Genomic DNA, 57,671 nt, shown 5'->3' with positions numbered 1-57,671 from the left:
CCGGCAGATACACCGCACAAGCTGGATCGCAGGGCGTAGCTTGCGGAAGATCAATTTCTAGCTCAGAGAAAATGCGGTGATGAATGCCCCCCGGCTCTAATCCGGCAACCTGAGTTGCGCCCACATCAAACGTAAAGCCCTGCCGCTTAAAGGTTGAAGCACATCCGCCCGGAACCAACGCCTGATCTAGCACCAATACAGAATGCCCGCGATGAGCTAACAAGGCTGCTGCGGTCAATCCCCCGATCCCGGCACCGATAACGACGACTCGATCGTTCGACTGAGAATCACTCCGCTGCTCTCTAACCATCGCGCTTCCTTCATATTTCTTAATACTTCTACTCATATTCTATCGTTCTCATCTTTGTTTCCCTCAAATTTCTAGCGATTTCTACCCCGACGGATACCAATCGCAACTTTAAGAAGATTAAGATGAGTTAAGCGGCCATCAGTGGGCAAATTATGACTTCAATTCTCGTTAAGGCTCCTTCCTCAAAACTTAATGCACCGACGATTCGCCATCTGCCCAGCGGATTGACGATCGTTGCCGAGCAGCTTCCCGTCGATGCCGTCAATCTTAATCTGTGGCTCAATGTAGGTTCCGCAGTCGAGTCTGACGAAATCAACGGCATGGCGCACTTTCTAGAACACATGGTCTTTAAGGGCACTAATCAGCTAAAAAGTGGGGAATTTGAGCAACTGATCGAAGAACGAGGGGCAGTTACCAATGCCGCCACCAGTCAGGACTACACGCACTACTACATCACCACGGCTCCCAAAGATTTTGCAGACCTGGCCCCCTTACAAATGGATGTTGTCCTCAACGCCAGCATTCCGGATGACGGATTTGAGCGAGAAAGATCTGTGGTGTTAGAAGAAATTCGGCGATCGGAAGACAATACTCGCCGCCGCATTTTTCAGCACACAACTGATTTAGCCTTCGATCAACTTCCATATCGTCGTCAAGTGCTCGGCCCTGCTTCTGTGATCGAAACGCTCGCCGCTCAACAAATGCGAGACTTTCACAACCAGTGGTATCAGCCCAAATCGATGACTGCCGTAGCTGTGGGCAATCTCCCAGTCGATCGCCTCATCCAAATCGTCGAAGACAGCTTTAACCAACTCAAACCCATTTCTACGCCTCACGCCTCACGCCCCACACCTCACGCCCCCGAAACTCTATTCACCGAAGTCATCCGTCGCGAATTTGTCGATCGCACCCTTCAACAAGCGCGTTTGATGATAATTTGGCGCGTTCCTGGGTTGACCAATCTGCACGAGACCTATGAGTTAGATGTGCTATCGAGCATTTTGGGACATGGACGCACTGCCCGATTGGTCAAAGATTTGCGAGAAGAACAAGGGCTGGTGTCGAGTATTTCTGCCAGCAATATGACTTATCGGCACCAAGGAATCTTCTGCATTTCGGCTCAGTTGCCTGTTGAGAATGTCGAAAAAGTAGAAGCCGCGATCGTACAGCACATTCAAACTTTACAGACAGATTCCGTTACCGATTCAGAGCTTTCACGAGTCTGTACTCAGGTGGCTAATCACTTTATTTTTGGGAATGAAACGCCCAGCGATCGCTCTGGATTGTACGGCTATTATCAATCCCAACTCGGTGATTTAGAACCTGCCTTTAACTACACTAATTACATTCAATCGCTCACTATTTCTGACATTCAAACTGCCGCTCAAAAATATTTACCGACCGAGGCTTATGGATTTGTGGTGGTCAAACCAGCGTAAATCGCTTTATGTGGAAGCAAATTGAGCAAAAGATTTCTGAAGCGATCGCTCAACCATTTGAAATTAGCGATCGTACTTCGGTCAGCGATGGCTGCATCAATCAAGGCTACAAAGTCACGAATGGATCGCAATCTTTTTTCGTGAAATTAAATCGCGTCAGTCAATTTGCCATGTTTGAAGCAGAGGCACTGGGACTCAGCGAACTGTCAGCAACCAACACAATTTCAGTTCCCAAGCCGATTTGTTATGGCGTTTCATCCGATCATGCTTACATCGTTTTGGAGTGGTTAGAACTCGATCGCGGCAATCGTGAATCTTGGCAAAAAATGGGTTGTGAATTGGCGAAACTGCATCAATTTACAAAGTCCACAGCCTTTGGTTGGGAGCAAAATAATACGATCGGAGCCACGCTCCAACTCAATCCCTGGACATCTAATTGGACAACCTTTTTTACCCAGCATCGAATTGGCTATCAGCTACAGCTTGCCAAACAACGAGGCGGAAAATTTCCTCAAAGCGATCGCTTACTTGATACCGTTCCAGAGCTTTTAGCAAATCACCATCCTCAGCCTTCTCTCGTTCACGGAGATTTGTGGTCAGGCAATGCAGCCGTTACGCAGTCTGGAGATCCTGTCATTTTTGACCCAGCAACTTATTGGGGCGATCGTGAAGTTGATATTGCAATGACAGAGTTATTTGGCGGTTTTCCCAATGAATTTTATCAGGGCTATCACCAGATCTGGCCGTTATCAGACAGCTACAAACAGCGCAAAACTCTCTATAACCTCTACCATGTTCTAAATCATTTCAATTTGTTTGGAGGCGGTTATGAATCTCAAGCAAACCAGATAATGCGATCGCTTTTGTAAATCAGAAAGTAGCTCAGAAAGTACTTAGTTTCTGTTGAAAATCTTTCCTTTTGAAGGCTCTAACGAGGGTAGGAGATTCGCTGAATCATTTTGGGAATCAGAACTTGTCATCACCGTTGTTTCAGCTTTCTCAATATTGACTTTGTTAGCGCTCATCGAGAAGCTTTCGTCTTTCCTCGTTCCAGGTGATGGCATCCAGTAAGCCAAAATCCCTGTAATCCCACTCCAATAAAGGGCATTGCTAGGCTGATTATCGGCCGAAGTTGCCAACTTGTACATGCAGAACAGAAGCACGATCGAGCTAAACAAAAACTGAACACCTAGCCTAAAAACGTCTTGATTTTTTATCATTTTTCCTAATTCCTAATCATGAGGAGTAAGAAACTCGTAGAGAATAATCTCTTTACTGTTAATTGAACGTGAATTCGATGAGAGTTTTTCCGCTTCGTTGTTCACGGCTTTTGCTCCCCAAGCTGCCAATTTTGGGGGACTTTCAGAGAGGAATTCTGGTTCAAAGTCCCTCACTCGTGGAAGATTTAGGGGGCGTTCCTGGATCTGAAGCGTTCATCGAACTGACGTTAATTGAAGCGGCTAAATCGAGCTTGTGCGATCACCTGCGCGGGGAGATTTTGACCCAGACTTCAAGCTGTGTCTTAGACCAGTGGAGACTTGTGATAGCAAAGGGATAAAACCCTACAGCCTGTTAGCTTAGATTTCCCTGACGCTCAAAACCAGATCCTTGTTGCTGCTAAACCTTTGAATTTACGGAATCAAGCGACGAAATCTGCTCACAAGTTGGAGTACAAAATCGACTCACGATCGCCCAAACTAAATCTCATGTGACATCCAAAACTGTCTTCTAATCAGATCCTCGATTTCTTGGAATTCTGACTTCTTAAACAACATCGGATTCAGCTAAAATTCCATGTGCACCTGGGAATATTTGACTCAGCAACTTGGCACGCATCGCCTAACCTTCAGCCTTTTGGACACCGCAATTCACTTTGGCAAAGCTGGTTTAGACGGATTCGCTTTCTTGGGTGGAATGTCCAACGTGAAGAAGAGCCGTCCATCGGGGGCAACTCGCTCCACGCCTCCTAGCGCTAAAATTTCTTGTTTGGCTCGTTCCTGCGTCTTGCGATCGCCCGTTCTTTGCGCCTGATCAAACACAGTCCCCCAGGATTGAAACCGGATTAGCTTGCTGTCTGGCTCTGTTCTCAAGAAATCTGCCCTTCTTTGAAAATTGGAAGCAATCATCTCATAGCCAGGGGTCGCGGCCGCCCATTTAGCCGCCTGTTCTGATGAATAGATTGCCCCTGGAATGTCTCCCAACAGCAGCAATTGATCCAGGGCCTGATATTGCCATAAAGTATAAGATCTGGGGTGGATCTGAGGAGACAGCACTTCTGTGCCCCGTCGCAGATACTCCACACTCAACTGTGGTTTGCCCAATTGATAAGACAGCGTACCCGATAGAAATAAATAGATATCGACAAAACGGGGATCTCGTCGAGTGATCAGGTCAAAATACTGGGGACTCAATGAATAGCCAGTCTTATCGCGGGCTTCATTGTCGCCAAAGTATTGCAAAAAGTTGAGAAACGTCCAGTTGGCAATCATATTGTCAAAGCCAAAAGAGGGCGTTTTTTTCAGCAAATCTAACCGCAACGCTTCTTGTCGTTCTGCCTGCTGTGGATCGGTTGTCCAGAGAGAACTGCGATTTAGCTGTGATCGCTGCATCCAGACAATTCCCGCTAAGGCCGCTCCCACGATTCCACAGTGCACCAGCACCGATAACCAGCGTCTTGAAGATTGTTTTGCGCTCACCTGCATAAAGAATTTGCCCTCACCTCAAACGGGGCCCTTGACTTCATACTGCCTCTGATCCTGGTCGAAAAGTCAAAAAACTTAATAAAACTCTGCATTCAACGTCAGGATATTTTCCATAGATTCAGTTAGATTGTCATAGAGATTGCATCCAGCGTTCACAAACCGCGTTTAGTGTGGAGGAGTTTCAGCATTTAGAGCCACTTGAGCAACTGTCCTACCAAGATTGCGGCTCTCAGGAGTCTCCTGTGTACTCTAAAGCTAACTTGTCCGTAGTTGAGTGATGCTTCTACCCCTGGAGAAAAAGATTACGATCGGCTAAGACTCTACTTGTTACTTTAAGTCACCGAAATTTCTTGAGTCTCGCTACGGATGTCTTCTCGCTTTCGACGCTATCCACCTACTCCCACAACAACTCGATGAATCGATCCACAAGGCGCTTCCCGCTTCTCCAAGTTGCCCTATGCAGTGGTTTCGTTGCTGCGACGGCGACCCTGACGCTGTTTGGCCCTGGACGGGCCGTTCGTGCCGCTCTGCAAGACAGCCCCAAAACAGTGATCGACGAGGCCTGGCAAATCGTCAATCGCGAATATGTCGATGGTACGTTCAACAAAAACGATTGGAAAGCTGTTCGCCAACGCCTGTTGAACAAAAACTATACATCGAGACAAGAAGCTTACGAAGCCCTGCGAACCGCCCTCAAGCAATTGGATGACCCCTACACGCGCTTCATGGATCCTAAGCAGTATGAAGCTTTGAGCAATCAAACGTCTGGAGAACTCTCTGGAGTAGGAATTCGTCTGGAGCTAGATGAGAAGACTAAGGTTTTGACGGTGGTTGAGCCGCTAGAAAATTCTCCGGCGATTCGGGCGGGGGTTAAGTCGGGCGATCGCATCACGGCGATCAATGGCAAACCCACCAAAGGCATGAGTGTTGAAGACGCTTCTAATCTGATTCGAGGCGAAGTGGGCACCAAAGTGACGCTCAAAATCGGACGCACTGGATCTGGCGACTTTGATATGCCGTTGACGAGAGCCAGAATCGAGCTACAAACTGTGCGATATGGGCTGCGTCAAGAAGGCAAGAATCGGGTTGGCTATATTCGTCTCAATGAGTTTAGCAGCCATGCTTCTGAGCAAATGCAGCGAGCGATTCAAGATCTGTCGGCTCAAAAGGTCGAGGGGTTTGTGCTAGATCTGCGGGGAAATCCGGGCGGACTGCTGCAAGCAAGTATTGAGATTAGCCGTATGTGGCTCGACAAAGGCGCGATCGTGCGGACGGTCGATCGTAAGGGTGGCAGTGACGAAATGGCGGCAAATCGGACTGCTTTGACCAAGCTGCCATTAGTGGTCTTGGTGGACGGCAACTCGGCCAGTTCTAGCGAAATTCTAACGGGCGCGCTCAAAGACAACAGACGGGCGACCGTAGTGGGTAGTCAAACCTTTGGAAAAGCGCTGGTACAGTCGGTGCATTCTCTCTCAGATGGGTCAGGATTGGCGGTGACGATCGCCCACTATTACACGCCCAACGGCACTGATATTAGTCACAAAGGCATTACGCCAGATGTCAAGATTGATCTGACCGATGCTCAACGGCAATATCTAGCAACCAATCCTAAACTGATTGGCACCAAGCAAGATCCTCAATATGCGCGTGCGTTGTCTGTCTTAGAACAAACGGCTCTCAAGCCAAGCTCTTCACAACAGAGCGTAAACGCGAGATAGGCGTTGATGCTCAAAAGAACGCTGGGATGTCTTATATGTCCTGGCGTTCTTTTGCGTTTAGGGTCAAATGCTCTCAATGCCTGGAGGGGTTAGAACCACTAGAATTAACGTGAATTCGACAAAGCTTTTTCGCTCCGGTGTTGAAAGAGGGCAGGCCGGATTTATAACCGAAGTGAACCCTTTCAACGAATTCACGTAGAACTAGAAACTAGTGGGCGAGAGACCTCAACACCGAAGTGAGAAAAGAAGTGAGAAAACTTTTCACCCAATTGAGGTTGGATTAGTAGGAAGCTGTAGCTGGCTAACTAAATGCACCAGTTCTGGCAAGATTAGCTTTTCGAGGGCGAGTTTGACGGCGTTTGAAGAGCCGGGGATTGAAAAAATCAGCTTGCCTCGGTAAGCTCCGGCGATCGCTCGTGATCCAATGGCCCGCGATCCGATTTCCTGATAACTCAAGAATCGAAAGATTTCTCCAAATCCTGGCAGCGTTTTTTCGAGGAGTTGCTCGATCGCATCATAGGTGGTGTCTCTTGGAGCAATGCCCGTGCCGCCATTGAAGATGAGTGCTTCTAAGTCAGACCGATCGCTCAACGCGCTGAGTTGCGATCGAATCTGATCAGGTTCATCTCTGACCAGCGTGTAGTGCCCAATTCGATGTCCAGCTTTTAAAAGAAGCTGCTGAATGAGTTGACCACTGCGATCGGTTTCTGGAGTTCGAGTATCACTCACGGTAATGACAGCACAGCCGACCGCCACACCGGGAGTGTCAGGATGAGGAGAATGGGTCATGAGTGACAAGCTAGGATTTTTGGAAGCCCAACTCGTTTTGTTGAGCGTAGCGCTCCATAAATCGCATAAACCGCTCCCACTCTCCTACAGACTTCATGATGTAGAGGGCTTCTAGCGCTTCGGGCTTGCCGTTGACAAATTTGGCTTTGACTTCACGAGTGGTCAGTTCGCCTTCTTCGTCGATCATGTACATGCCCGTGATGTCATCGGTGCTAGAGTTATCTAAGGCTCTGGGCTTGTCAAAGTAAAAGGTCGCCGTTCCGTTGGTGCCATCTTTGGAGCGAGTCAGGCGGACATCAGGAACTACGTCTTCATCAACGCCTCTAGAAAATTGAATTTGAACCATAGCTTTACGATCGCGATGTGATTAGGTAAACCTTATTCTCCCATCTTAGGGATCGTTCCACAAAGCCTGAAAAGAGTTCTGAGCTTTAAACTAAACATCCTTTTTAGTCCATCCAGACGAAGTAAAAAGAAGTTGGCTAACTCAGAACTCTTTGAGCATCAAATTCCTAAGCGTTGACAATGTAAGGGGAATTTAGCGAAGCGACCCGTCCGTCTCTCGCAAGCGTTTGGTAAACCATTGCAGACACTTCGGCTCTCGTCGCATCTCGATTGGGACTAAACTGGCGCACGTTGGGGAAGTTGACGATGATTTTCTCCTGAGTCGCCGCCGCAACTTTGTCTTGAAAGGGCTGAGGAATTGAGGCGCGATCGTCGTAAGAATTTAAGACGCTCACATCTCCCGGAGGAATGTTGAATCCGCTCACCAGTGACAGTGCCATCTGAAGCCGAGTTACATTTTGATTGGGCTTAAAGGTGCCGTCAGGAAAGCCCGAAATGAATCCTGCGCGATAGGCTTGTTCGATCATTGGCTTTGCCCAAAAGTCCGCCGGAACGTCTGAGAAACTAATCGCGGCTCGTCGGGGCGCAGGGTTAAAGGCTTTGGAGAGCAGCGCAGCGTATTGGGCGCGAGTCATGGGGGTGTCAGGTTTGAAGGTGCCATCGGCAAAGCCGCTAATAAAGTTTTGATTGGACAGTCCCAAAACAAACTCTTTAGCCCAGTGCTGAGTCATATCGGTAAAGGTGGCGACTGAGGCATCGGGGTCAATGATAAAGGCGGAGGCGATCGCAGGGGCTTTATTGGTTGCCACCAGAGATTGATACACGACGGCTGCCACTTCTGCGCGAGTCATCTCCTGCATCGGTTTGAGTTGAGAAACGGTGGGATAGTTGACCACCATACGTTTTTGAGTCGCGGCTGCGATCGGATTGACGGCGTAACTGGGAATCTGGGCGCGATCGGCATAGGCTGCTACAGTGCTTGGCGTTCCTCCGGTCAGCCCCAAACCATTGACGAGTGAAACAAACGCCTGCACGCGAGTTAAGTTTTGACCAGGGCGAAAAGTGCCGTCGGGAAAGCCTGCAATAAAGCCCATTCGATTGGCCTTGGTGATGCCGTCAAATGCCCAAAAGCCCCGCGAAACGTCTGAAAAGTTGGTGGCGGCTTGCTTGAGCGGTAGATCGTAAGCTTTGGCAATAATGGTCGCATATTGGGCACGAGTTAGCGGAGCTTCTGGCTTAAAGGTGCCGTCGGGAAAGCCACTAATTAATCCTCTGCTCACCAATGCTTGAATAAAGGACTCTGCCCAATGTCCTCGAACGTCGCTCAGTCCACTAGGCGTGGGAGTGGGAGTCGGGGTGGGAGTTGGGACGGGAATCGGGATTGGAGTCGGGGTGGGTGTAGGAACTGGAGTCGGTGTGGGAATTGGAGTCGGTGTAGGAGTTGGAGTTGGGGTCGGGGTCGGTGTAGGAGTCGGTGTAGGAGTTGGGGTAGGAACTGGAGTCGGCGTGGGAGTAGGAGTGGGGATATCACTAGCGATCAGGTCGATCGGCCCCTGTATTTTAGTTGGATTGAGTTGATTACCGACTGAGGCGATCGTAATGGGTGGATTTGTAGAATTTTGTAGATCAAACTCGCCGTTGTCCCGAATGATGTTGCCTCCCGGATCTTGACTGCTGCCTAAATCGGGAAGGGATTTCTCTAGCGCCACCAATCCAGTTTCTCGGTTGCGTTCTACAGTATTGCCACGCATCACGGGACGAGCCGATCGAGACAATACGATGCCTGCTCGATTCTCAAAAATGCGATTGTCGGTGAGTAAGGGGGCTGCATTGTCGCCGATCGCCATGCCAAATCCTGTATTCTGACAAACGTTGCGCCGAAATTCTCCTTTGGTGTCCCGCACGATCGAGATGCCGTTGGCCGCATTTTGGTTAAACACGCAGTCCAGAACGGCTGGATTTGAGGTGCCCGTCGCAAAAACGCCTTCTCGCTTGCAGTTGACAAAGGTGCAGTTGGCGATTGTAGGAGCCGTTGACTCGATCCAAGCTCCAGTGCCACGATCGTCCGCATTCGTCACGGTTACGCCTCGCAGTTGAGCGTTGTTTTGCAGCAAGAAGGTCACATTTTGTTTGGCAAACGTGGGACTCAAATAGGAGCCACTTCCCGTAATCTGAATGCCGCTGCCTTTGTTCGATTCGTTGCCAATGACAGTCACCCCGGAGGGAATGGTGAGCGGAAAGGTTTCGCCGTTGGCAGTGGTGTAGGTGCCGGGCGCAAGCTGAATGGTCGTGCCTGATTTTGCCTGTTGAAGCGCACGAGCGATCGTTTTAAGGGGTGCCGCTTGGCTTCCGGCTGCACTATCATTGCCGCTATTGGGGTTTACAAAAATCATCGGGGCAGTAGACTGAACCATAATCTTAAAGGGCTAAATCAGTAAGGGAGGACGGGAATTTTTCTGAGATTCTTTGTAGGCAACAGCCCTACGCGAGACGATTCCAGGAAGTGTTGCGAAGCATTTCATGATAGCCAGGGTCGATCGCGCTGCGCGTTTCTTTTCGTGAAGGGTCGTGAATTAGAGAATTCAAAGCTCAAAACTCTTTCTCGCTGCTGACTCTCAATCTCAAACTCGCGGCTATGATCGTCGTTAACTTGGGCGGTGAACCATTACGCGATGAGGTAAGCAATGCTGGTGACTGTGGTGGTGATCAATGTGCTTTTGGCGATCGGTTGCTTTTATACAGCGTGGCGCGTATGGAAACTTAGACTGGCCTTGTCAAAGGCGGCAGATGCGCTGATTGCAGCAGAACTTAGCACGCACAAGGTTTTGTCAGGTGCGCCCGAAGCGATTCTCAAAGGTCAGATGGGCAGTCGTCAACTTCGCCAAAGCTATCAGCAATTAGAACCCAAATTTCAGCAAGCTCGGCAAGCACTCGCCCTTCTGAGTCTGGGGAGCAGCGTTTTAAATCGACGATCTCTTCGAGTTACCCGCGAGGGGTCGCTTCGAGTTACCCACCAGGGGTCGCGCCGTCTGCCTCTTTCGCGACTCAACAAAAACGCGGCAAACCGTAGATAGCCTTCAGACAAGTGTACTTTTAGTTTGCAGCAGTCTACTTGGCAGGGTTTGGCACCGAGAAGCGACAAATTTAAAGGTTTATCCAGGAGATCTGCCCAATGTTTGAGGGCATAGGGTGAAATTTTGGCAAAATAAAGAAAACAATTGAAAATTAAATTTGTACTTGATTAAAAATTAAAATTGTCCTCAATCGCTTGTGCTGAGTTAACCGAGAACTATGTCAAACAATCGCTCTGGAGCCTTCTTAGGAGGAATGATCATCGGAGCCGCCTTCGGAACGATCGCGGGACTCTTGATCGCACCTCGTACCGGGCGAGAAACTCGACAACTGTTGAAAAAATCAGCCGATGCCCTCCCCGAACTTGCTGAAGACTTATCGACCACAGTACAGCTTCAAGCCGATCGACTCTCAGAAACTGCCCTAAGAAACTGGGATGGCACGCTAGTTCGGCTTCGTGAGGCCATCTCAGCCGGGGTGGAAGCGACTCAGCGAGAGCAGCAACTTACCCGTAATGATGTTGACTCCCCATCAGACTCAAAACCTGTGCGCGATCGTTTGTTGTAGGCAATGGTGATTAACCCCATTTTTTGGTTAGGATTATCGATTTTGCTGGTCGCAGTGAGTCTGACTGCCGTCCTAATGGCGGCTGTGCCTGCTTTTCGCGAGTTAGCAAGAGCCGCTCGCAGTGCCGAAAAACTGTTTGACACCCTCAACCGCGAGCTTCCTCCCACGCTCGAAGCCATTCGTTTAACTGGGCTAGAAATTACAGAACTGACTGACGATATGAGCCAAGGGGTGCAAAGCGCTGGGCAGGTCGTTAAGCAGGTGGATCAAAGCGTCACCAGCGCAAAACAGCAGGTTCAGAAGGCTCAGGTTACGACGCGCAGTGTATTTGCGGGCGTAAAGGCCGCGTGGCGAACCTTAAATCAATCCTCTGCCAAATCGCGAACTAATCGGTTACCTTCGACAAACCGCACTTCTGTCGATTCGGGAGATTCCAGGCGCAGTCCAACCGCTCACGCTTCCGATTATGTTTCTTATTCTGAGAATCTAACTGAGTCGAGCGATCGCTCCGATGAGACTCCTGACCAAGTTTCTCAAACCCACGAGCTAGAAAACGGTCAGTCTCGAATTGGAAACGATCGCCTCCGAGTCTCTAAAGAAGCTAGACAACGCAAGGATAATAAGCCAACGACGCGCGGTGAGGTCGATCGCTAGTTCACGTTCAAAATTAAGTTGACTTCAGCATCCATCAGGGTGCTTTTTTGTTAAGAAAACTTTTTGAGCAAATTGACTGAGTTTTGAGAAGGCTTCTAATATTAGATTAGAGTTAACTAATGTAAAGAAAAGTAGGCTTTATCACCTCCCATTTTTTCTGTATCGGTCAACTCCTCTATGTCTCCTTCCACCCCACCCCTTCAGCCGTCAATGCAATATTTTTTGAACGATCGCCTTTTGAAAGCAATTACTGCCTTTGTTTTGGCGCTGTCGATCTGGACAATCGCTCCTGCCGCCCACGCTTACAACAACCCCGACCTGCTGCCTGATAAGCCCACTAATGTTATTGACCTGGCCAAGTCGCTGACCGCAGTTCAAGAAGAGGCGCTTTCTGAGGATTTGTCCAAATTTGAAGCGGAAACAGGCTGGAAGATTCGGGTATTGACTCAGTTCGATCGCACCCCTGGGACAGCGGTCAAAGACTATTGGGGGCTAAATGAGAAAAGTCTGATGATGGTGGTCGATCAGCGGGGCGGCAACATTCTCAATTTCAGCGTGGGCGATGCGTTTTACCCGCTCTTATCGAGAACGTTTTGGATCGAGCTACAGACTCGTTTTGGCAATCAGTTTTTTGTCCGAGAAAATGGTGAAGATCAGGCGATTATTCAAGCGTTGGATGCGGTGAAGTATTGTCTAAAGCAGGGCGGATGCAGCGTTGTACCAGGTTTGCCTCAAGAACAGTGGATTTTGACGTTGGTGACCTCGATCGTCGGTGGCGTAATTTGCGGATTTGCTGGACATCCTCGCAAAGAAGGACAAATTTTTGCCTGGCAGTGGGCGCTTATCTTCTCGCCACTCTGGGGAATCTTGTTTCTGGCGTTTGGGGTCGGCCCGGTCGTGACCCGCACTTCTGAATGGCTACCGCTATTTCGTAACGTTTCAGGATTTGCGATCGGGGCCCTCGTCGGATACTTGACTCCTGGCTTTAATCAATCGTCCACGTCTGAAACTTAACGTGTTGTTGGGGTGGGGAGCGATCGCGTGTCTGCTCTCCTTTCAACGGAGTGCGATTCTTTTACAAAAGTGTATACTGTATACACTTTGCCCCAAAAAAAACAGCCTGTGAAGGCTGCCGAAAAACGCTCCGAAGCAAGTCTGTCTTTATCTAACCAAATTTGACTGGGTTTGACTATCACACGATCTAGTGATTTTACGGGTTAGAGAAGAGCCTCTCAAGCTAAATTTGTGCTTTGAGCAAGAAGTTAGCTTTCTTCTAGTGTTTGATCAGCAACAAAGTTAATTTCTACCTTTCAGCTTCAGGTTTAACAGGTAACTGCTCAGGAAGCGTCCAACCTCCGTTTGATTTTGAGGCTCCATCGCGTGGAGCAAGGGTCATGACTGAAATGAAGGTTAGCTCCATGAGTTCGATGTAGGCCTGGATATCGACCTGATCGGCGATCAACATTTCGCGGTACTGCTGTTTGATCTGAGTGAGTTTTTGTAAGGCAGCTTGAGGGTCAAGTTGTAGCGATGCCTGCCAATCGTCGAGTAACAGTAGGGTGTCCAAAACAAATCGTTTGCGCTGTTGCTCTAATAGGGTGCGGCATTGATCTGCAAAGGTTTGTGTTTTTTGACGAACTTGCTCATAGGTGTCTGATGTAATGGTGCCTTCGATGAAGAGTAAGCGATGCTCCTGGCTGAGTTCTTCGATGCCGTCTAGGGCTGGTTGAGCGTCGAGGGGCAGCAGGTGTCTCAGTTCACTAATTCGCTTGACGGTGGTCGTGACTAGCTTTTTGGAGCGATCGTGCCGCCATTTCTGCAAAAACACCCCCGCACTGCTCGTTCCGATTAAGATCATTAACCCAGCCTGAAGATCACTGTTGTTTTCCCAGTACCGAATCCAGGCATCTCGCGGATCGCCCTGCTCGTAAACATTTTGGGCCGCTGGGTGAATGTAAAACAGCCCTTTTTGTAAGAGCGATCGCGCTTCTCCAGCCTGTAAATCTGGATAAAATTGTGAAAACTTTCGAGACGTAGACAAAATTGACCAGGTAAGCAGCCCAACCGATCGATGGCTGACATCGGGACGAGTCACTAAAACTGTTGCAGTTGAGAGGGTCGGGATACTTTTTGCTGGGATGGCAGGACGGGCGCTATAGGTGCCAATCGGGATCGTTGCGGCTTGATAAGAACCTGGATCGCGAGTCGTTAGATAGTTAATAACTTCTGGCTGAAGGGGAATCAGCCGTAGCTGGGGATGGGTCAAAAACTGCTCACGAACTTTATCGCTGGCTCCCACACTGCCCACATAAATCGCAGCCTCCACCTGCCCCCCTGACAGTCTCTCAAACAGTTGGTCAAAATTGGAGTCATCTGCACGCACCTTTAGCCCGATCGCCTTGACCAATTGATCTGCTGTAAACCGAATTCCACTGCCCTTTGACCCCATCCCGACTCGTTTGCCCTGCAAATCAGAGAGCGATCGCAGTCGAGCATCTTTAACGATCAGATGAATATCTTCATTGGCCAGGGTGGCGATCGCCTGCACTTTTCCTTGCTTCATGGCATCGCTGACGACATCTAACTGCACTAGCGCAAAATCAACCTGGCGATCGAGCAGTCGCTGTAGATTTTCTCGTGACCCTTGAGAACTGAGATTTTGAACATTCATGCCCACGCTATTGTCAGCCGAGTCACCAATTTGGGCGGCTAACCGACTGTAATAGCCATTAGCGGTGCCACTAGAAACCGTGACGCGATCGGGTGGTCGATTACAACTTCCAACTCCCAGCAACATGACTCCACAAACGAGATGAAGCGGTAAGCGTTGCCAGAAAGCTGCGCGCAGCGATCGCAAATATTGTTTTTGCATGGGACGATAGACAGGCTCACGATACAAATTCACTAGGATGCTGACAAACAATTTTTGTCGAGTGTAGAGGCCGACAACTTGTACTTTTCAGCAACTTGAATGATTGGACTTTGCTGAGTCGCGATCGACAGTTCCAAGATTGATATGAGGATTTTAGCGCCTCTAACCAAGCGTTGTATCGAATGCTCTATCAAGAATGTTGACATTGATGAAAGCAGAAGCAAATTACGGTTTTTCCATGAAGTCGTATGCGTCCTATTCCACCAGCGAAGATTCGAGGGAATGCTCGACCAGAGCAATCAGGGCTTGAGTCACAGAGGCTTTGTCATTGGCATTGACAGCGGCGATCTGGCGCATCAGCTCCCCAAATTGACAGGGCTACGTCCTCTAGCGACCAGGCAGATTCGCAGTCTAGGTGCGTGACTCCAATCAGCAAAGGCACCGTGACGCGCTGATTCATAAAGCTAGAATCTGACGAGCTTGACGAAACGCTTCGGGACGTTGGGCAGGCACCAGCACAATGTAAGCATGGGCTTTGCGAATCAGCAGATCCCACATGAAGTCAAATCGCGATTGTCCGAGGGTGCCATAGATATGTAGCGTCATGTCTTGTCTAGCTGCTCGGCGATCGTCATAATGCGCCCCTGGTTGAGCCGGACATGATAAGACTATAGAATGAGAATTAATTGTTTGTTAATTCATTACTAACTATTAATATTCTGTTAATAATATTCTATTAATGTTGTCGTGTAACCCCGTCGCTCAAAAACTAGTCAATGGTTAGTTCTATCTATTGAGTTAGTTGGACGAGTAAAAACTTGTTTGAATCGATGAAGGGCAGAGTGGAGAAGTAAGACAAGATTTGGGAGAATTGCAGCTTGATCAAGCCATGCTGAGTAGGCAGGCGATCGTAGCCGAATCCAAATCCCCAGTCGTGCATCAGCGGTCGTTAAAATCATTGGAATGTTTTTCTCTGACAGCGCCCATGCAAGCTGATAGGTTCGTAGTCTTTGAGTAGTTTCAAACTCTTTGACTAATCCATAAAATTCATGCCTAAAATTGATTCCTTCCAGGACTTTTCCTTCTCGATAAAAGCGAAAAGATGGCACAAGTTTTTCTTGAACAATAAGCGGCAACTTAGAAGGCACGATCGCTGCTGATCTAAATCCTAAAATATCGAGAATTCGCCGTTTGATTTCGATTAAGCTTTCCTGCTCGTAGTGGGATTTTTCAAGATTTTGAGAAATTTGCGTTAAAGTTTCTAATTCCCACTTTTTAGCGGCGATTTTGTGGTCTTCTAAATAAAGGTCAGTCAAAGTTTGATTAATATCTAACTCAGATAAAAGACGATCTTCCGTCTCATTTGCCAAAAGAGGATTGGCTCGATCAATATTTTGCCGAAGTAGTTTGCGAATGTAGTATTGAGCAAATGGTGAAAGCTGCATAAATTGCTCCTGCAAAACGCCGTAACGTCATAGAAGTTTAATTCTCTAAGCAAAATCAGCAGGCTGTGAACTCTTCAAATCGAGGTGAACAAAAGCTCTATTTAAGTTAAGAAGTGCAACCATTTTTGGCTTTTCGAGCTTAACGTTAGAAAGTTAAAGGTTCCTTGAATTAAAGGCTGTAGCTGCTACCACTGGAGGACATAAATTACACCTAACGCTGAAGGCTCAATAACCAGAAACGTCTGACAAAAAGTTTTCTATGTCTACTTTTAGCCGATAGCGAAGTAAAGTTCTTGAGTGAGAACTCTGAATATTGCTGAATCTTGTAGTTAGGCGCTGGCTTAATTAGTGAAAAGCTGATTTGATTAAAAAAAATTGCTGCGGAAGCGGGTCTTCAGGCATTGAAGATATCTATTAACGTGAATTCGATGAGAGTTTTTTCGCTTCGTTGTTCACGGCTTCTGCCCCCCAACCCCCCAATTTTGGGGGACTTTCAGAGAGGAATTCTGGTTCAAAGTCCCTCACTCGTGGGGGATTTAGGGGGCGTTCCTGGATCTAAAAGCGAAGCGTTCATCGAACTGACGTTCTATTAGATCAAATTGTCTGGCGATCGCCGCGCCCAATATTTTTGGTTAATCGCATAAAACTACCCGTTTACGTGTGGGTACAACTCAAAATAGCTAAGGTACGATCGCTGCGACCCAATCTTCACTGGAGTCAACCATGCCCCATATCTCGCCTGAACAGCAGCAAGGACACTATCGCTACGACCCAACTCAGCTTTATGAGGCTGGATCTGCTCGTATCTTTCCTCACGCCGGACAAGATGGCGCTGTGCAGTACATTTTGTCTGAGCTGCGGCGCAATTTAGTCCAACAAGGACAACTTTCTCAGCCGTTGACCGTGCTCTTAGAGCAGTTTGAGGCTGGAACGCGCACTCTCGAAGAAACTTGGGCGAAGTTGACGACGCTATTAGTCGATTTTGAGATCTTCCAGTCGGGGTTATTTAACTTTAATCTGCCGCCCGATGAACCGTTTAATGTCGATTTTGTGCGCTTGCGGCGAGAAATGGGAAAAGCCCTCACAGCGGCAAAAGAGGCGGCCGAAGATAGTTTGCCAGGGTCTCAGCGATCGACGTTTTATCAAACCCTCGAACAGCACGATCGCCCCCGTCCCAAAGTGGTTGAGATTCACGATCGAGACGGCGGATTGAGGGATCAAGAATTTGCGTATCAGCGGCTGGCTGGCCCTAACCCAATGTCGCTGCGGCGAGTGATGGATCGCGCTGAACTACATCGTTGGCAAGCGTCTTGTGTTCGGTCAGATGGAGAAGCAATAGACCTCGAACAGGTTGCTGGTCAAAATCGGTTGTTTGTACTGGATTATCCCGCCCTTCAGTTTGCTCCCGCTGATTTGCAGGTGGGTCGGTATGTGGGAAGTCCAAAAGCGCTTTTTTACCAGGGATCTCAGGGGTTGGAGCCGTTGCTGATTCAGTTAGAAACTGGGGGCAAAATTACAGCGCCGGGGGATGCGGATGAGTGGATGCGATCGAAGCTTTATGTTCAGGTTGCTGACATTACGCAGCATGAGTTGTTGACGCATCTGTGTTTTACGCATTTGGCAATGGAGGCTTTTGCGATCGCTACTCCACGCCAGCTACCCGCCAATCATCCATTTTCTCGCTTGTTGAAACCTCACTTTCGATTTTTGTTGGCGATCAACACGCGGGGCAATGCTATTTTGCTTGGAGAAGGGGCGGCCATTGATAAGCTGATGGCTCCGACTCGTGGGGCTTCGCTGTCGTTGATGAATCGCGCCTATCGAGAACGTTCTTTTGAGTCCTATGCTTATCCTCAAGATCTGAGCGATCGCGGAGTCGAGTCAGAATTTTTACCAGAATATCCCTATCGAGATGATGCGCGGCTATTGTGGGAAGCGATCGAGCGTTACGTGACGACTTATCTAAACCGATATTACGAGGACGATCGAGCCGTTCAGCAGGATCTTTACCTCCAAAACTGGGCAGCAGAATTGGGGGCACCGTTGAATACTCGCTCCAAAGATGAATTTGCCCAAGCACCAGGTTGGATTCCTCAAGACATTGCCGCTCAGGTTGGGTTGTCAATTGAAGAACTACCCGATTTTCCCAGAGTGCCAGGGTTTCCGACGAGCCAAAATCCGGGGGAGATTAAGACATTGCAGCAGGCGATCGCCGTCGCGACTCAGGTGATTTTTACCTGTAGTGCCCAACATGCTGCGGTCAATTTTAGCCAGTTTGATTACTTTGGCTACGTTCCCAATGCGCCGCTGGCTGCCTACACTCAGCCGGATGTTCCCGCTTCTCTCAAGCAACTATTGCCGCCGCCTGAGCAAGAATTGGGTCAAATGGAACTGACGTTTGCCCTGAGTGGAGTGCTCTACAGCCGTTTAGGAAACTCGGATGTAATGGAGTTTGCCGATTTGGGTGACGTGAAAATTTTGCACCAGTTTCAAACAGAGTTGCAGGCGATCGAGCAGGAAATCTCAACTCGCAATCATCAGCGTCTGAGTAAATTTGGCGCTGATTATCCTTATCTGCTCCCTTCTCGCATTCCCAACAGCATCAATATTTAAGTAGGCGATAGGAGGAAAAGGCATGGTAACTCTTTCGCCTCCTATCTTTGTAACTTTGACTACAATTCACAGCGCTATCCTCGACTACAACTGAAGCCGAAATAACCTGAGTGGTAGGAATTTTTCCATGACGATTTCAGACATCACTGAGAAACTGCTGGCGGCTAAAAAAGCGAAAGGGTTGAGTTTTAGCGATCTAGAAACGACGATCGGACGCGATGAGGTCTGGATTGCTGCACTGTTTTACCGTCAGGCCAGTGCCTCTGAAGACGAAGCGACAAAACTACTCACCGCACTAGGACTCAGCCTCGACCTGGTATCAGAATTAACCGCTTCCTCCGTTAAAGGATTGGGGCCAGTCGTGCCCACCGACCCCCTAATCTACCGCTTCTACGAAATCATGCAGGTCTATGGGATGCCCATCAAGGAAGTGATTCACGAGAAGTTTGGCGACGGAATCATGAGCGCGATCGACTTCACGCTGAATATCGAAAAAGAAGCTGACCCAAAGGGCGATCGAGTCGTGATCACCATGAACGGCAAGTTTCTTCCTTACAAAAAGTGGTAGCTGGGCGCGATGGCGAGAGAACAGGGTTTAATGAAGACTGGAACCGGCCTCGCCTGCCAACGGTCTTCAAGCTATAAACGTTTCTCTTTGCACATGCATCAACATTCTGAAAACTGTGATTGTCACACCGCCAATTCTCAAACCAAACAAAAACAACTGGCGATCGCCCTGCTGCTTGTCGGCAGTTTTGCGGGTGTAGAGTTAGCCGTTGGGCATTCAAGCCACAGTTTGGCGCTGGTTGCAGAATCGGGACACCTCGTTTCAGACTGTTTTGCGCTGCTGCTGGCGCTGTTGGCGACTCGGATTGCTCAGTCTCCGCCCAAATGGGGTTGGCTCGGAGAAGGTGAAATTTCTCTCGTTGAAGATCGCTCGATCGAGACTTGGGCCGCGTTGATCAATGGCATCGGTTTGGTCGTCGTCGCTCTGCTGATCGGTTGGGAGTCTCTTAATCGGTTACAAATTCCCTCAGTCGAGATTGCGAGTCAGCCGATGTTGATCACCGCGATCGTCGGACTGGTTGTCAACGGATTCAACATTGCACTTCTACATCAAGGCAGTGACCACGATTTGAATCTGCGGGCCGCTTTTCTACATGTCGTAGCGGATGCGCTGGGGGCGATCGGAGTCATCTTGGCGGCGATCGCGGTAACGCTGTGGCACTGGAACTGGGCGGATGGGGCAATTAGTTTAGCGATCGCGTTCCTAATTTTGCTGTCTGCCATTCCGCTGATCACCCAAAGCTGGAAACTGCTGCAACAAGCTTCTATGAGATTGAAACTGTAAGTTGAAACTGTAAACAGACGTAAATTCGATGGAGTTTTTCCGCTCCGTTATTCAGCACTTCAGCCCCCCAACCCCCCAATTCTGGGGGACTTTTGGACAAGATCTCTCGTTCAAAGTCCCCCAGAATTGGGGGATTTAGGGGGCTGAAGCCGATTGAAACGAAGTGAGTCACTCTCATCGAACTGACGTTAAACAGTGGCAACGGAGCGAATTCAAATCAATCACCTCCGCTGCCAGCTTCATTAAATTCCTATGCCGCCGGGACAGTCGGGAGGTCTGCGTTTTGCTCTAAGTTGCTCATGTTGTTCACATCCACCTTTCCTGTTGTCAAAAAGCGGAAGGTTTCTTGATAGAGACTCTGCCAAAAACGGTTGCTCATATTCTGACTCACCTCAGTTGGGTCAACCATTGGGTGCGGCACCAAGGCATCGGGTGGGTAGAGATAGAAGGCATTGCCATTGTCTTCACCGCCGATTTTTTGATAGAAATCCTTGTTGGTGTCAATGTCAGCAGCATCTTCGTTCTCAGTTAGCACCAGAAAGGTTGGAACATTTTGCAGCGACCCCTCGCGGGTACCTCGAAGAGCGCGCACACTCTGATGACTCAAAACCACACTGCTGCCAAAGCGATCGGCTGCTGTCAGCGCTCCCACCGGAAAGCGCAAATTAGCGTCCCAGCCTGATTCACTGATATCCAACGGCCCAGCTAGATTGATGTACTGTCTGCGTTCTTCGCCGTAAATTTTGAGCAACGGGGCGTAGGCAACGGTCTGCTTGATGCGATCGGGGCGAGAAGCAGCCAACCCTAATGCGACGGCCCCCCCAACTGATAAACCGACCGTGTAAACATTCCCTGGCATTGCGTCCAATTCGGTCAATCGTGCCTGTGCGTCTGTCAAATATCGACGATGAGAAGACACATAATATTTGTCAAAGTCGGGATCATCGGGCAGCGCGATCGACTGCATAATATCCATCAAATTTGGCTCTAGCAGCAACAATCGAGCCATCAACGCCATCTGCTGCAATTTATTGGGGCGCGTAAAACTGCTGGAATTGTTGGCGATGTTATCAAAATATTTCTTGAGAACGGGATCTTGCTGAACCTTTTGCTTAAGAGGGACGGCGTACTCTGGCTTGAGATCGACCTGACACCAGTTGCGATCGGGATTAATTAACGGATGTCCCGCGATCGAGGGTTGGTAGACATTGAAGCCATTTTTGAAGAGATAATCCGCCAGTCGCCACATCTGATGAGGTTTTGCGCTGAAGCCGTGAAAAATCATCACCGTCCCGCGAATCGGTTTTCCTGGCTCGTGAAGTAGATAGTAAGGATAAGCACCCACTCGGCGATCGGGGTTGGCATCAAGGCTCTGAACGTAGCGGTCGATCGCTTGCTTAGTCTTGGCAATCTGGTCTGCGTTGGGGGCAATGGATTGAGATGTCATAGTAATCAGTTGGATAATTTAGAAAGATGACCCTGGCTGCTTGAGAAACTCAACTTCTTGGGGAGTTGAAGGGCGATCGAGAATCTGATTGCGGTGAGGAAATCGCCCAAAACGCTCAATCACATCTCGATGACGAATCGCATAATCATAGGTATCTCGCAATACTGGATCATCAACAAATTGGTGAAATAGAGACACAGACTGATGTTGATGCTCTAGATCTTCGCTGTGTTCGAGGGGCATGTACAGGAAAAATCGCTGAACTGGGGGAAGTGCTTGGTCAAATCCTTGCGAGAGGGCCGTCTGCGTAACAGATAACGCTTTGGCATCGGTTGCAAAAGATTTTGGCTGACCTCGAAACAGATTGCGCGGAACCTGATCCAATAATAAAACCAGCGCTAAACAGCCTTGGGGCGACTCTAACCAGGTGTCAAGTTGACCCTGAGCGGCTTGCTCGTAAGTTGATTGGAACGGTTTCACCTGCTCATCAAACTCCGGATTTTTGATGAACCATTCTTTCCGATAGTTAAATTGCCCATCCTCAGCAATCTCACCGAACCAGAAGTTTAGAATTGCTTCAATCTGAGACATCGTTAGAGACATCAAACACTACTTCACCATTTTCGGAAAAAATAATAGAAATGCCGTCTAAACAATCAATTCTTAATCAAACTGTTTCGAGAAATGAAATGAATTGAATAGGCTTGGAAATAAAAAATTATCCCTACGATCGCCGGAAGCTTTGACAGAGAATTAGCCAAAAATAGCGTCGATCGCAGGGATGCAATTGTATTTGATTGTACAGTCAGCGTTAGGACATGCCCTGGATGATGAAGTCGAAGTAGGGAGCCGCTTCTGCTGCATCTTCAGTACTCAGGAGGGCCGTCGAGGCTTCTTTGAGACAGCGAATTGCCTCTGCCATCCCCGGAACTGGGACACCCAGCGCGTTGTACATTTCGCGTGCGCCGATCAAACCGATTTTCTCGATCGGACTGGTTTCGCCTGCTAACACTCCATAGGTCACAAGGCGCAGATACCAGCCATAGTCACGCAGACAGAGGGCACGTTCGCGATTGCCGTAGGCATTACCACCGGGGGCGATAAAGTCGGGGCGCTTTTTCCACAACTTTTTGCTGGCTTCTTCAACGATCTTCTTTTCGTTGCTCGACAGGGTGGCGGCGATGCGAGTGCGCTGCTCTCCAGTCAGAAAAAATTCTCTTATACCTTTTAACTCGCCGCTCGTTGGATAACGAAGTTCGTCGTCGGCTTGCAGAATGACTTGGCTAACTACGCTCATATTTTATTGCGGGATCTCAGAATTCATTCTGTAGTGTAACGAGTTTGGGGGCCGTAAAGAAAGAGTAATTTCTGAATAGACTTGGACAAAACGTTACATTCGACCTGAAATCAAATCTAGCCTTTGGGGATCAGTTGAAAGAATGCATCAAAGTTCTGGATTGCCTCACCATAGTTGCGAACGGCCAGCTTATAGTCTGCGTTTTCTGCTGCTCGATCGATCGCTACCAGGTTATCAAACACGTCTTTAGCAACCGTTCGCGCTGGCTTTTGGGCATCGGGCAGCAAGTCACGCACTACGGCACTCATTTTGACGCGCAGTTCGCCGAGCGGGCCGTGAATGAAGTTGCGAACAAATGTCCAATCCTCTTTCTGAATCAGCGCTTGTAGCTCCGACATGCGATCGCGCATTGTAGCCACGTCACTCGCATAGGTTTGAATTTCTGCAATCTGTTCGGGAGTGTAGGTCGGAGTCTTGGTTTTGGTTTTTGCCCATGCAGGACTACTCAACCCAATCAAAAAGACTGCCGCGATCGCCAAAACTGAAGCCAAGAGAGACCGATATTTCGCCATAACATTCAACTTGATCACTAATCGATAAACCTGTCCGTGTAAAGAAGTGTATCTCAAAACGGACATCGGATTGAGACAAACTCCAGATCGCTACGCTCCTCTTAAATTCGAGTTAAAGTATGGCTGTATAGCGCGTTCAAGACTATGGTTCTCTCCTTTAAGCAACTGGCGATCGGCTCCTCTTTGTTGGCAATTGGAGGGGGGGCAGCCCTGATCGGAACGCATTATTTGAGCGATCGCGCGGGTCAAAATTTACCATCTGCTCTACGAGCGATCTCGGCTCCGCCCAGCAAGATTACGCTCTCGGCTGACGGCACCAATAATTCAAACTTTATTGCGGCGGCGGTGGAGAAAGTCGGCCCGGCAGTTGTGAGGATTGATTCGGCTCGGCGGGTTAGTAGTCAAGTCCCCGAAGCGTTTCGCAATCCGATCTTTAAGCGGTTTTTTGGTGATCAGCTTCCTGCGCCCGAAGATCGAGTCGAGCGGGGAACCGGATCGGGATTCATTCTTACCAATGATGGTCGTCTGATTACCAATGCCCATGTGGTGGCTGGCTCAGACACGGTTGAAGTGCGGCTCAAGGATGGGCGATCGTTTGAGGGGCGTGTGGTAGGCGTTGACCCTGTGACGGATCTGGCGGCGGTCAAAATTGATGCAACCAGCCTACCGACGGTGATTTTGGGCAAATCTTCGACGCTGATTCCGGGGCAGTGGGCAATCGCCATTGGTAATCCGCTTGGACTCGACAACACGGTAACAGCGGGCATTATTAGCGCAACCGATCGCTCTAGTTCTCAGGTCGGCGTTCCAGATAAGCGAGTCAATTTTATTCAAACAGACGCAGCGATTAATCCAGGCAATTCGGGTGGCCCGTTATTGAACGATCGCGGGGAAGTCATCGGGATCAATACGGCGATTCGGGCGGATGCTCAGGGGTTAGGGTTTGCAATTCCGGTTGAAACTGCCAGACGAGTCGTTGAGCAGCTATTTACCAAAGGGCGCGTCGAGCATCCCTATTTGGGCATTCAAATGGTGGATTTGACTCCGACCATTCGCGAAGAGTACAACCGTGACAAAGAGGCTGATGTAAAGGTCAATCAAGATCAGGGCGTTCTAATTGCACGAGTTTTGGAAGGCTCCCCGGCGGCGCAGGGTGGACTCAAGCAGGGAGATGTGATTCAAAAAATCAATGGAGCGTCTGTCAAAACGGCTTCTGATGTCCAGGCGCAGGTTGAAAGCAGCACGATCGGGACTCCTCTCGACGTGGAGGTAATTCGCAACAGTCAGAGCCAAACCTTCAAAGTGCGGCCGGGTGCTTTTCCTGCCAATCAGCAGAATTGAGGCTGCACACTAAGAGGAAGAATCCATCACGCTTTCTTCTAACGCCATCCGCTGCTCCATCTGACTGAGAAAATAGCCCGTCAGCATGGCAGACCCCAAAAGGTTCGCAAGATTTTCGCGATCGGTCGTAATCTTTACCCCAAATCCTTCGGAGGGCAAAACTCCAACCAGTCCTTGTACATTGTGAGAAATCACCTGCTTGACTTGAGGACTAACCGAGCGAGCAATCCGTTCTAAGACTTCGGGAGGCTGCTCTTGCAGGTAAGTCAGTAGCGCATTGATTTCATCTGATTCTTCATCGGTACGGAGAAATTTAGCACGATCGGAGTTAAAGGCCATGTGGTTTTGCAAATACCAATTCCCCTATTCTGGCACCAGATCCTAAAAGGGTGAACGCTCAAAATGAAAGGATAAAAATTCCCCATCCCACTTCATTCATCCTTCATCCCTTATCCCTCATCCCTCATCCCTCATCCCTCATCCCTCATCCCTTCTTCTGCCTTCGCTTCCTGCTCCTCTATTTTTTTCAACTCTTGAGGTAATTGATTGAGTTGGAAGTATTGATGAAACTTGTCTGTCACCTGCACCCAGGACGATCGCCCATCTGACTGTTTTCGCTTTCGCACAAATCCCTGCTGAACTAGCTCCTGAACATGCTGATAGGCACCTGATCCCCGAAGTTCGACCAGTTCGGTTTGCGAGATCGGGCCCCTGAGCGCGATCGCTGCCAACGTTCTCAGCGCCCCCACCCCTAAATCTGCTGGGATCAAGATATGTACCAAGTTTTGAAAGGATTCTCTTAGCTGTAAGCTGTATCCCTTGGGCGTTTCGATCACTTCTAAAGCGCTGTCTCGGTGAGCATAGTCTGACATCAACTCCAGCAGTCCTTCTTCGGCGGAGCGGCGATCGCACCCGGCAAATTCAGACAACTCAGCGATCGACACAGGCTGGGCTTTGAGGTAGAGAATGGCTTCGATCGTGCTGGCAAGACGAGACATGGGGAAAGGGATAAGGGATGAAATTCGGAGACAATTTTAGCTTGCAGAGGTCGAGAGAACCGCAGATGGAGAAAGAATTTCGGCGGCTCCTGAACCCTCAAATTTTGGAATTGTCTTACCAGTGGAGCGTCTATGAATTGTTCTATGAATTGTTACATTAGAACTGACAGAGTATTGTTGAGTAGCAAGCTTTGAGCGATCCCTTTGAGAGGTAGATTTGATGAACGATTCTCCAATTTCTGAGACGATCGAGTCCCCGACTCCTTCCCCAAAAGATGCCAAACAGCCCAGCTATGTCAAGTTAGCAATGCGAAATATGGTACGCAAGCGGGGCACTTCAATTTATCACTTTGCTCTGACCACTATTGGACTCCTCAGCGTCTTAGTGGGTCTAGCCTACCTCACTCGATAATTCAGGAATCTCCCTTGTCATGCTGGTAGAACTCAATGTGCAGGATTGCTTTGATGGCGAAGCTTTAGCCCCAGGCGAACCGCCCGTCTCCTTAGAAACTTGGGAAATTTGGTTTGGTCGTTGGCTCAAATTGCTTGACCCCAAATGTGAGGATGGCTTACCGCTTCAAGCTGATGAGCATTATGAGTTGAGTTTGCGCCTAACGGACGATCAGGAGATTCAGACTCTAAATCACCAATATCGACAGAAAAATCAGCCGACAGACGTGTTAGCCTTTGCTGCGTTAGAGGTAGACTATCCACAGTTTCTTGACGAACTTGAGGATTCACCACTCTATTTGGGCGACCTTGTGATCTCGATCGAGACGGCCGCTCAACAAGCCACCCAACAAAAACACTCCCTTCAAGTCGAACTTGCTTGGTTGGCTGCCCACGGTTTGCTCCATCTCCTGGGATGGGATCATCCCGATGATGAGAGTTTGAGCCGAATGTTAGAACAGCAGCGTGTCTTACTTCAAGCCGTTGGTTTAGTCACTCAGGTCTAGTCACTCAGATAGCGTGACAGTTTACGCTGACTTGCGGATAGTGTGATTTCTGTCTTTAAGTCTAATGTCTTCTTTATGAATAACTTGGCTAGAAAGCCTTTTGGCATTTATTATCGCAAATGCTTCTGTTTACCTCTCCCGATCGGTAGCCTGCCTTATGTCTTCAGACCTTCCCAACCCGTCTTCTAAGCGTCCAACTAATGTAGTTCCTCTCAAGCCCAATCGCGACTTGGCGTGGCAGGTGGCTCCTAGTTTGTGGACAAGCTTTAAATATGCCTGGATGGGTGTTAGCTATGCGTTCCAGACTCAGCGCAACTTTCGGATTCATGTAATTGTGGGCGGTGTCGCGATCGGGCTAGGTGTCTTTTTGCATCTGAGCGTGGTGGAGTTGGCGGTGATCGGGCTGACGATCGGGGCCGTTTTGGCGATGGAGTTGTTGAATACGGCGATCGAGTCGGTGGTGGATTTGACGGTCAAGCAGTCCTATCATGATCTGGCCAAAATTGCGAAGGACTGTGCGGCGGCGGCGGTGTTGGTGTCTTCGATCGCGGCGCTTTTGGTAGCGGGTTTCTTGCTGCTGCCCAGATTATTCGCGCTGGTGCAATTGGCTTTACAGTGAGAGTGTCAAAGGTTTGACGATGAGATGTTGCAGGTAACTCAACGGACTGTCCTCACACCTCACACCTTACCCCTCACTGTCTTCAGATGATTCTTGTTATTGATAATTACGACAGCTTTACTTATAACCTGGTGCAATATCTGGGTGAGTTGGGGGCTGAGTTTCCGGTTGCGGCGGAGATTCAGGTTTATCGCAATGATCAGATCACGTTGGAGCAGGTCAAGCAGTTGCGGCCAGCGGCGATCGTCATTTCTCCTGGGCCGGGCCGTCCTGAGGATGCTGGAATTTCGGTTGAGTTAATTCGTCAATTGGGGGCGACGACTCCGATATTGGGCGTGTGTCTGGGGCATCAGAGCATTGGTCAGGTGTTTGGGGGTCAGATTGTTTCGGCTCCGATTTTGATGCATGGCAAGACTTCTCCGGTGCAGCATACTAACTCAGGCGTTTTTGCTGGACTCGACAATCCAATGACCGCAACTCGGTATCATAGTCTGGTTATCGATCGCCAAACCTGTCCTGAAGTGCTGGAAATCACCGCCTGGGTAGAAGATCAGACAATTATGGGGGTGCGTCATCGTCAATATCCTCACATTCAGGGGGTGCAGTTTCATCCAGAAAGTGTGCTCACGGACGCTGGTAAGCAACTGCTGAGGAACTTTTTGCACGAAATTGGCGATCGAATCTAGCAGTGTGTTGTGGGAGAAGTATGAAACGAAGACAGTTGATTCGCTATGCAGGTGCGGGCTTGCTGGGGGCGATCGGGACGGGTGTGGCATCCAGGTTTGAGTCGGTGCAGGCGCAGACAAATTCGCTTTCGGTACAGTTTTTGGGACATACGAGCTTTTTGCTGACGGGGAGTGGCAAGCGGATTTTGGTAAACCCGTTTCGCAGTCAGGGCTGTACGGCTGGGTATCGCGCTCCCAAGGTTGGTGCTGATCTGGTGATGATTAGTAGTCAGCTTTTGGATGAGGGTGCGGTTGATGTGGTGCCTGGTAATCCTCGGTTGCTGTATGAAGCGGGTGCGTACGATGTCGGTGGGTTGAAGATTCAAGGAATTGGGACGGATCACGATCGCGTCGGTGGCAGACGGTTTGGGCGTAATATTGCCTGGCGATGGAATCAGGGCGGCATCTCGGTTTTGCATCTGGGCGGGATTGCGGCTCCGATTAGTCTCGAACAAAAGATTCTTATGGGAACGCCGGATGTGGTGATGATCCCCGTCGGGGGTGGGCCCAAGGCTTATACGGCTGAGGAAGCGGTGCAAGCACTGAAGGTTTTGAATCCTAAAATAGTGATTCCGACACATTATCGGACTCAAGCCGCTAAAGGACAGTGTGATATCGCGCCTCTAGATGGCTTTTTGACGGCGATGAGTGGGACTCCGGTGCGCCGAGGTGGAGATACGATCGCCCTTCGACGCGCTGACTTGCCCAAAGAAGGAATGGTGATTCAGGTCATGAGTTATCGGTTTTAAACAGCTTTTGGATTGAGTTAGCAACTAATTTGTTGCAGCAGTCGTGCTTCTTGAATCGAGCGGTCACCTTGGAGATTCGTTACTGAATGTTTGGGGTGCGCTGTCGATTGTCTGAGCTGCATCGTTGAATGTTTGAGCTGCATCGTTGAATGTTTGAGCTGCATCGCTGAATGATTGAGGTGCATCGCTGAATGATTGAGGTGCATCGCTGAATGCTTGAGGTGCGTCGCTGAATGATTGAGGTGCGTCGCTGAATGATTGAGGTGCGTCGCTGAATGTTTGGGGTGCGCTGTTGATTGTTTAAGGTGCGTTGCTGAATGTCTGAGGTGCGCTTTTGATGCTCAAAGATTCAAAGTCCAAAGTCTGAAGTCCAAAGTCCAAACTCAGTCAAGAATACCGATAGAATAAAGCCTGTTCTCGATCGCCAAATCCTTTATGTCAGTTAATACGCCCGTCCCCTTTTCTGCTCAAGAGATTGCTGCTGAAGGACTCAAGCCCGAAGAGTATGCAGAAATCGTGAGGCGACTCGATCGTCATCCCAATAAGGCAGAGTTGGGGATGTTTGGGGTGATGTGGTCAGAGCACTGCTGTTATAAAAACTCGCGTCCTTTACTAAAACAGTTTCCGACCGAAGGCGAGAAGATCCTCGTTGGCCCTGGTGAGAATGCGGGTGTGGTGGATCTGGGCGACGGGCTGCAACTGGCTTTTAAGATCGAATCTCACAATCACCCCTCCGCAGTCGAACCGTTTCAAGGCGCAGCGACGGGTGTGGGTGGCATTTTGCGAGACATCTTTACAATGGGGGCGCGTCCGATCGCCCTTCTCAATTCTCTCCGCTTTGGCTCACTGGACGACGCGAAAACTCGGCGCATTTTTACAGGCGTGATTGCCGGAATCAGCCACTACGGAAACTGTGTCGGCGTGCCGACCGTGGGAGGAGAAGTCTATTTTGATCCTGCTTACTCTGGCAATCCGCTGGTCAACGTCATGGCTCTGGGCTTGATGGAGACTGCTGAAATCGTTAAGTCGGGTGCAAAGGGCATCGGCAACCCAGTTCTCTATGTCGGCTCGACAACGGGACGCGACGGGATGGGAGGAGCCAGTTTCGCCAGCGCAGAGTTGAGTGATGAATCAATGGACGATCGCCCCGCCGTGCAAGTGGGTGACCCCTTTCTCGAAAAGTCGCTGATCGAAGCCTGTTTAGAAGCCTTCAAAACGGGTGCAGTGGTGGCGGCTCAAGATATGGGCGCGGCGGGGCTGACCTGTTCGACCTCGGAAATGGCAGCCAAAGGCGGCGTGGGCATCGAATTGGATCTCGACTTGATTCCGGTGCGCGAGACGGGGATGGTTCCTTATGAGTATCTGCTATCTGAATCTCAAGAACGAATGCTGTTTGTGGCTCACAAGGGACGCGAACAGGAACTCATCGATATCTTTGAGCGTTGGGGACTTCACGCCGTGGTTGCCGGAAGCGTGATTGAGGAACCGATCGTTCGCATTTTGTTTCAAGGCTCGATCGCTGCTGAGATTCTCGCTACCGCGCTGTCTGACAACACACCCATTTATCATCGAGACTTATTACCCGAAGCTCCTGACTATGCTCAAAAAGCCTGGGCGTGGTCAGTCGATCGACTTCCTGAATGCAGCGAAAAAGGCATCGCAACGCCTACCGAATTTCTAACCTGGACTCAAGTGCTGCTGAAATTATTGGATGCTCCGACGATCGCCTCAAAGCGTTGGATTTATCGCCAATACGATCATCAAGTTCAAAACAACACCGTTTTGTTACCGGGTGGAGCCGATGCCGCAGTCATTCGAGTTCGCCCCCTTGCCAACCAACACACTTCCTCCCTCTTCCCTCCTCCCTCCTCCCTCACCAAAGGCGTTGCTGCAACCGTTGACTGCAATCCCCGCTACGTCTACCTTCATCCCTACGAAGGCGCAAAAGCGGCCGTTGCTGAAGCGGCTCGAAATCTGAGCTGTGTGGGTGCCGACCCATTGGCTGTGACGGACAATCTCAACTTTGGCAGTCCTGAGAAACCGATCGGCTATTGGCAACTTGCAGAAGCCTGTCGAGGACTCGCAGAAGCCTGTCGAGAATTCTCTACCCCCGTTACAGGCGGAAACGTTTCTCTTTATAACGAAACCTTAGACTCAGACGGCAAACCTGCTCCGATTTATCCGACTCCTGTTGTGGGGATGGTCGGATCGATCCCAGACCTCAAGCGAATTGTGGGACAAGGCTGGCAAACCGAAGGGGATCTGATTTACTTGTTGGGAGTCGGCACCGATACCTCGTCAGAAGCCGTGACATTTGGCGGATCTGAATATCTGGCAACGATTCATACGACGATCGCGGGCATTCCTCCTGTCACTAACTTTGAGCTAGAGCGACAAGTCCAATCTGTCTGTCGTCAGGGAATTCGTCAAGGCTGGGTACGATCGGCGCATGATTGTTCTGAAGGCGGGTTAGCGGTGGCCTTAGCCGAGTCTTGCATCAGTAGTCAGCATGGTGCAGAGGTGTTGCTACCAGAATTTACCTCGCGCCTTGACCATCTTCTCTTTGCAGAAGGCGGCGCACGCATCATTGTGTCAGTATCACCTACTCATCAATCAGATTGGGAAGCCTCACTACAAGGAACCCCCTGGCAAAAAATGGGTCAAGTGGGCCAACCAGATGGGTCATTACGAATCCATTTAGCAAACCAGTTCAGCTTATTGGACGCTACGATCGTAGCGATGACCACTCGCTGGTCAACTGCGATCGAGCGCCGCTTACAGTCCTAACTTCACGCAACTGGAGGATTCTTACTCAAGACAGTCTGCGCTTAAATCAGAACGTAGCGCTGTTGAGAATTTGATTTCTGATGGTTGCCATTGTTTATCCCGGATGTATGAGATTATTAAGTCAACATTAAGCTATTTGAAGCTTTCCCCCTTCACCTGACCATTGGTTAACTCGATCGTCCCTCCCTTTACGCGCTGAGAAAAAATATGCTGCCCGATGATGCTTTTTCTGATAGCTACGCCTCCAAGCAGTTTGAAGATAAGACGATCGACCATCGCCCTGATAAACCAGAAGAAGCCTGCGGCGTATTTGGCGTCTACGCTCCGGGTGAAAATGTCGCAAAACTCGCTTACTTTGGGCTGTTTGCTTTGCAGCATCGCGGACAAGAATCAGCAGGCATCGCCACCTTTGAGGGAGAGAAAGTCCACTTGCATAAAGAGATGGGCTTGGTGTCGCAGGTCTTTAACGAGACAGTTTTGAATACGCTGCCAGGAGATCTGGCGATCGGTCACACCCGCTATTCCACCACTGGCTCCAGTCGCGTCGTCAACGCTCAACCTGCCGTTGTGCAGACTCGTTTGGGTAAGTTAGCGCTCGCCCATAATGGAAATTTGGTCAATACTGCCAAGCTGAGAGCAGAATTAATCGAGCAAAATCACGACTTTTTGACTACGACGGATTCAGAAATGATCGCGCTGGCGATCGCCGGAGAAGTCAACGAAGGCAAAGACTGGCTCGAAGCCGCAATTAGTGCCTTCAATCGCTGTCAAGGGGCGTTTAGTCTGACGATCGGCACTCCAATTGGCATGATCGGCACTCGCGACCCCAATGGAATTCGTCCGCTTGTGATTGGTACGCTACCCAGAGAAACGCCTGATACACCCGTTCGATATGTTCTCGCCTCAGAAACCTGCGGACTGGATATCATCGGAGCCGACTACCTGCGCGATGTCGAACCTGGAGAATTGGTCTGGATTACCGATGCCGGGTTAGCCTCCTTTCATTGGGCCCCGCAGCCAGAACGCAAGCTCTGCATTTTTGAGATGATCTACTTCGCCCGTCCCGATAGTGTGATGCACAACGAAAGCCTCTACAGTTACCGAATGCGGATCGGTCATCGCCTTGCAGCAGAATCTTCCGTCGATGCCGACATCGTGATCGCCGTTCCTGATTCTGGAATCCCCGCTGCGATCGGCTACTCTCAAGCTTCTGGGATTCCCTACGCCGAAGGACTGATCAAAAACCGCTATGTAGGTCGCACCTTCATTCAGCCAACCCAAATCATGCGCGAGTCTGGCATCCGCATGAAGCTCAATCCTTTAAAAGATGTGCTTGCAGGCAAACGGGTGGTGATTGTCGATGATTCGATCGTCCGAGGCACTACCAGCCGCAAGATTGTTAAAGCGCTCAGAGATGCAGGCGCGATCGAAGTTCACATGAGAATTTCGTCTCCTCCCGTTACCCATCCTTGCTTTTATGGAATTGACACCGACAGTCAAGATCATTTGATTGCAGCGACGCGATCAGTTGAGGAAATCGCCAAACATATTGAGGTCGATTCTCTGCAATACCTCAGTTGGGAAGGTATGTTGGAGGCGACCCGTGAAGATACTAATCACTTCTGTTCAGCTTGTTTTACAGGTCAGTATCCCGTGACGATTCCCGACCAGGTAAAACGATCAAAACTGCTTTTAGAAAAAGCAACCCCTTAACCGATTTTCAGCTATCTCCTTTCCTTTTGTGCAATCAACCGTTCACCATCTTGAACGCTTGGTTTCACTCATCTTTAATGTGAATTCGAGCGAATCCTTCACGTCGGTTGCAAATTCGAGAACGCCCCTAAATTCCCTATAAATAGAGAACTTTGAGTCGCAAATCATGACCTTAAAGCCTTCCAGAATTAAGGAGTTGTGGGGCAAAATCATAGAAGTGAAAAAAACTTCGTCAAATTTAGCTCACTCGTTCATCGTCTTGTAAGTTGCCACAGCAGACGGCGAGATTCTGTTGAGGTATCGGAAAATCCAGTATTTGAAAATTGTGTCTAGAATGACTGGAAATGTAGCGATAAAGAGGAATATAAAATCGCGACTGGCGGGCAGTCCGAGATGTCTTGCCGTTCCTTCTAACAACACTTCCCAGCCGTGGGGCGAGTGAAATCCGACAAAAACATCAGTGAGTAGAATAATAATAAAAGCTTTGGCACTGTCACTCAAACCGTAGACAATTTCATCAAGAAACGACTTGAGAACTTCGATTTGTCGCTTACCTCTGATGAGAACGATCGCAAAAGCAACCATCGCCAAAATATCAGCAACCCAGTTTTTGACTGCATCGGCGCTTTGAGATGTAAAGCTTTTGGCAATTTCTCCTGCTTTGTCTTTGACTCGAATTTCGATCTGCTCACCCACAAGAGGAGCTTGACCGATCGCTTCACTAACCAGATTCTCAAACCTCAATCTTTCCTCAAATCTTTGAAGTTCACTGACCGCCTCTTCTGCCATTTCAGCATTAATAAAAATATCTCCTTGCTTCTCGACTTTGAATCGCTCGGTAATGGAATTTCCAAACGCAAAGCGATTGGATAACAGAATATTTCTCGTTCCTTGCTGAACCAAAAGTGGCACCAAGATCAAAATCAAAATAAATCTTAAAGTCAGAATCGTTTTGACTTTAGAAGACCGAAAATTTTGAACCATTTCTGCTTCAGATTTGGGGTCAAGATCTCGTCTAAGACGATTCAAAGTTCCCAAGATTGAGCGCGGCAGCAATCCTGTCTTATCAGAAACCGTTTCAAAATCAGCGATCGCATCGGGGCGCGGTGAGTAGCTAGAAGCATCAACAGCATCAAGATTGACGCTAACAGGGCCGTTTGCGGGTTGCACCGAGCCGTTTTGTACCGGAACCAGCGAGGTCGAAGTCAAAGTTGCATAGAGGTCTTCGGGCTGGTATTTTGCCAAAATCTCATCAATAAACTTCAACTTTTCGAGCATCATCGCGGGCTTGTCTCTGGCAGTTGGGATGAGCCGACCTGAGCCATATTCTGAATCGACTGTCCTCAATTGACGAACGGAAGCGTTTGGATTGGTCACATTGAGAGCCGTTCGGCTTTGCTTAAACTCGGTCAATCTAAGACGGACAATCTTAAGATATTTTCTTAAATCAGACTCAAAGTAAGCAAACACGTTGGCAGTCATCGCGCCTACACCTGGCTCAATCTTTTTGCCCTCAAAATGCTCGTCCTCTACAGCTTTGATTTTTAGGGCAGCGTCATAAGCTTGATCGAGGGCACGATCGGGTGTTTCGAGATACCACCGTTCGGCACGATTTATATATCCCTTTAGTCTCGAAAAAATGGAGGTTCTCATAGCTCAAGCTGTTGATTCGGGGCTGTAGTGAGGATTCAACAAGATTGCTGATTTAAGACAAATAACAAAAGCTTACTACTAATTTTTTTGAAGTAAACTTGAATCCGCTGCGACGAGATTAGCCATTTCGGTGAATGCTTTTGCTGTAGGGAGTTTAGATCATTCATCCGATCTTCAAATTAGTCTTTGCGGCAACTCCTCATCTTAAGGCAGCTTCTTATCAAGATCTAGGATAGAAATGGCTTGATTCTCTCTGAATAAACACGGAGGGTAGACCGCCAAAACTAGAGTGCTAAGTATCCTAACAAATTCATCTGAGGCTGGTTTGTGCTTTCAAATTCTATTTGGGTGACGGGGGCGACGCGCAGTGGCAAGACAACTCGCCTGGTCAATCAGTTTTGCGAATGGGTGCTGCCTGCCCTCAAAGGAACCTCACAAACTGCGGTGAATGTGCTGGTGCTGTCTGCGATCGGGGATACTCGCCTGGATCTGGTCGATCGTCTGACGGCTGCGACTCAGGGCAACTGTCCGTTTAGAGCAACCACGCCGCTAGGATTTTTTGAAGATGAAGTAATGCTGTTTTGGTCGCTGCTGATTCAAACTTTGGGGCTAAAGGCGCAGTTTCCGGTTCGGTTGCGCCCTGAAAATGAGCAAGAATTGGCGACGCGACTTTGGAGAGCAGAACTGGATGAAGGGGTCGCTCAGTCTGGCCTTCGAGAAGCTCGACTCGTGCGGAGAGTTTTGGATTTGATGCAGTTAGCCTCACTGAGTGGCATTACAGTTGAAGAGATTCCCACGCTTTTAGAGCAAGGTCTGCCCCGACTGAATGAACAGATGAGCGAACTGCCGCTGTCGCCTCAAACTGTGGGTGATATGCTGCAACGCTGGCGAACCTGGTGTCTGCGACGAGGATTGTTAACTTACAGCCTTATTGCTGAGTTGTATTGGCGCTATTTGCTGATCGATCGCACGTATCAAAATCATCTGGCTCAACGCTATCAGGCCGTTCTCGCGGATGATGTAGATGAATATCCCGCGATCGTGCGTCCCCTGTTTGAATTTCTCTTGGCAAATGGGGCGGCTGGTGCGTTCTCGTTTAATCCTGATGGGGCGGTGCGACTGGGACTGGGTGCCGACCCAAATTATCTGAAAGGGTTGAGCGATTGCTGTCAGCTAGAAGTTTTGGAAAGCCGTCCGGTCACTTGTCTGGCGGATACCCTGGGTGAACCTGTTCTAGAATTGGCGACCGATCCGATTTTCTTTGCCAGCCTGCCAGACTCAATGCAGACTGTTCAGACGACAACTCAAGCAGAACTGCTGCGGCAAACCGGAACGATGATCATCGAAGCAGTGCAGTCTGGACAAATCGAACCCCAAGAGATTGCCCTGATTGGGCCGGGGATTGATGCCATCTCTCGATATGCGCTGGCTGGCATTCTCACCCGTCGAGGCATTCCCGTCGAGTCGTTGAATGATCAGCGTCCCTTGGCAAGCAGTCCGATTATCCGATCGCTCCTCACTCTTTTAGCGCTCATTTATCCAGGGTTGGGGAGATTGGTGGACAGAGACACGATCGCTGAAATGCTCGTTGTTCTTAGCCATCGATCGCCCGCAGTCCGGGAACCAGAGGAGTCAGCCGCAGCCGCCAATTCATCAGTTACCTATGCGATTGATCCGGTTCGGGCGGGACTTTTGGCTGACCACTGTTTTGAGACTCATCCCGATCGGCCTCGTCTTTTGGCGGCGAATACTTTTCCACGCTGGGAGCGATTGGGATATCAGGCAACTCACGCCTATGAGGAGATTGTTAAATGGATGGAGGGACAGCGATCGCAGCTAGAACAACGTCTGGTTTCGAGTCCGGTCGTGCTGCTTGATCGGGCGATTCAAAAATTCTTTTTGGGCGGAAGTCATTTGCCGTTTGACCAGCTTGCTGCTTTAAGAGAATTGATCGAGACGGCTCAACACTATTGGGAAGTCGATAATCGACTGCGACAGAGCGATCGCACCGATGCGCCGCCTTCAATGACGGTGAGCCGCTTTATCCAACTGCTCAGACAAGGGACGGTGACGGCAAATCCTTTTCCAGTGAGATCGATCGGGCCCGCCAGTCATGCAGTTACCTTGGCGACGGTGTTTCAGTACCGATCGAGTCGGCGATCGCATCGCTGGCAGTTTTGGCTAGATGCAGGGTCTAGCCGCTGGTTGAGTGGGGTTGATTCGCTGTTTGGCGCTCCGTTGTTTTTGCAAGATTGGTCTGGGCGAGCCTGGACGATCGACGACACGCAAACGGCTAACGAGCAGCGTCTTCGCCGAATTCTTCTCGATCTGCTGGGTCGGTCTGAAGAGCGGGTTTTTCTCTGCTACAGCGATCTGGCCATCAACGGGCAAGAACAGACAGGTATTCTGACTTCTCTAGTGAATGCGGCTATTCCTATCAGTTTGGAGCCTCTGCCTGTCTAGCCGACCTGACAGCAAGTTGGGAAACGGCGGCCAACACATCAAACTCAATCTCACGTGGGTAGATCAGCCAAACTCGTTGAAGAGGCTTTGTCAGCGTCTGGACAAGGGGCGAAAGTTCACTAATTTCTTGCAGCCCTGTTAAGGTCTGAAGCTTGATGCCTCGCTGATAAAGCGTATAGCCACGACTCACAGCCACCCGCAAACCTGAATAGAATTGAGCGTCAAAGCCTGCTTCTGTCAGTCTGTAGTGAACTTTTTGCAGCAGAACGGCGCGATCGTCTTCTCTCAAATGCGACACATCCAGCGCTTTCAATAAGTCTCGATCGAGAAATCGCCGACACAGATCTGCAAGAACCGAATCAGTTTCTCGCTGCCAACGCTGCAAATGATAAATAAACACGCCATCATCGGCTGAAAGGTATCGATCGAGCGGCATCTGATCGCAATTTCCACTCATCCAGGCGGTCACCGTTTCATCGGCAGTTAGTTGCTTTGATTGCAATAATGCTTGAGCGCGAGAAAATGCCTGTTCTAAAACCCACGTTGCGGCAATATTCTTGTGATGGTTGTAAATCTGAGCATACATAAAATAGCGAACGATTAGGTAGTGCTCGATTGCCGCCATTCCCTTTTGCGCCACCACAAGCTGCTGAGTCACCGGATCGTAGCGGAGCGCCATGAGAATGCGATCGAGGTCAATCTTGCCGTAAGACGCGCCTGTAAAGTAGCTGTCTCGCATTAGATAGTCGAGGCGATCGCAGTCCAACTGACTTGATACCAATTGTGAAACCAGCGGCACTGGATACTTTTTTAAGTAAACCTGTTCGATCTGATCGATGAGCGCTGGGTGAAACTGATCCAAAAGGTTACGAATTGGTTCAGATTCTCTCAAAATTCGTCTTGTCCAAAGTTCGTGATCGCTACCAAACACTTCTTCTGCGGTGTGGCTAAATGGCCCGTGACCGATGTCGTGTAATAGCGCCGCACAAAGGACGATCGACCGGTGAACCTGTAGCTGTGGATAGGATTTGGCGAGACGATCGAACGCCCGACGCGCCACGGCCATCACCCCTAACGAATGCGTAAACCGCGACCCTTCTGCTCCGTGAAACGTCAAACTCGCCGGCCCCAACTGCCTCACTCGCCGCAACCTCTGAAACGCAGGCGTATCAATGAGTTTAATTAACAAAGCTTCGGTTAGATCACTGCTACTAAGGGCGATCGCACCGTGTAACGGATCGTGATAAATTCGTTCAGCGTTGGGCAACAAGGGAAAAACGCAAATTAGGGACTATCTATCAAGCAGCATCCGCAAAAAGTGAATTAGACGTGATTGCTTCGACTGCCGCTTCGTATTGACGATCGCCAGAGGCACCAAACTTATCTAATGTGATTGGCTCAAGCGGAACGACTCGATCGGGCGAAATCCCCACCTTATTAATATCCGTGTGGCTGGGAGTCTCATATTTAGCGACCGTGACTGCCAAACCCGACCCATCTGATAAATCAAACAGCGATTGAATCAAGCCTTTGCCAAACGTTTTTTCGCCCAAGATGACTGCACGGCCGTTATCTTTTAAGGCTCCTGCCAAAATCTCACTGGCACTGGCCGTTCCCTGATTCACCAAAACGACAAGCGGGTCACGGGTTAAAGATTCTCCCATCGCCTCATAGCTGCCGATCGTGCCTTGACGGTTGACAGTGTAGACAATCGTGCCTTCATCGATCCACAGCCGCGCCACCTCAATGCCAGCTTGTAGCAATCCACCAGGGTTATTTCGTAAATCGAGAATATATGAATCGGCTCCCTGCTTTTCGAGACGAGCGATCGCGTGAGCCACTTCCACTGTAGCGTTGGCGTTAAACTGTCCCAACCTCACGTAGCCAATCTTTTTGCCGTCTGATTGAGGACGCAACTCAGCGTAAACGGGATTCAGGGCAATGCGATCGCGCACCAGTTCAATATCTTTGGACGCTTCGCCTTCTCGTTCGATCGTCAATGTGACATGACTCCCGATCGTGCCTCGCATCCGTTCCGCCGCGTCATCTAGCGTCAGTCCTTCAGTCGTTATGCCGTCAATCATTAGAATGCTGTCCGCAGGTCGAATTCCCGACTTGGCAGCAGGCGAACCCTCAACTGGAGCAATTACCCGCAATCGCTTCGTCTCTGGATCGAGTGCAATCTGCAAGCCTACCCCCGTCAACTCGCCCGACGTACTGGTCTGCAAGCTGCGATACTGATCAGGCTTGAGCAGCCGAGTAAAGGGATCATCCAACCCCGCCAACATCTGCTGAATCGCCGTGTATGCCGCTTCTCGATTGGGCAAAGGCTGCTTCAAATACTTTTCTCGAATCGCCCACCAATTTTGATGGTTAAAGCTGGAATCAACGTAGGAGCGATCGACAATTCGCCAAACTTCGTTGACCAACCGCTGCTCTTCACTCAGAGCTTGGGCCATTGGAGCAAAGCTGCTAAAGGCGATCGCAAACAACAAACTAAATACGAGCAGTAAGCGAATCCAAGAAAATCGTTTTCCCATAGCGATCGATACTAACCGTAAATGCCCTTAAATTTCTACTCTGCCCTCAGAATTAAGACCAACTAACAGAAGGACAAAAGACTGAATTCCTTACAGGGTAACTGTTCTAACCAAAAGCTAGCACTTTCAGCCCGTCTCATGTCTAGCGTCGAACGTCTAAAGTCCGAACCACTTGGAAGAGCAACTAACAAAAGCGCTAAAAACGCAACTTTTCTTTACAAATAGTTAAAAAGCCTTAACCCTCGAAAAAGGTTAACCAAAACCACTCAAACTTTGGCTAATAAACGTTTTCCAGACTGTAATCAGGCTTAAGGCTGTGTTACATTTTTTATGAACAGCAATCATTTTTAGGAACGCTTGCTTTATGGCAAATGTGTACGACTGGTTCGATGAGCGCCTCGAAATTCAGGCCCTCGCGGAAGACGTAACCAGCAAGTACGTGCCGCCTCATGTCAATATCTTCTACTGCTTGGGTGGAATCACGTTAACTTGCTTTTTGATCCAGTTTGCAACTGGGTTCGCGATGACCTTCTATTACAAACCAACTGTTACCGAAGCGTTTGAGTCGGTGCAGTACATCATGAACGATGTCAACTTTGGCTGGTTGATTCGCTCTGTTCACCGTTGGTCTGCCAGCATGATGGTGCTGATGATGATTTTGCACACCTTCCGGGTTTACCTGACAGGTGGTTTCAAAAAGCCCCGCGAATTGACCTGGGTGACGGGTGTCATTCTGGCTGTGATTACCGTTTCCTTTGGGGTAACGGGCTACTCGCTGCCTTGGGATCAAGTGGGCTACTGGGCAGTCAAAATTGTGTCTGGCGTACCTGAAGCAATCCCCGTAGTGGGCACGCTGATTGCTGACTTGCTGCGTGGGGGTGCAAGTGTGGGTCAATCCACGCTGACTCGCTACTACAGCGCTCACACCTTCGTTCTTCCCTGGCTGATTGCTGTGTTTATGCTGGCGCATTTCTTAATGATCCGCAAACAAGGCATTTCTGGCCCTCTGTAAGGACTTTAGATTTTAGATTAGAGGAGTAGAGCTAATCTAAGATCTAAGGCTGCCTGCCTTCCCCTTCCTGCGATTTCCATCTATAAGGAGAGCCTTTTTCGACTATGGCAACTGTTAAAAAGCCGGATCTAACTGATCCTCAATTGCGTGCCAAGTTGGCGAAAGGAATGGGTCACAACTATTACGGTGAACCCGCCTGGCCCAACGATTTGCTGTACATCTTCCCGGTGGTGATTTTGGGTTCGATCGCCCTCTGTGTCGGTTTGGCAGTCCTTGACCCCGCTCAAATTGGCGAACCTGCTAACCCCTTTGCTACGCCGCTCGAAATTTTGCCTGAGTGGTATTTGTACCCTGTGTTCAACATTCTGCGGATCGCGCCAAACAAACTGCTGGGTGTTGTGCTGATGGGATCTGTGCCTCTGGGACTGCTGATTGTTCCGTTTATCGAAAATGTGAATAAATTTCAGAACCCTTTCCGTCGCCCTGTTGCGATGGCAGTTTTCCTGTTTGGAACGGCTGTGACGCTCTGGTTAGGAATTGGGGCAACCTTCCCTGTTAGCAAGGCGCTCACCTTGGGCTTATTCTAGGTAATTCTTTGACTTTGCAATTTGGCATCTGTAGTTCTCCAATTTAGTTTGGAGGCTGTCAGGTGCCACTTTTTTATGAGTTTTCAACGATGAAGCGATCGACGTGTTATTGCTCTCTCAAAAAGTGACCTCATTAAAACCAATTGGATAAGCGAGGGCTGTGTCAGCTAGACCCACTGCTAAATGCTCAACACTACAATGAACACAGCGCACAACAACACCATAGAATTCATCAATGACCTACACTGTGATTTACGACGGGCAGTGCAATCTTTGCTCTAACCTTGTGCAACTTCTAGAAACGCTGGATAGAGGCGATCGCTTTCAGTACATTCCCATGCAGGATCAAACAGGGCTGGATCAATTTGGCGTGACCGCTCAAGACTGCGAACAGGGTATGATTTTGATCGATAATGAGAACCGAGATCGCCGCTGGCAAGGTAGCAATGCCGCAGAAGAAATCGGTCGCCTACTTCCTTTTGGCAGCCCGTTTGTGACAGCTTACCAAAGCTTGCCCGGAGTCAAATGGGTGGGCGATCGCGTTTACGAACAAGTTCGCGACAATCGGTACACGCTGTTTGGACGACGATCAGAAACCTATAAAACCGCCTATCCTGCTTGTGACACCGCCTGTGAACAGTACTTTTCGCAATGAATCTTCCTCCGTGGCAAAAAGCCTCTGTCATTGATCACACCCAACGCTTGATTAAAAGCTTTCAACATTGGACAGGCAAACTTTTAGTTGGTCAAGATTCTCCTGAGAAGCAAGCTCAGTCCTTGTTTGAAGCTCCCTTCGCTGTGGTTTCTCACGGGACTGAACCCGATCCAATTTTTAATTACGCAAATGCCCAGGCGCTTCATCTGTGGCAGTTGGATTGGAAGCAGTTTACCCAAATGTCGTCGCGACTGTCAGCCGAACCAGTTGTCCAGGCAGAGCGCGATCGCCTCCTAGCAGAAGCCAAACTCAAAGGCTACATCAACGATTATCGCGGGATTCGGATCACCAGTACTGGACAGCGATTTTGGATTGAGAATGTGACTTTATGGGATGTCTTCGACGAGAACAACCGCTCCTTCGGTCAAGCTGCCACCTTCTCTCACTGGAAGTTCTTACCCTAACGCCTTCTACTTTTATCGGTTGAGTCCCCGACTGGTCTGTGTTTCAAACCTGTCCTGTCGCCAACTGCCTTCGATACGAGCGTTGTTAGCAAAAATGTACACGCCTCGCCCGTGACGCTTGCTCTCTCGAAACTCCCCCTCATAGCGGTTGCCGTTAGGAAAAATACAGACACCGAGACCGTTCATCAAGCCATCTCGAAATTCGCCTTCACACTGCGTCCCATTTGCATAGATAAACACCCCTCTTCCCTGCCGCTTGTTTTCTACAAAAGCCCCTTGATATCGATTACCACTAGGGAAAATACAGGCTCCTAGTCCGGTTAGAAAGTTGTTGCGAAACTCGCCTTCACATCGGGTTCCGTTGCGGTAAGTAAATATACCCTTACCGTGTCTTTGATTGTTTCGGAATTCGCCTTCATAGCGATTGCCGCTTGTAAAAATACAAGTTGCCCGACCGTTTAAAAAGTTGTTGCGAAATTCACCTTTACACTCTGTTCCATCTGTGTAGAAGAAAGTACCCTTCCCGTTTCGTTCACTATTTCGTAATTCTCCCTGGTAGCGGTTTCCACTGGGAAAGACACAGATATGTGACCCACTAAGGGTGCCATCTTTCAGCTTTCCATTACAGTAGCTGCTAGTAGGCTCAGAACTCGCGATCGCCGTCGCTCTCCCAAACGCGTGGTCAGTAGAATTAACGCCGACCGTCACCAAGAGGCTAAGTCCAATTTGACGAAGCCAAACTGATGAGTGAGACGAGATTTTAAGTGGCGAGTTGACGGGGGCTGACTTTACAGATGCCATGACGATCGCGAGTTCAACAAAACTTCAAAAGTGCAATTCCTTGTTCAAGAGTACGGCATCATGATTGCGAACCTCCTAGAGGAAATTCCTGATCTTGACCGTTCGATCCAAGCAAGAGAAGAAAATTTTGTGAGCAAACTGCGCGTTAGTGCTTCATCAAGTCAACTCTCAATTATGTAAAATCCCCCTTAATCGAATACCAGCGCACCATGCTCCCGTTTTTGCCTGTTTTCCCAATCGCTCAGGTTGTCACGCTGCCCCCAAATTCCAGACCGCCTGCTGTCGCTTCTATTCTCCCTCCCCAAGAGACTTTGCCACTCCAAGAAGATCTGCAACCACAAGAAATCCTTCAGAGACAAGAGATTGTTCAACCTCAAGAGATTCGGGCTCTGTCCGGCAAGCTTGACGAGATCCCTGTTTTCAATAGCAATAGTCCAGAAATGGTCATGACTGAAGGGATCTTACTCTCTACGTTTCCGCCTCAAGGCAAACGAGTGCCCTCTGCTCATCTAAACTTTGCTTTTCAAGGGAGATTTGACCTCTTTTCTCACCACATTTCTAAAGCCAGTAATCCTAGCGAGACGCGCAGCCTATTTCAAGGAATTCTTCTTCATAACCCTGGTCTTCAGCCTGTTACCGTTGAGATTCTGCAAGCCGCTACTTATCTGACTCGCCCAGATGCACAATTCATCAATTTGCCACCCTATATCGAAGATCCTCTTGGTACTGTTTACGCCGGCCCTGGTGGGCGAGTTGTCAATGACATTCTTAGGGGACGTAAGCAAGGCAATTGGACACGATCGCTAGTGATCCCTCCGAGACAAAGCCAGATGCTGATGAATTTACCGATTCCGGCCGGATCTGTCACACCCACTTCCAATGGCCGCTCCACTCTAATGCGTTTATCTAGCAGTCATTCCATTTATGTGGCATCTCTGGCTATGTTCGCACCTCGCAATCCAAATGGAACAGAGCGCATTCCGACGCTAGAAGAATGGCAAAACCTTCTCGATACGGGTGGCTTGGCCGGCCCGCGCGATCGTTCTCCCACTCCACCTTCTGAGAAAACTGATCGCATCATCTATGGCCGAGTGGCTGGAGTCGCCCAGGGGTCACAATGGAAAGCAAAACTTACGGATACTCCAAGGAGCGATCGGCTAACGATTCCCCGCAAGGGACGTGCAATTTCTTACGGGTTGAGTACCCTGCCCCAAGGTACTTTTGGTACGGGGCAAGTCCAAAGCGCTCCAATGCTCGTTCGCTATCCTGACACTGCCTACCTTGCAAACGGCAATTACGGGATTCAGTACAATCTGACTTTGCCGCTTCACAATGATACAAAGCAAACTAAAACTGTTGCACTGGTGGTCGAAACTCCCGTCAAACAGGACAAGGGCAGAGATGAACTGCTCTTTTTCACCGCCCCTGAACCTCAAATCTTCTTTCGAGGCACGGTTCGACTTCGTTATGCAGACGATCAAGGAACTCCACAAATCCGATACATCCATCTGGTTCAACGTAGAGGACAACAAGGTGAACCACTGGTGACGCTGACCCTAAAAGGAGGCACTCAACGCTCAGTCGAAGTCGATTTTCTATGTCCTCCTGACGCGACTCCGCCCCAAATTCTTACAATCAAGACGCTAAACAATTAAGGTTGATCGTGCTTGAATCCGCAAACGTTGCTCCGTGGCTCTACTGGTCGCTGTTTCCTATTCACCGTGCCTTTCTTCACTTCTATTTCAGTCAGATTACAATTCAGGGCCGTGGAAATCTTCCAGACAAAGGCCCGATGGTCTTAGCCTCCAAACACTTTAGCCGTTGGGATCCGCTTGTTCTCGCTCTGTTGAGTAGAGAACCTCTGAGATTTATGACGCGATCGGATCAAATGACTGGCGCGCAGGGTTGGCTAATTCAACGATTGGGAGGCTTCTCGCTTGACCCCACTCGTCCCAAAGTCTCTAGTATCCGTCTGACCATTCAATTACTTCGAGCGGGGGAAAAGCTAGTTGTTTTTCCTGAAGGTGGAATCGTTCGGGATGAGGCTCTACGTACTTTAAAGCCTGGAATAGCTCGCTTAATTCTCCAAACTGAAGCAACCGCAAAACCAGAAATCTCTATTCCTGTAGTGCCGATCGCAATACAATACAGCCCTACTTCATCTCCGAGGGCAGAAGTTATTGTTCATATTGCTCCACCTCTATTTATAAAGCAGTACCGTCAACCTGATGAGCAACAAACTGCTCAAGCATTCACCGAAGCCCTTCAAGAAGAAATCTCGCATGGTCTAAAGCTCATAGCAGATGAGTACCCTCTCAAGAAGAGTTCCTCATAGCACTGAGAGACATTGATGAATTTTTCAAACATCTGGGCCAAAAGACTTCCAGCCCCTTCGGAACATTTTCCAGCGAATCTCTTGACAGTAGGTTTAAGTTCACGCTACATTAGTCAAGCGGTCGAGAGGAGCCAAGCGAAAGCGGCGGTTCTTCTGGGGGCACTGAACCAAGACAACTGCATAGTTTGGAAGTCAGAATAGCACTTAACCTCGTCAAAGTAAATTGATTTCCCAATTTTCGAGAGAATTAGGTTCTTGAGGGGATTGGGAGAAGGTAACGCAACGAGAGGTAAGTTTCAGAGTAATTTGAGCTTACCGAAGAATGAGCGAATGAAACTCAACAACATGGAGAGTTTGATCCTGGCTCAGGATGAACGCTGGCGGTATGCTTAACACATGCAAGTCGAACGGAATCTTCGGATTTAGTGGCGGACGGGTGAGTAACGCGTGAGAATCTGCCTTCAGGACGGGAACAACAACTGGAAACGGTTGCTAAAGCCCGATGTGCCCTTCGGGGTGAAAGTATTTATAGCCTGAAGATGAGCTCGCGTCCGATTAGCTAGTAGGTGGAGTAATGGTTTACCTAGGCGACGATCGGTAACTGGTCTGAGAGGATGACCAGTCACACTGGGACTGAGACACGGCCCAGACTCCTACGGGAGGCAGCAGTGGGGAATTTTCCGCAATGGGCGAAAGCCTGACGGAGCAATACCGCGTGAGGGAGGAAGGCTCTTGGGTCGTAAACCTCTTTTATCAGGGAAGAAATCAATGACGGTACCTGATGAATCAGCATCGGCTAACTCCGTGCCAGCAGCCGCGGTAATACGGAGGATGCAAGCGTTATCCGGAATTATTGGGCGTAAAGCGTCCGCAGGTGGTTTTGAAAGTTTGCTGTCAAAGCGTCTAGCTTAACTAGATACAGGCAGTGAAAACTACAAGACTAGAGTTTGGTAGGGGTCACGGGAATTCCCAGTGTAGCGGTGAAATGCGTAGAGATTGGGAAGAACACCAGCGGCGAAAGCGCGTGACTGGGCCTGAACTGACACTCATGGACGAAAGCTAGGGGAGCGAAAGGGATTAGATACCCCTGTAGTCCTAGCCGTAAACGATGACAACTAGGTGTTGCCCGTATCGACCCGGGCAGTGCCGTAGCCAACGCGTTAAGTTGTCCGCCTGGGGAGTACGCACGCAAGTGTGAAACTCAAAGGAATTGACGGGGGCCCGCACAAGCGGTGGAGTATGTGGTTTAATTCGATGCAACGCGAAGAACCTTACCAAGGCTTGACATGTCGCGAATCTTCTTGAAAGGGAAGAGTGCCTTCGGGAGCGCGAACACAGGTGGTGCATGGCTGTCGTCAGCTCGTGTCGTGAGATGTTGGGTTAAGTCCCGCAACGAGCGCAACCCTCGTTTCTAGTTGCCATCATTAAGTTGGGCACTTTAGAGAGACTGCCGGTGACAAACCGGAGGAAGGTGGGGATGACGTCAAGTCAGCATGCCCCTTACGCCTTGGGCTACACACGTACTACAATGCTACGGACAAAGAGCCGCAAGTTCGCGAGGACAAGCAAATCTCATAAACCGTGGCTCAGTTCAGATTGCAGGCTGCAACTCGCCTGCATGAAGGCGGAATCGCTAGTAATCGCAGGTCAGCATACTGCGGTGAATACGTTCCCGGGCCTTGTACACACCGCCCGTCACACCATGGAAGTTGGCCACGCCCGAAGTCGTTACTCCAACCGTTCGCGGAGGAGGATGCCGAAGGCAGGGCTGATGACTGGGGTGAAGTCGTAACAAGGTAGCCGTACCGGAAGGTGTGGCTGGATCACCTCCTTTTAGGGAGACCTACCCTCTCAAGATAGTGAGGCGTGAGGCGTGAGGCGTGAGGAGAAATCCAAAGCTTCATCGCGAATGACTGCTTGACACGTTTTGAGATGGTCATCCCAAGGTCGTTCGAGAATAAGTGTTGACTTCCAGACTATGAGCTTGGTTGGGTAGATGGGCTATTAGCTCAGGTGGTTAGAGCGCACCCCTGATAAGGGTGAGGTCCCTGGTTCGAGTCCAGGATGGCCCACCATTCTTATCGAAGGGGGGTTTAGCTCAGTTGGTAGAGCGCCTGCTTTGCAAGCAGGATGTCAGCGGTTCGAGTCCGCTAACCTCCACTGTCCAAGACAGTCAAACAGTCCAGCAACTGATTTAGGTAACACTAAAGAGTCTGCTGGGTCTGACTCAGCTAGAACCATGAAAACTGCATAGAAACTTGTCAGGTAGAAAGTAGCTGACTCTCGGAATGTTTTTCCAGGAAGAACTGGAGAATAACGGATGAGATGTCAGAGACAAATATCACAGACACCAATGTTGAGAGTTAGTTGAAGTTGACCGAATTGTTGAGAAACAAGTGGTCAAGCTAAGAAGGGCTGATGGTGGATACCTAGGCACACAGAGGCGAAGAAGGACGTGGTTACCGACGATATGCTCTGGGGAGTTGGAAGCAAGCATTGATCCAGAGGTTTCCGAATGGGGCAACCCTATATACTGCCACCTGAATCCATAGGGTGGAAAGAGCGAACTCAGCGAATTGAAACATCTTAGTAGCTGAAGGAAGAGAAAACAAACGTGATTTCCCAAGTAGCGGCGAGCGAAACGGAAACAGCCTAAACCAGAGTGCATGCACTTTGGGGTCGTGGGACAGCGATATGGACTCAAGCGGCTAGACGAAGCAGTGGAATGCTGCACCAGAGGGGGTGAAAGTCCCGTAGTCGAAAGCTTAATGATACTAGCTGCATCCCGAGTAGCATGGGGCACGTGAAATCCCGTGTGAATCTGCGAGGACCACCTCGTAAGGCTAAATACTCCTGTGTGACCGATAGTGAACCAGTACCGCGAGGGAACGGTGAAAAGAACCCCGGAAGGGGAGTGAAATAGAACATGAAACCATCAGCTTACAAGCAATGGGAGGACGATTTAAACGTCTGACCGTGTGCCTGTTGAAGAATGAGCCGGCGACTTATAGGTACAGGTAGATTAAGCCGAGAATGGCGAAGTCAAAGCGAAAGCGAGTCTGATAAGGGCGCTAATCTGTATTTATAGACCCGAACCCTGGTGATCTAACCATGGGCAGGATGAAGCTTGGGTAACACCAAGTGGAGGTCCGAACCGACTGATGTTGAAAAATCAGCGGATGACCTGTGGTTAGGGGTGAAATGCCAATCGAACCAGGAGCTAGCTGGTTCTCCCCGAAATGTGTTGAGGCGCAGCGGCAATGATTATAGCAAGGGGGTAAAGCACTGATTCGGTGCGGGCTGCGAGAGCGGTACCAAATCGAGTCAAACTCTGAATACCTTGTGCACACATTGCCAGTGAGACGGTGGGGGATAAGCTTCATCGTCAAGAGGGAAACAGCCCAGACCACCAGCTAAGGTCCCCAAATCATAACTCAGTGATAAAGGAGGTGGGAATGCAAAGACAACCAGGAGGTTTGCCTAGAAGCAGCCATCCTTAAAAGAGTGCGTAATAGCTCACTGGTCAAGCGTTCCTGCGCCGAAAATGAACGGGGCTAAGTTATGTACCGAAGCTGTGGGATATATCTATCGATGTATCGGTAGGGGAGCGTTCTGTTGTAGTTTGAAGCATCAGCGGAAGCAGGTGTGGACGAAGCAGAAGTGAGAATGTCGGCTTGAGTAGCGCAAACATTGGTGAGAATCCAATGCCCTGAAATCCCAAGGTTTCCTCCGGAAGGCTCGTCCACGGAGGGTGAGTCAGGACCTAAGGCGAGGCTGAAGAGCGTAGTCGATGGACAATCGGTTAAGATTCCGATACTGATTTTGGATTGTGCAGAGGGACGGAGAAGGCTAACACAGCCCCATGTTGGTTAGGGGTTTAAGTGTCCGAGGCGATGAGAGTCGGTGAAAACGACTTGAGCGGAGGCATGAGTACGAGAGTCTACGGACTCGAAGTGTGTGATGTCAAGCTTCCTAGAAAAGCTCTAACCACGTTAATCCAAAATTACCTGTACCCTAAACCGACACAGGTGGGAAGGTTGAGAATACCCAAGGGCGCGAGATAACTCTCTCTAAGGAACTCGGCAAAATGGCCCCGTAACTTCGGGAGAAGGGGTGCCACCGAGAGGTGGTCGCAGTGAAGAGGCCCAAGCGACTGTTTACCAAAAACACAGGTCTCCGCGAAGTCGTAAGACGAAGTATGGGGGCTGACGCCTGCCCAGTGCCGGAAGGTTAAAGAAGTTGGTTAGGAGCAATCCGAAGCTGGCGACTGAAGCCCCGGTGAACGGCGGCCGTAACTATAACGGTCCTAAGGTAGCGAAATTCCTTGTCGGGTAAGTTCCGACCCGCACGAAAGGCGTAACGATTTGGGCGCTGTCTCGGAGAGAGGCTCGGCGAAATAGGAGTGTCTGTGAAGATACGGACTACCTGCACCTGGACAGAAAGACCCTATGAAGCTTTACTGTAGCCTGGTATTGGGTTCGGGCTTTGTTTGCGCAGGATAGGTGGGAGGCTGTGAGATTGTCCTTGTGGGGACGATGGAGCCAACGGTGAGATACCACTCTAACAAAGCTAGAATTCTAACCCTCAGCCGTTAACCGGCGAAGGAACAGTATCAGGTGGGCAGTTTGACTGGGGCGGTCGCCTCCTAAAAGGTAACGGAGGCGCGCAAAGGTTCTCTCAGGCTGGTTGGAAATCAGCCGTAGAGTGTAAAAGCACAAGAGAGCTTGACTGTGAGACAAACACGTCAAACAGGGACGAAAGTCGGCTTTAGTGATCCGACGGCGCTGCGTGGAAAGGCCGTCGCTAAACGGATAAAAGTTACTCTAGGGATAACAGGCTGATCTCCCCCAAGAGTTCACATCGACGGGGAGGTTTGGCACCTCGATGTCGGCTCATCGCAACCTGGGGCGGTAGTACGTCCCAAGGGTTGGGCTGTTCGCCCATTAAAGCGGTACGTGAGCTGGGTTCAGAACGTCGTGAGACAGTTCGGTCCATATCCGGTGCAGGCGTAAGAGCATTGAGAGGAGCCTTCCTTAGTACGAGAGGACCGGGAAGGACGCACCGCTGGTGTACCTGTTATCGTGCCAACGGTAAACGCAGGGTAGCCATGTGCGGAGCGGATAACCGCTGAAAGCATCTAAGTGGGAAGCCCACCTCAAGATGAGTGCTCTCATGGGGTTAACCCAGTAAGGTCACGGGTAGACCACCCGTTGATAGGCTTTAGATGGAAGCGCAGTAATGCGTGCAGTCGAGAAGTACTAATAGACCGAGGGCTTGACCTCAACTATCAACTATCAACTTAAACCGGCATCTAGTGTTTGATTATGACAAGTGTCTATGCAGCCTTCATGGCTCTATCTCTTTAGTTGATTCATCGAACTGATGAATCAATTGAAAATGCCTTAACTACAAGCTTTCCTGGTGTTCCTAGCGTCGTGGCACCACCCTGACCCATCTCGAACTCAGGTGTGAAACGCGGCAGCGGCGAAGATAGTCGGAGGGTAGCCTCCTGCAAAAATAGCTCATCGCCAGGACCTCTATCTCAACCAAAAGCCTAAAGCCTCTTTCTAAATCCTGGAATGAGGCTTTAGGTTTCTATCCTAAGACGCTGAACTTGCCGTGTTATTGAGTGTTGATCGGCCCTAAACTTTAGCTACTGAAGACGAGGTGAGCCATCGCCATTACGGTAGAAAGGGGTGAAGATGCAAACGGTTCTTTGCGTCTAAGTCCATTTAGTTTTTGTTTCCAAGCGATCGTGACTGACATCCAAACTTTAATTCTTGCTGTTGATCAAGCCGATTCCTCAACTCGTCTGTTAGAGGCAGTGCAAAATCTGGCCAGTGCTGAAGCGATCGAAGCAATCCCAGTGTTGATCACGGCGCTTGGCTATAACAATCCTGGGGCAGCGGTTGCAGCGGTAGATGGGTTGATTCGACTTGGGGAAGCGTCCGTCGGTCCATTATTAGAACAGTTGGATGGCTACAATTATGGAGCGAGAGCCTGGGCGGTGCGTGCTTTAGCTGGTATCGGTGACCCTCGTGGTTTGGAGATCTTGCTTACTGCGGCCCAGAATGATTTTGCGATGAGTGTGCGACGGGCTGCCACGAGAGGATTGGGCACGATCAACTGGGAAAAGTTAGACTCCACTCACAGACAATCGGCACAACTTCAGGCTCTCCAGGCTCTGCTGAAGGTTTCTCACGATCATGAATGGGTCGTTCGATATGCAGCTATTTTGGCACTACAATTCTTAGCGATCGCCGTGGTCAAAACGTATCCTGATTGGTTTGCTCAAATTCAGGCTCATTTCCATCACCTTGCTCAAACAGATGAAAGTCTAGCGATTCGATCGCGCGTGCAGTTTGCCCAACAGCAGTTACAGAATGTTTAATTAGTGTTGGTTCGATGATGTCTTTCGCTTCGTTGTTGAGTGTTTCTGTCTCCTAATTCTGGAAGACTTTTGGACAAGCGTTGTCTGCAAGATTTATCGAGCTTACAGTTAATTAGGTCTTTTGACTGATTGACTTTTACAAACTACCGGAACTACGGTGAATTCTTTGTCCACTTGATGTTTAGATCGAGTATACACACAGATATAGATTTTATCTAAACAGCCGAAATGCTTTAGCTACTAGAAAGACCTTTGGAGAAAGAGATGAGCGGGGTAAACGCAAAGATATACCTTGTTATTCTCCAATAGTTCTCACATGATTGAAATTGAAGGCTTCTAAAGGCAAAAAGTTCTAGTTACTAGAAATACAGATTTGAGTGTCTACAGTCTAGTAGTTAGATGGGCTTATGGTTGTGCTTTTCATATCAATTTCTTCCATTAGCGATACAGGATTGGTAAAGATCGAAGACCAAAGACTAACAACCTGTATTCAAAGTCTAAAGTCTAAGGTCTAACGACTGAAGCTTGATCGCCTTCTCAACCAAAATTTCAGATTTATCATATTGGAGTTCAATGAACCATGCTTCAAGGGTGGTTTCAAATTGCATTGACGCTGCTCATTGTAGTAGCAATGACTCCCTTCTTGGGGGGGTATATGGCCCGCGTTTATCAAGAACAAAGAACTCTGCTCGACCCCATTCTGAATCCGATCGAGCGCTTACTTTACGCTTTGTCGGGTGTTCAAGCCAGAGAAAACATGACGGGTTGGCAATATGCACGAGCGATCATATACAGCAACTTTGTCATGGCTCTGCTGCTCTTTTTGATCATTCTCAGCCAAGGTTGGTTACCGTTTAATCCAACGGGAGTTGGTGCCCCAACTTGGGACACTGCGCTGCATACCACGATTTCGTTTATCACTAACACCAACCAGCAGCACTACTCTGGCGAAACCTACCTGAGCTATGGCACTCAGATGTTGGGATTGGGCTATCACATGTTTACTTCGGCAGCGACGGGGTTAGCCGTGGGGATTGCCTTTATTCGCGGATTGACGGGTCGGCCCTTGGGCAACTTTTATGTGGATTTGATTCGATCAATTACCCGCATTTTGTTGCCAATCAGCATTGTGGGGGCGGTTGTTCTCATTGCATCTGGTGTTCCCGAAACGTTCGCAGGGCCAGCAGTGGTGGCGACACTAGAAGATCCGGCTGTGAGTCAAGCGATCGCTCGCGGGCCCGTGGCGCACTACGAAATTATCAAGCAGTTGGGAGAAAACGGCGGCGGTTTCTTTGCCATTAACTCAGCTCATCCGTTTGAGAATCCAAATCCATTCACCAATCTGATTCAAATTGTGGGAATGGTGTGTATTCCAACGTCCTTTATCTACACCTATGGCGTGTTTGCTAACAATCGAAAACAAGCCTGGTTAGTGTATGGGATGGTGTTCTCAATTTATGTTGGCTTCATCATCACCAACGCAATTGGAGAATACAACGGTAACCCCGCAGTCAATGCGCTGCTGGGAGGTCAGGCTCCCAATCTAGAAGGAAAAGAAGTCCGGTTTGGCTGGGCCCAGTCTGCCCTGTTTGCGACGACGACGACGGGGACGATGTGTGGTGCAGTCAACAGTTTGCACGATTCGTTTATGCCCAATGGTGGCTTTGTCACTTTGTCGAATATGTTTCTGCAAATCATCTGGGGCGGACAGGGTACTGGGACGGCGTATCTATTCGCTTACTTGATCCTCGCAGTATTCGTCACAGGATTAATGGTCGGTAGAACTCCGGAGTTTTTGGGGCGCAAAATTGAGAAGCGAGAAGTGGTTTTAGCCAGCTTTCTAATTCTATTAGTTCACCCAATCGCAATTCTAATTCCCGGAGCGATCGCGCTGGCATTTCCTGATCAGTTAGCGGGTATTAGTAATCCTGGTTTTCATGGATTAGCTCAAGTGATGTATGAATATGCGTCAGCCGCTGCAAATAATGGTTCTGGATTTGAAGGATTGGGCGATTCTCAGCCGTCGCCGTTTGCGATAGCGGGGGGCGCAACCCAAACCGCAACCGCTCTCTGGTGGAATCTCAGCACTTGTTTTAGTTTGTTAATCGGACGCTTTGTTCCGATCACGGCCCTTCTGCTGCTGGCAGATAGCATGTCGCGCAAACAGCCTGTTCCGCTCACCACCGGAACGCTGCGTACCGATACAGGACTCTTTACTGGAGTGACAGCAGGCGTAGTTTTAATTTTAGGCGCACTCACCTTCTTCCCAGTTTTGGCGCTGGGGCCGATCGCCGAAGCTTTCCAAATTGCTAAAGGAATTGGGTAGCTAAATTCTCACCTTCAAAATTGAGCCTGATTGTTACTCCTCACTTCCGACAAATTCTGAACTTATGGACACTCCACAGGATACGACTCCGATCGCTTCTCAGCCAATCAACACTCGCGACGCTGGCAGACGCACGCCTAAAGTAAACATGAGTGGGCTTTATCAGAGAGCAATTCGGGAGTCATTTACCAAGCTCGATCCGCGCAATCAGGTCAAAAATCCCGTCATGTTTGTGGTCTGGATTGGCACGATCGTCACTCTGCTCGTTACCCTTGATCCCAATCTGTTTGGCACTGTCCAGGGCGATCCGGGTCAAGAACGGGTGCTCAACGGACTGATTACACTGATTTTGTTCTTCACCATTGTCTTTGCCAACTTTGCGGAAGCGGTTGCCGAAGGAAGAGGGAAGGCCCAAGCGGATTCGCTGCGATCGACTCGATCCGATACGATCGCTCGCAAACTACTGCCAGACGGCTCCATTCAAGAAGTGAGTTCGACCGCACTGCGAAAAGGCGATCAGGTGAAAGTCGTCGCAGGCGATATGATTCCCTCTGATGGTGAAGTGATCAAGGGGGTCGCATCGGTTGATGAATCTGCAATCACAGGCGAATCGGCTCCCGTTCTCAAACAGCCCGGTACAGATATCATGAGTTCGGTAACAGGGGGAACGCGCATTCTGTCTGATGAATTGATTCTTAGAGTCACGTCTGATCCCGGTCAAGGCTTTATCGATCGCATGATTTCGCTAGTCGAAGGGGCATCCCGCAGCAAAACGCCCAACGAGATTGCTTTGACAGTGTTGCTCTCGGTTCTGACGCTCGTCTTTTTGATTGTGGTAGCCACGGTATCACCGCTCGCTAACTATGTGCAGTCACCGACGACGATCGCCATTCTGATCTCGCTGCTAGTTGCCCTAATTCCGACGACGATTGGGGGCTTGTTGAGTGCGATCGGCATCGCCGGAATGGATCGCGTCGCTCAGTTTAATGTCATCGCCACATCGGGTCGAGCCGTCGAAGCTTGCGGAGACATCAACACGCTGGTACTCGACAAAACAGGCACGATCACATTAGGCAATCGGTTAGCGGCTGAGTTCATCCCCGTCAATCGTCACAGTCTTGAAGAAGTGTCTCAGGTTGCGCTCGCCGCCAGTGTGTTTGACGAAACGCCAGAAGGGAAATCGATCGTTCGGTTAGCCGAGCAAAATGGCGCGACTGTCAGCTTCGATACCGACCATGCTTCTGGAGTAGAATTCTCCGCTAGAACTCGAATGAGCGGCACTGACCTACCCAACGGGCGCGAAGTTCGTAAAGGGGCAGTCGATGCGATTCGGGGATTTGTGCGATCACGCGGGGGCACTGTCCCTTCTCAACTAGACGAAGCCTATGAGCGCGTCTCTCGACTGGGAGGAACGCCCCTCGCCGTCTGTCAAGATAGCGAAATCTACGGCGTGATCTACCTCAAAGACATTGTAAAACCAGGTCTAAGAGAACGCTTTGATCAACTCCGCCGCATGGGAGTCAAAACGATCATGCTCACAGGTGACAACCAAATTACCGCCTCGGTGATCGCTCAAGAAGCAGGCGTAGACGACTTTATCGCCGAAGCCACTCCCGAAGACAAAATCGATGTCATCCGTCGAGAACAATCTCAGGGCAAGCTGGTCGCCATGACGGGAGACGGCACCAATGATGCGCCTGCTCTCGCTCAAGCCAACGTCGGTGTGGCGATGAATTCGGGAACCCAGGCTGCCAAAGAAGCGGCCAACATGGTGGACTTAGATTCTGACCCGACTAAGCTGATTGATCTGGTGACGATCGGCAAACAGCTTCTCATCACCCGTGGGGCCCTGACGACCTTCTCGATCGCCAACGACATTGCCAAGTATTTTGCGATCATTCCGACAATCTTTGCGGCGGCTGGCATTGGGGCATTGAATGTCATGCAGCTAAAAAGTCCCCAATCTGCCATCATTTCAGCCTTGATTTACAATGCGCTGATTATTCCTGCTTTGATTCCGTTGGCGTTAAAGGGCGTGCAGTTTCGACCATTGACGGCTGATCAATTGCTGCGTCGTAATATTTTGCTTTATGGCGTTGGCGGTGTCATTGCTCCTTTTATTGCCATCAAAATCATCGATGTGCTAATTCCTTTTTCTTAGAACCAATCATCGCCATGAAACCAACTCGTTCATCATTTTCTCAAACTTCTGTTCAGATTGTCGAAACTGCGATCGATCTCTTTGCTGAGTGGCGCAGACAAAAACTACCGCTCTACCTGTTTCTAGGACTGTGTTTCAATCTGGTCTTAGCGCCTGCGGTCTTTGCGGCTACGGGGGGCGATCTGTCTCGGAGCCAAACCTATTGGTTGTCAGCGCTCGGACTGGTTGTGGTCGCCCTGGGCATCTATTTATTCTTTGTCATGTTTGTACCGGAGAGATTCTAATGAGTTTTGCGCGTGAGGCAGGTAGAGCCGTCAGATCTACCCTGGTGCTTTGGGTGTTGACCGCAGTGATGTATCCCTTGGTCATGATTGCGTTTGGGCAGATTGTTTTTCCGTTTCAGGCCAATGGCAGTCTGCTTAAAAATGCTCAAGGTCAAGACGTTGGATCGGCGCTGATTGGTCAGCCGTTTACCTCAGACAGATATTTCAACAGTCGCCCCAGCACCACCAGCTACAGTACGGCTGATCCCCAAAAGGACGAAGCGGGTGTTCTCAAAACGGGCGTATCAGGGGCGAGCAATCTAGCTCCTAGCAATCCCGCCTTGTTGGATCGAATCAGAGGTAAGAGCGATCCTGACCCAGCCAACGCGATCGAAGGTGACATTCCTCGTCTCCAAAAAGCAGGCGTAAAACCGACGGCTGATCTCGTTTATACCTCTGGTTCTAGCCTTGACCCGCACATTACGCCAGAGTCGGCCACTGCCCAAGTCGATCGCGTCTCCAAAGCCAGAGGAGTACAGCCCAATCAGGTCGAAATTCTGATCTCACAAAATACGGATGGTCGCTTTTTGGGCATTTTTGGCGAACCTGGCGTAAATGTCTTGAAGCTCAACCTTGCTTTAGATAAACTCAAGCCAGCCGCCTAGAGTTTCCAGGGTGTAGTCAGATGTGAATTCGGTGAAATGCTTTGCTGCACGCGCTTCGAGATCCCGCTAGTGAAAGTTATTCAGAGGGAAGCGGAGGGCAAAAGCTTCAGGGAACAGCGCGAAAGAATTTCAGCGAATTCACATCACCTTAAACATCTCACCTCAAACACTTCACCTTAAACATCTCACCTCAAGCACTTCACCTCTGAAACTTAATCGTTAGACTTTATTGGAAATAGGAAGGTGTAGCCAGTAAAATAGTGCCAGTGTCCAT

General features: G+C 49.5%; 48 protein-coding genes, 2 tRNA genes and 3 rRNA genes (1 of these 53 running past the window's edge). 35 read left to right on the top strand and 18 right to left on the bottom strand.

Annotation, left to right across the window (positions count from 1 at the left end; translation table 11 throughout):
• A protein-coding gene (gene crtD, locus ACKFKF_RS14965) for a C-3',4' desaturase CrtD (protein WP_446868402.1) crosses the window boundary here: on the bottom strand, positions 1-346 show its beginning. Its footprint begins 1,229 nt before the window's first position; only the first 346 of its 1,575 coding nucleotides appear in the window; the start codon lies at positions 344-346; its stop codon lies beyond the left edge, outside the window.
• Between the two features lie 116 nt (positions 347-462).
• Between crtD and ACKFKF_RS14960 the strand changes: the two genes are divergently transcribed.
• Together ACKFKF_RS14960 and ACKFKF_RS14955 are read left to right on the top strand one after the other, a co-directional pair.
• On the top strand, positions 463-1,749 hold the full coding sequence (locus ACKFKF_RS14960) for a M16 family metallopeptidase (RefSeq protein ID WP_446868401.1): 1,287 nt from the start codon (positions 463-465) through the stop codon (positions 1,747-1,749).
• 8 nt (positions 1,750-1,757) lie between these two features.
• Positions 1,758-2,618: a fructosamine kinase family protein gene (locus ACKFKF_RS14955; protein ID WP_446868400.1), complete on the top strand. Its 861-nt coding sequence runs from the start codon at positions 1,758-1,760 to the stop codon at positions 2,616-2,618.
• Positions 2,619-3,617: 999 nt separating this feature from the next.
• Here the strand turns inward: ACKFKF_RS14955 and ACKFKF_RS14950 are convergent.
• On the bottom strand, positions 3,618-4,451 hold the full coding sequence (locus tag ACKFKF_RS14950; protein WP_446868399.1) for a hypothetical protein: 834 nt from the start codon (positions 4,449-4,451) through the stop codon (positions 3,618-3,620).
• Between the two features lie 413 nt (positions 4,452-4,864).
• Between ACKFKF_RS14950 and ctpB the strand changes: the two genes are divergently transcribed.
• Positions 4,865-6,169 (top strand): carboxyl-terminal processing protease CtpB, encoded by a 1,305-nt coding sequence (gene ctpB, locus ACKFKF_RS14945; protein ID WP_446868398.1) that lies wholly within the window; start codon positions 4,865-4,867, stop codon positions 6,167-6,169.
• Between the two features lie 261 nt (positions 6,170-6,430).
• Here ctpB and ACKFKF_RS14940 read toward each other — a convergent pair whose 3' ends face one another.
• The 3 genes from ACKFKF_RS14940 to ACKFKF_RS14930 all read right to left on the bottom strand — a co-directional run bounded on the left by ACKFKF_RS14940 (position 6,431) and on the right by ACKFKF_RS14930 (position 9,717).
• Entirely contained in the window at positions 6,431-6,958 is a 528-nt protein-coding gene (locus ACKFKF_RS14940; protein ID WP_446868397.1) for a MogA/MoaB family molybdenum cofactor biosynthesis protein, read from the bottom strand.
• Positions 6,959-6,968: 10 nt separating this feature from the next.
• Positions 6,969-7,304, bottom strand: a complete 336-nt coding sequence (gene psb28 / locus ACKFKF_RS14935) for a photosystem II reaction center protein Psb28 (RefSeq protein ID WP_446857098.1) — start codon at positions 7,302-7,304, stop codon at positions 6,969-6,971.
• Positions 7,305-7,470: 166 nt separating this feature from the next.
• Positions 7,471-9,717, bottom strand: a complete 2,247-nt coding sequence (locus ACKFKF_RS14930) for an S-layer homology domain-containing protein (RefSeq protein ID WP_446868396.1) — start codon at positions 9,715-9,717, stop codon at positions 7,471-7,473.
• Positions 9,718-9,987: 270 nt separating this feature from the next.
• On the opposite strand from ACKFKF_RS14930, the gene ACKFKF_RS14925 reads away from it, so the two are divergent.
• The 4 genes from ACKFKF_RS14925 to ACKFKF_RS14910 all read left to right on the top strand — a co-directional run bounded on the left by ACKFKF_RS14925 (position 9,988) and on the right by ACKFKF_RS14910 (position 12,610).
• Entirely contained in the window at positions 9,988-10,377 is a 390-nt protein-coding gene (locus ACKFKF_RS14925; protein ID WP_446868395.1) for a hypothetical protein, read from the top strand.
• Positions 10,378-10,594: 217 nt separating this feature from the next.
• Complete coding sequence (locus ACKFKF_RS14920) at positions 10,595-10,942, top strand: YtxH domain-containing protein (protein WP_446857101.1); 348 nt, start codon at positions 10,595-10,597, stop codon at positions 10,940-10,942.
• A 3-nt stretch (positions 10,943-10,945) separates the two neighbouring features.
• Positions 10,946-11,596 carry a DUF948 domain-containing protein gene (locus ACKFKF_RS14915; protein ID WP_446868394.1) on the top strand — a complete coding sequence of 217 codons (651 nt, stop codon included), beginning with the start codon at positions 10,946-10,948 and terminating at the stop codon, positions 11,594-11,596.
• Between the two features lie 177 nt (positions 11,597-11,773).
• Positions 11,774-12,610, top strand: a complete 837-nt coding sequence (locus tag ACKFKF_RS14910; protein WP_446868393.1) for a TPM domain-containing protein — start codon at positions 11,774-11,776, stop codon at positions 12,608-12,610.
• 289 nt (positions 12,611-12,899) lie between these two features.
• Here the strand turns inward: ACKFKF_RS14910 and ACKFKF_RS14905 are convergent, their stop codons facing one another.
• The 3 genes from ACKFKF_RS14905 to ACKFKF_RS14895 all read right to left on the bottom strand — a co-directional run bounded on the left by ACKFKF_RS14905 (position 12,900) and on the right by ACKFKF_RS14895 (position 15,913).
• Positions 12,900-14,501 carry a TAXI family TRAP transporter solute-binding subunit gene (locus ACKFKF_RS14905; protein ID WP_446857104.1) on the bottom strand — a complete coding sequence of 534 codons (1,602 nt, stop codon included), beginning with the start codon at positions 14,499-14,501 and terminating at the stop codon, positions 12,900-12,902.
• A gap of 423 nt (positions 14,502-14,924) precedes the next feature.
• Complete coding sequence (locus tag ACKFKF_RS14900; protein ID WP_446868392.1) at positions 14,925-15,074, bottom strand: hypothetical protein; 150 nt, start codon at positions 15,072-15,074, stop codon at positions 14,925-14,927.
• 167 nt (positions 15,075-15,241) lie between these two features.
• Positions 15,242-15,913: a hypothetical protein gene (locus tag ACKFKF_RS14895; RefSeq protein WP_446868391.1), complete on the bottom strand. Its 672-nt coding sequence runs from the start codon at positions 15,911-15,913 to the stop codon at positions 15,242-15,244.
• Positions 15,914-16,636: 723 nt separating this feature from the next.
• Between ACKFKF_RS14895 and ACKFKF_RS14890 the strand changes: the two genes are divergently transcribed.
• The 3 genes from ACKFKF_RS14890 (at position 16,637) to ACKFKF_RS14880 (ending at position 19,877) form a co-directional block, all read left to right on the top strand.
• Positions 16,637-18,526: a lipoxygenase family protein gene (locus ACKFKF_RS14890; RefSeq protein WP_446868390.1), complete on the top strand. Its 1,890-nt coding sequence runs from the start codon at positions 16,637-16,639 to the stop codon at positions 18,524-18,526.
• A 127-nt stretch (positions 18,527-18,653) separates the two neighbouring features.
• Positions 18,654-19,094 carry a cyanase gene (gene cynS, locus ACKFKF_RS14885; RefSeq protein WP_446862167.1) on the top strand — a complete coding sequence of 147 codons (441 nt, stop codon included), beginning with the start codon at positions 18,654-18,656 and terminating at the stop codon, positions 19,092-19,094.
• Positions 19,095-19,187: 93 nt separating this feature from the next.
• Positions 19,188-19,877, top strand: coding sequence for a cation diffusion facilitator family transporter (locus ACKFKF_RS14880; RefSeq protein WP_446868389.1), 690 nt, complete (start codon positions 19,188-19,190; stop codon positions 19,875-19,877).
• Between the two features lie 250 nt (positions 19,878-20,127).
• Here ACKFKF_RS14880 and ACKFKF_RS14875 read toward each other — a convergent pair whose 3' ends face one another.
• The 4 genes from ACKFKF_RS14875 to psbQ form a co-directional block, all read right to left on the bottom strand.
• Complete coding sequence (locus ACKFKF_RS14875) at positions 20,128-21,324, bottom strand: alpha/beta hydrolase (RefSeq protein WP_446868388.1); 1,197 nt, start codon at positions 21,322-21,324, stop codon at positions 20,128-20,130.
• 18 nt (positions 21,325-21,342) lie between these two features.
• A complete protein-coding gene (locus ACKFKF_RS14870) occupies positions 21,343-21,915 on the bottom strand; it encodes a DUF924 family protein (RefSeq protein ID WP_446868387.1) in 573 nt (190 codons plus the stop codon).
• 220 nt (positions 21,916-22,135) lie between these two features.
• Positions 22,136-22,621 carry an allophycocyanin subunit alpha-B gene (apcD, locus tag ACKFKF_RS14865; RefSeq protein ID WP_446862163.1) on the bottom strand — a complete coding sequence of 162 codons (486 nt, stop codon included), beginning with the start codon at positions 22,619-22,621 and terminating at the stop codon, positions 22,136-22,138.
• A 116-nt stretch (positions 22,622-22,737) separates the two neighbouring features.
• Complete coding sequence (gene psbQ / locus ACKFKF_RS14860) at positions 22,738-23,259, bottom strand: photosystem II protein PsbQ (protein WP_446868386.1); 522 nt, start codon at positions 23,257-23,259, stop codon at positions 22,738-22,740.
• Between the two features lie 78 nt (positions 23,260-23,337).
• Here psbQ and ACKFKF_RS14855 point away from each other — a divergent pair, with 78 nt between their 5' ends.
• Complete coding sequence (locus tag ACKFKF_RS14855) at positions 23,338-24,534, top strand: HhoA/HhoB/HtrA family serine endopeptidase (RefSeq protein ID WP_446868385.1); 1,197 nt, start codon at positions 23,338-23,340, stop codon at positions 24,532-24,534.
• Positions 24,535-24,543: 9 nt separating this feature from the next.
• Here ACKFKF_RS14855 and ACKFKF_RS14850 read toward each other — a convergent pair whose 3' ends face one another.
• Both ACKFKF_RS14850 and scpB read right to left on the bottom strand, forming a co-directional pair.
• Positions 24,544-24,873 (bottom strand): DUF760 domain-containing protein, encoded by a 330-nt coding sequence (locus ACKFKF_RS14850; protein WP_446868384.1) that lies wholly within the window; start codon positions 24,871-24,873, stop codon positions 24,544-24,546.
• A gap of 131 nt (positions 24,874-25,004) precedes the next feature.
• Positions 25,005-25,532, bottom strand: a complete 528-nt coding sequence (scpB, locus tag ACKFKF_RS14845) for an SMC-Scp complex subunit ScpB (protein ID WP_446868383.1) — start codon at positions 25,530-25,532, stop codon at positions 25,005-25,007.
• 220 nt (positions 25,533-25,752) lie between these two features.
• Between scpB and ACKFKF_RS14840 the strand changes: the two genes are divergently transcribed.
• The 7 genes from ACKFKF_RS14840 to purF all read left to right on the top strand — a co-directional run bounded on the left by ACKFKF_RS14840 (position 25,753) and on the right by purF (position 33,081).
• Complete coding sequence (locus tag ACKFKF_RS14840; RefSeq protein ID WP_446862158.1) at positions 25,753-25,944, top strand: DUF3285 domain-containing protein; 192 nt, start codon at positions 25,753-25,755, stop codon at positions 25,942-25,944.
• A 19-nt stretch (positions 25,945-25,963) separates the two neighbouring features.
• Positions 25,964-26,488, top strand: a complete 525-nt coding sequence (gene ybeY / locus ACKFKF_RS14835) for an rRNA maturation RNase YbeY (protein ID WP_446868382.1) — start codon at positions 25,964-25,966, stop codon at positions 26,486-26,488.
• 157 nt (positions 26,489-26,645) lie between these two features.
• Entirely contained in the window at positions 26,646-27,107 is a 462-nt protein-coding gene (locus ACKFKF_RS14830; protein WP_446862156.1) for a diacylglycerol kinase family protein, read from the top strand.
• An 86-nt stretch (positions 27,108-27,193) separates the two neighbouring features.
• Positions 27,194-27,793, top strand: coding sequence for an anthranilate synthase component II (locus ACKFKF_RS14825; protein WP_446862155.1), 600 nt, complete (start codon positions 27,194-27,196; stop codon positions 27,791-27,793).
• Positions 27,794-27,813: 20 nt separating this feature from the next.
• The gene (locus ACKFKF_RS14820) at positions 27,814-28,581 is read left to right on the top strand and encodes an MBL fold metallo-hydrolase (RefSeq protein WP_446862154.1); all 768 of its coding nucleotides are present in this window, start codon (positions 27,814-27,816) and stop codon (positions 28,579-28,581) included.
• 435 nt (positions 28,582-29,016) lie between these two features.
• Positions 29,017-31,368 (top strand): phosphoribosylformylglycinamidine synthase subunit PurL, encoded by a 2,352-nt coding sequence (gene purL / locus ACKFKF_RS14815; RefSeq protein WP_446868381.1) that lies wholly within the window; start codon positions 29,017-29,019, stop codon positions 31,366-31,368.
• 207 nt (positions 31,369-31,575) lie between these two features.
• Entirely contained in the window at positions 31,576-33,081 is a 1,506-nt protein-coding gene (gene purF / locus ACKFKF_RS14810; RefSeq protein WP_446868380.1) for an amidophosphoribosyltransferase, read from the top strand.
• 243 nt (positions 33,082-33,324) lie between these two features.
• Here purF and ACKFKF_RS14805 read toward each other — a convergent pair whose 3' ends face one another.
• The gene (locus ACKFKF_RS14805; protein WP_446868379.1) at positions 33,325-34,734 is read right to left on the bottom strand and encodes a proton extrusion protein PcxA; all 1,410 of its coding nucleotides are present in this window, start codon (positions 34,732-34,734) and stop codon (positions 33,325-33,327) included.
• Between the two features lie 327 nt (positions 34,735-35,061).
• On the opposite strand from ACKFKF_RS14805, the gene ACKFKF_RS14800 reads away from it, so the two are divergent.
• Positions 35,062-37,197, top strand: coding sequence for a recombinase family protein (locus tag ACKFKF_RS14800; protein ID WP_446868378.1), 2,136 nt, complete (start codon positions 35,062-35,064; stop codon positions 37,195-37,197).
• Here the strand turns inward: ACKFKF_RS14800 and ACKFKF_RS14795 are convergent.
• Both ACKFKF_RS14795 and ctpA read right to left on the bottom strand, forming a co-directional pair.
• Positions 37,172-38,467 carry an HD domain-containing protein gene (locus ACKFKF_RS14795; protein ID WP_446868377.1) on the bottom strand — a complete coding sequence of 432 codons (1,296 nt, stop codon included), beginning with the start codon at positions 38,465-38,467 and terminating at the stop codon, positions 37,172-37,174. The two genes, ACKFKF_RS14800 and ACKFKF_RS14795, sit on opposite strands and share 26 nt — an antisense overlap.
• A 28-nt stretch (positions 38,468-38,495) precedes the next feature.
• Positions 38,496-39,737: a carboxyl-terminal processing protease CtpA gene (ctpA, locus tag ACKFKF_RS14790; RefSeq protein WP_446868376.1), complete on the bottom strand. Its 1,242-nt coding sequence runs from the start codon at positions 39,735-39,737 to the stop codon at positions 38,496-38,498.
• A gap of 364 nt (positions 39,738-40,101) precedes the next feature.
• Here ctpA and petB point away from each other — a divergent pair, with 364 nt between their 5' ends.
• From petB to ACKFKF_RS14770, 4 genes are all read left to right on the top strand, one after another.
• Positions 40,102-40,749 carry a cytochrome b6 gene (petB, locus tag ACKFKF_RS14785; protein WP_446862147.1) on the top strand — a complete coding sequence of 216 codons (648 nt, stop codon included), beginning with the start codon at positions 40,102-40,104 and terminating at the stop codon, positions 40,747-40,749.
• Between the two features lie 104 nt (positions 40,750-40,853).
• Positions 40,854-41,336 (top strand): cytochrome b6-f complex subunit IV, encoded by a 483-nt coding sequence (petD, locus tag ACKFKF_RS14780; RefSeq protein WP_446862146.1) that lies wholly within the window; start codon positions 40,854-40,856, stop codon positions 41,334-41,336.
• Between the two features lie 235 nt (positions 41,337-41,571).
• On the top strand, positions 41,572-41,991 hold the full coding sequence (locus ACKFKF_RS14775) for a thiol-disulfide oxidoreductase DCC family protein (protein WP_446862145.1): 420 nt from the start codon (positions 41,572-41,574) through the stop codon (positions 41,989-41,991).
• Positions 41,988-42,455 carry an MEKHLA domain-containing protein gene (locus ACKFKF_RS14770; protein WP_446868375.1) on the top strand — a complete coding sequence of 156 codons (468 nt, stop codon included), beginning with the start codon at positions 41,988-41,990 and terminating at the stop codon, positions 42,453-42,455. Before ACKFKF_RS14775 ends, ACKFKF_RS14770 begins: the two co-directional genes overlap by 4 nt.
• Positions 42,456-42,467: 12 nt before the next feature.
• Here the strand turns inward: ACKFKF_RS14770 and ACKFKF_RS14765 are convergent, their stop codons facing one another.
• Positions 42,468-43,256: an MORN repeat-containing protein gene (locus ACKFKF_RS14765; protein ID WP_446868374.1), complete on the bottom strand. Its 789-nt coding sequence runs from the start codon at positions 43,254-43,256 to the stop codon at positions 42,468-42,470.
• A 221-nt stretch (positions 43,257-43,477) separates the two neighbouring features.
• Between ACKFKF_RS14765 and ACKFKF_RS14760 the strand changes: the two genes are divergently transcribed.
• The 12 genes from ACKFKF_RS14760 to kdpC all read left to right on the top strand — a co-directional run bounded on the left by ACKFKF_RS14760 (position 43,478) and on the right by kdpC (position 57,397).
• A complete protein-coding gene (locus tag ACKFKF_RS14760; protein ID WP_446868373.1) occupies positions 43,478-44,911 on the top strand; it encodes a DUF3370 domain-containing protein in 1,434 nt (477 codons plus the stop codon).
• 8 nt (positions 44,912-44,919) lie between these two features.
• Positions 44,920-45,591: a lysophospholipid acyltransferase family protein gene (locus ACKFKF_RS14755; RefSeq protein WP_446868372.1), complete on the top strand. Its 672-nt coding sequence runs from the start codon at positions 44,920-44,922 to the stop codon at positions 45,589-45,591.
• Positions 45,592-45,933: 342 nt separating this feature from the next.
• A 16S ribosomal RNA gene (locus ACKFKF_RS14750) occupies positions 45,934-47,425 on the top strand.
• A 164-nt stretch (positions 47,426-47,589) separates the two neighbouring features.
• Positions 47,590-47,666: transfer RNA gene (locus tag ACKFKF_RS14745), tRNA-Ile, on the top strand.
• 12 nt (positions 47,667-47,678) lie between these two features.
• A tRNA-Ala gene (locus ACKFKF_RS14740) sits at positions 47,679-47,751 on the top strand.
• Positions 47,752-47,989: 238 nt separating this feature from the next.
• Positions 47,990-50,873, top strand: a 23S ribosomal RNA gene (locus ACKFKF_RS14735).
• A gap of 135 nt (positions 50,874-51,008) precedes the next feature.
• Positions 51,009-51,125 (top strand): 5S ribosomal RNA (gene rrf / locus ACKFKF_RS14730).
• The 16S, 23S and 5S rRNA genes sit together here with 2 tRNA genes alongside, the layout of an rRNA operon.
• 221 nt (positions 51,126-51,346) lie before the next feature.
• Entirely contained in the window at positions 51,347-51,982 is a 636-nt protein-coding gene (locus tag ACKFKF_RS14725) for a HEAT repeat domain-containing protein (protein WP_446868371.1), read from the top strand.
• Between the two features lie 580 nt (positions 51,983-52,562).
• On the top strand, positions 52,563-54,308 hold the full coding sequence (gene kdpA / locus ACKFKF_RS14720) for a potassium-transporting ATPase subunit KdpA (protein WP_446868370.1): 1,746 nt from the start codon (positions 52,563-52,565) through the stop codon (positions 54,306-54,308).
• Between the two features lie 64 nt (positions 54,309-54,372).
• Positions 54,373-56,469 (top strand): potassium-transporting ATPase subunit KdpB, encoded by a 2,097-nt coding sequence (gene kdpB / locus ACKFKF_RS14715; RefSeq protein WP_446868369.1) that lies wholly within the window; start codon positions 54,373-54,375, stop codon positions 56,467-56,469.
• Positions 56,470-56,483: 14 nt separating this feature from the next.
• Positions 56,484-56,753, top strand: coding sequence for a potassium-transporting ATPase subunit F (locus ACKFKF_RS14710; RefSeq protein ID WP_446858108.1), 270 nt, complete (start codon positions 56,484-56,486; stop codon positions 56,751-56,753).
• Entirely contained in the window at positions 56,753-57,397 is a 645-nt protein-coding gene (kdpC, locus tag ACKFKF_RS14705) for a K(+)-transporting ATPase subunit C (protein WP_446868368.1), read from the top strand. Before ACKFKF_RS14710 ends, kdpC begins: the two co-directional genes overlap by 1 nt.
• Positions 57,398-57,671: the final 274 nt, after the last annotated feature.

This window comes from Phormidesmis sp. 146-12, from assembly GCF_052939495.1.
This window is presented reverse-complemented; position numbering and strand designations above follow the sequence as displayed.

What these genes read in the sequence shown, in the direction of transcription:
- ACKFKF_RS14960 (WP_446868401.1), top strand. Translation starts at nt 463, where the DNA reads ATGACTTCAATTCTCGTTAAGGCTCCTTCCTCAAAACTTAATGCACCG.
- ACKFKF_RS14955 (WP_446868400.1), top strand. Translation starts at nt 1,758, where the DNA reads ATGTGGAAGCAAATTGAGCAAAAGATTTCTGAAGCGATCGCTCAACCA.
- ACKFKF_RS14950 (WP_446868399.1), bottom strand. Translation starts at nt 4,451, where the DNA reads ATGCAGGTGAGCGCAAAACAATCTTCAAGACGCTGGTTATCGGTGCTG.
- ctpB (WP_446868398.1), top strand. Translation starts at nt 4,865, where the DNA reads ATGAATCGATCCACAAGGCGCTTCCCGCTTCTCCAAGTTGCCCTATGC.
- ACKFKF_RS14940 (WP_446868397.1), bottom strand. Translation starts at nt 6,958, where the DNA reads ATGACCCATTCTCCTCATCCTGACACTCCCGGTGTGGCGGTCGGCTGT.
- psb28 (WP_446857098.1), bottom strand. Translation starts at nt 7,304, where the DNA reads ATGGTTCAAATTCAATTTTCTAGAGGCGTTGATGAAGACGTAGTTCCT.
- ACKFKF_RS14930 (WP_446868396.1), bottom strand. Translation starts at nt 9,717, where the DNA reads ATGGTTCAGTCTACTGCCCCGATGATTTTTGTAAACCCCAATAGCGGC.
- ACKFKF_RS14925 (WP_446868395.1), top strand. Translation starts at nt 9,988, where the DNA reads ATGCTGGTGACTGTGGTGGTGATCAATGTGCTTTTGGCGATCGGTTGC.
- ACKFKF_RS14920 (WP_446857101.1), top strand. Translation starts at nt 10,595, where the DNA reads ATGTCAAACAATCGCTCTGGAGCCTTCTTAGGAGGAATGATCATCGGA.
- ACKFKF_RS14915 (WP_446868394.1), top strand. Translation starts at nt 10,946, where the DNA reads ATGGTGATTAACCCCATTTTTTGGTTAGGATTATCGATTTTGCTGGTC.
- ACKFKF_RS14910 (WP_446868393.1), top strand. Translation starts at nt 11,774, where the DNA reads ATGTCTCCTTCCACCCCACCCCTTCAGCCGTCAATGCAATATTTTTTG.
- ACKFKF_RS14900 (WP_446868392.1), bottom strand. Translation starts at nt 15,074, where the DNA reads ATGACGCTACATATCTATGGCACCCTCGGACAATCGCGATTTGACTTC.
- ACKFKF_RS14895 (WP_446868391.1), bottom strand. Translation starts at nt 15,913, where the DNA reads ATGCAGCTTTCACCATTTGCTCAATACTACATTCGCAAACTACTTCGG.
- ACKFKF_RS14890 (WP_446868390.1), top strand. Translation starts at nt 16,637, where the DNA reads ATGCCCCATATCTCGCCTGAACAGCAGCAAGGACACTATCGCTACGAC.
- cynS (WP_446862167.1), top strand. Translation starts at nt 18,654, where the DNA reads ATGACGATTTCAGACATCACTGAGAAACTGCTGGCGGCTAAAAAAGCG.
- ACKFKF_RS14880 (WP_446868389.1), top strand. Translation starts at nt 19,188, where the DNA reads ATGCATCAACATTCTGAAAACTGTGATTGTCACACCGCCAATTCTCAA.
- ACKFKF_RS14875 (WP_446868388.1), bottom strand. Translation starts at nt 21,324, where the DNA reads ATGACATCTCAATCCATTGCCCCCAACGCAGACCAGATTGCCAAGACT.
- ACKFKF_RS14870 (WP_446868387.1), bottom strand. Translation starts at nt 21,915, where the DNA reads ATGTCTCAGATTGAAGCAATTCTAAACTTCTGGTTCGGTGAGATTGCT.
- apcD (WP_446862163.1), bottom strand. Translation starts at nt 22,621, where the DNA reads ATGAGCGTAGTTAGCCAAGTCATTCTGCAAGCCGACGACGAACTTCGT.
- psbQ (WP_446868386.1), bottom strand. Translation starts at nt 23,259, where the DNA reads ATGTCCGTTTTGAGATACACTTCTTTACACGGACAGGTTTATCGATTA.
- ACKFKF_RS14855 (WP_446868385.1), top strand. Translation starts at nt 23,338, where the DNA reads ATGGTTCTCTCCTTTAAGCAACTGGCGATCGGCTCCTCTTTGTTGGCA.
- ACKFKF_RS14850 (WP_446868384.1), bottom strand. Translation starts at nt 24,873, where the DNA reads ATGGCCTTTAACTCCGATCGTGCTAAATTTCTCCGTACCGATGAAGAA.
- scpB (WP_446868383.1), bottom strand. Translation starts at nt 25,532, where the DNA reads ATGTCTCGTCTTGCCAGCACGATCGAAGCCATTCTCTACCTCAAAGCC.
- ACKFKF_RS14840 (WP_446862158.1), top strand. Translation starts at nt 25,753, where the DNA reads ATGAACGATTCTCCAATTTCTGAGACGATCGAGTCCCCGACTCCTTCC.
- ybeY (WP_446868382.1), top strand. Translation starts at nt 25,964, where the DNA reads ATGCTGGTAGAACTCAATGTGCAGGATTGCTTTGATGGCGAAGCTTTA.
- ACKFKF_RS14830 (WP_446862156.1), top strand. Translation starts at nt 26,646, where the DNA reads ATGTCTTCAGACCTTCCCAACCCGTCTTCTAAGCGTCCAACTAATGTA.
- ACKFKF_RS14825 (WP_446862155.1), top strand. Translation starts at nt 27,194, where the DNA reads ATGATTCTTGTTATTGATAATTACGACAGCTTTACTTATAACCTGGTG.
- ACKFKF_RS14820 (WP_446862154.1), top strand. Translation starts at nt 27,814, where the DNA reads ATGAAACGAAGACAGTTGATTCGCTATGCAGGTGCGGGCTTGCTGGGG.
- purL (WP_446868381.1), top strand. Translation starts at nt 29,017, where the DNA reads ATGTCAGTTAATACGCCCGTCCCCTTTTCTGCTCAAGAGATTGCTGCT.
- purF (WP_446868380.1), top strand. Translation starts at nt 31,576, where the DNA reads ATGCTGCCCGATGATGCTTTTTCTGATAGCTACGCCTCCAAGCAGTTT.
- ACKFKF_RS14805 (WP_446868379.1), bottom strand. Translation starts at nt 34,734, where the DNA reads ATGAGAACCTCCATTTTTTCGAGACTAAAGGGATATATAAATCGTGCC.
- ctpA (WP_446868376.1), bottom strand. Translation starts at nt 39,737, where the DNA reads ATGGGAAAACGATTTTCTTGGATTCGCTTACTGCTCGTATTTAGTTTG.
- petB (WP_446862147.1), top strand. Translation starts at nt 40,102, where the DNA reads ATGGCAAATGTGTACGACTGGTTCGATGAGCGCCTCGAAATTCAGGCC.
- petD (WP_446862146.1), top strand. Translation starts at nt 40,854, where the DNA reads ATGGCAACTGTTAAAAAGCCGGATCTAACTGATCCTCAATTGCGTGCC.
- ACKFKF_RS14775 (WP_446862145.1), top strand. Translation starts at nt 41,572, where the DNA reads ATGACCTACACTGTGATTTACGACGGGCAGTGCAATCTTTGCTCTAAC.
- ACKFKF_RS14770 (WP_446868375.1), top strand. Translation starts at nt 41,988, where the DNA reads ATGAATCTTCCTCCGTGGCAAAAAGCCTCTGTCATTGATCACACCCAA.
- ACKFKF_RS14765 (WP_446868374.1), bottom strand. Translation starts at nt 43,256, where the DNA reads ATGGCATCTGTAAAGTCAGCCCCCGTCAACTCGCCACTTAAAATCTCG.
- kdpA (WP_446868370.1), top strand. Translation starts at nt 52,563, where the DNA reads ATGCTTCAAGGGTGGTTTCAAATTGCATTGACGCTGCTCATTGTAGTA.
- kdpB (WP_446868369.1), top strand. Translation starts at nt 54,373, where the DNA reads ATGGACACTCCACAGGATACGACTCCGATCGCTTCTCAGCCAATCAAC.
- ACKFKF_RS14710 (WP_446858108.1), top strand. Translation starts at nt 56,484, where the DNA reads ATGAAACCAACTCGTTCATCATTTTCTCAAACTTCTGTTCAGATTGTC.
- kdpC (WP_446868368.1), top strand. Translation starts at nt 56,753, where the DNA reads ATGAGTTTTGCGCGTGAGGCAGGTAGAGCCGTCAGATCTACCCTGGTG.